This is a genomic window from Pseudomonas sp. Lb2C2, assembly GCF_052112205.1.
Taxonomy (GTDB): domain Bacteria; phylum Pseudomonadota; class Gammaproteobacteria; order Pseudomonadales; family Pseudomonadaceae; genus Aquipseudomonas; species Aquipseudomonas kilonensis.
Map to the genome: position 1 here is coordinate 1 of NZ_JAUTYW010000012.1, position 57,671 is coordinate 57,671.

46 protein-coding genes and 3 pseudogenes are annotated in these 57,671 nt (G+C 59.4%); 21 read left to right on the top strand and 28 right to left on the bottom strand.

Annotated features, from left to right (window positions below):
• Nucleotides 1-289: 289 nt before the first annotated feature.
• The 4 genes from Q7F16_RS28520 to Q7F16_RS28535 all read right to left on the bottom strand — a co-directional run bounded on the left by Q7F16_RS28520 (nucleotide 290) and on the right by Q7F16_RS28535 (nucleotide 4,240).
• Nucleotides 290-2,032 (bottom strand): OPT family oligopeptide transporter, encoded by a 1,743-nt coding sequence (locus Q7F16_RS28520; RefSeq protein ID WP_409555346.1) that lies wholly within the window; start codon nucleotides 2,030-2,032, stop codon nucleotides 290-292.
• Nucleotides 2,033-2,198: 166 nt separating this feature from the next.
• Complete coding sequence (locus tag Q7F16_RS28525; RefSeq protein WP_014338986.1) at nucleotides 2,199-2,606, bottom strand: VOC family protein; 408 nt, start codon at nucleotides 2,604-2,606, stop codon at nucleotides 2,199-2,201.
• A gap of 23 nt (nucleotides 2,607-2,629) precedes the next feature.
• Nucleotides 2,630-3,055 carry a YciI family protein gene (locus tag Q7F16_RS28530; RefSeq protein ID WP_014338985.1) on the bottom strand — a complete coding sequence of 142 codons (426 nt, stop codon included), beginning with the start codon at nucleotides 3,053-3,055 and terminating at the stop codon, nucleotides 2,630-2,632.
• A 165-nt stretch (nucleotides 3,056-3,220) separates the two neighbouring features.
• Nucleotides 3,221-4,240, bottom strand: a complete 1,020-nt coding sequence (locus Q7F16_RS28535) for a substrate-binding domain-containing protein (protein ID WP_046062838.1) — start codon at nucleotides 4,238-4,240, stop codon at nucleotides 3,221-3,223.
• Nucleotides 4,241-4,618: 378 nt separating this feature from the next.
• On the opposite strand from Q7F16_RS28535, the gene Q7F16_RS28540 reads away from it, so the two are divergent.
• Nucleotides 4,619-5,869 (top strand): MFS transporter, encoded by a 1,251-nt coding sequence (locus Q7F16_RS28540; protein WP_409555345.1) that lies wholly within the window; start codon nucleotides 4,619-4,621, stop codon nucleotides 5,867-5,869.
• A gap of 32 nt (nucleotides 5,870-5,901) precedes the next feature.
• On the opposite strand, the gene Q7F16_RS28545 is transcribed toward Q7F16_RS28540, so the two are convergent.
• Entirely contained in the window at nucleotides 5,902-6,963 is a 1,062-nt protein-coding gene (locus Q7F16_RS28545; RefSeq protein ID WP_014338982.1) for an HD-GYP domain-containing protein, read from the bottom strand.
• Entirely contained in the window at nucleotides 6,948-9,848 is a 2,901-nt protein-coding gene (locus Q7F16_RS28550; protein WP_409555344.1) for a sensor histidine kinase, read from the bottom strand. Before Q7F16_RS28550 ends, Q7F16_RS28545 begins: the two co-directional genes overlap by 16 nt.
• A 231-nt stretch (nucleotides 9,849-10,079) precedes the next feature.
• Between Q7F16_RS28550 and Q7F16_RS28555 the strand changes: the two genes are divergently transcribed.
• Together Q7F16_RS28555 and Q7F16_RS28560 are read left to right on the top strand one after the other, a co-directional pair.
• On the top strand, nucleotides 10,080-13,076 hold the full coding sequence (locus Q7F16_RS28555; RefSeq protein ID WP_409555343.1) for a sensor histidine kinase: 2,997 nt from the start codon (nucleotides 10,080-10,082) through the stop codon (nucleotides 13,074-13,076).
• A complete protein-coding gene (locus Q7F16_RS28560; RefSeq protein ID WP_014338979.1) occupies nucleotides 13,073-13,702 on the top strand; it encodes a response regulator in 630 nt (209 codons plus the stop codon). Before Q7F16_RS28555 ends, Q7F16_RS28560 begins: the two co-directional genes overlap by 4 nt.
• Nucleotides 13,703-13,717: 15 nt before the next feature.
• Here Q7F16_RS28560 and Q7F16_RS28565 read toward each other — a convergent pair whose 3' ends face one another.
• The 12 genes and pseudogenes from Q7F16_RS28565 to Q7F16_RS28620 all read right to left on the bottom strand — a co-directional run bounded on the left by Q7F16_RS28565 (nucleotide 13,718) and on the right by Q7F16_RS28620 (nucleotide 25,809).
• Nucleotides 13,718-14,794 carry a protein-glutamate methylesterase/protein-glutamine glutaminase gene (locus Q7F16_RS28565; RefSeq protein WP_046062841.1) on the bottom strand — a complete coding sequence of 359 codons (1,077 nt, stop codon included), beginning with the start codon at nucleotides 14,792-14,794 and terminating at the stop codon, nucleotides 13,718-13,720.
• Entirely contained in the window at nucleotides 14,791-15,243 is a 453-nt protein-coding gene (locus tag Q7F16_RS28570) for a chemotaxis protein CheD (RefSeq protein WP_014338977.1), read from the bottom strand. The genes Q7F16_RS28565 and Q7F16_RS28570 overlap by 4 nt, the downstream gene beginning before the upstream one ends.
• A 61-nt stretch (nucleotides 15,244-15,304) precedes the next feature.
• Nucleotides 15,305-16,108: a CheR family methyltransferase gene (locus Q7F16_RS28575; RefSeq protein WP_057447929.1), complete on the bottom strand. Its 804-nt coding sequence runs from the start codon at nucleotides 16,106-16,108 to the stop codon at nucleotides 15,305-15,307.
• Nucleotides 16,105-16,629 (bottom strand): chemotaxis protein CheW, encoded by a 525-nt coding sequence (locus Q7F16_RS28580; RefSeq protein ID WP_014338975.1) that lies wholly within the window; start codon nucleotides 16,627-16,629, stop codon nucleotides 16,105-16,107. Before Q7F16_RS28580 ends, Q7F16_RS28575 begins: the two co-directional genes overlap by 4 nt.
• Nucleotides 16,630-16,704: 75 nt before the next feature.
• Entirely contained in the window at nucleotides 16,705-17,217 is a 513-nt protein-coding gene (locus tag Q7F16_RS28585; RefSeq protein WP_046062844.1) for a chemotaxis protein CheW, read from the bottom strand.
• 3 nt (nucleotides 17,218-17,220) lie between these two features.
• A pseudogene (locus Q7F16_RS28590) lies at nucleotides 17,221-18,879 on the bottom strand (methyl-accepting chemotaxis protein); the annotation flags it as partial.
• Between the two features lie 753 nt (nucleotides 18,880-19,632).
• Complete coding sequence (locus Q7F16_RS28595) at nucleotides 19,633-21,762, bottom strand: chemotaxis protein CheA (protein ID WP_046062846.1); 2,130 nt, start codon at nucleotides 21,760-21,762, stop codon at nucleotides 19,633-19,635.
• Nucleotides 21,763-21,778: 16 nt separating this feature from the next.
• Complete coding sequence (locus Q7F16_RS28600; RefSeq protein WP_014338971.1) at nucleotides 21,779-22,096, bottom strand: STAS domain-containing protein; 318 nt, start codon at nucleotides 22,094-22,096, stop codon at nucleotides 21,779-21,781.
• 32 nt (nucleotides 22,097-22,128) lie between these two features.
• Entirely contained in the window at nucleotides 22,129-22,497 is a 369-nt protein-coding gene (locus Q7F16_RS28605; protein ID WP_013692986.1) for a response regulator, read from the bottom strand.
• A gap of 11 nt (nucleotides 22,498-22,508) precedes the next feature.
• Nucleotides 22,509-23,111 (bottom strand): annotated as a pseudogene (locus Q7F16_RS28610) (methyl-accepting chemotaxis protein); the annotation flags it as partial.
• Between the two features lie 828 nt (nucleotides 23,112-23,939).
• Nucleotides 23,940-25,181 (bottom strand): HD-GYP domain-containing protein, encoded by a 1,242-nt coding sequence (locus tag Q7F16_RS28615; protein ID WP_409555342.1) that lies wholly within the window; start codon nucleotides 25,179-25,181, stop codon nucleotides 23,940-23,942.
• Between the two features lie 538 nt (nucleotides 25,182-25,719).
• Nucleotides 25,720-25,809: a YHYH domain-containing protein gene (locus Q7F16_RS28620; protein WP_100264172.1), complete on the bottom strand. Its 90-nt coding sequence runs from the start codon at nucleotides 25,807-25,809 to the stop codon at nucleotides 25,720-25,722.
• Between the two features lie 192 nt (nucleotides 25,810-26,001).
• Between Q7F16_RS28620 and Q7F16_RS28625 the strand changes: the two genes are divergently transcribed.
• Nucleotides 26,002-27,309, top strand: coding sequence for an MFS transporter (locus Q7F16_RS28625; protein WP_057447923.1), 1,308 nt, complete (start codon nucleotides 26,002-26,004; stop codon nucleotides 27,307-27,309).
• A gap of 39 nt (nucleotides 27,310-27,348) precedes the next feature.
• Here Q7F16_RS28625 and Q7F16_RS28630 read toward each other — a convergent pair whose 3' ends face one another.
• From Q7F16_RS28630 to Q7F16_RS28640, 3 genes are read right to left on the bottom strand one after another with little or no spacing between them, the layout of a single operon-like run.
• Nucleotides 27,349-28,092 (bottom strand): TraX family protein, encoded by a 744-nt coding sequence (locus tag Q7F16_RS28630; RefSeq protein WP_409555341.1) that lies wholly within the window; start codon nucleotides 28,090-28,092, stop codon nucleotides 27,349-27,351.
• Between the two features lie 5 nt (nucleotides 28,093-28,097).
• Entirely contained in the window at nucleotides 28,098-29,234 is a 1,137-nt protein-coding gene (locus Q7F16_RS28635; RefSeq protein WP_409555340.1) for a nickel/cobalt efflux protein RcnA, read from the bottom strand.
• A gap of 7 nt (nucleotides 29,235-29,241) precedes the next feature.
• Entirely contained in the window at nucleotides 29,242-29,538 is a 297-nt protein-coding gene (locus Q7F16_RS28640; RefSeq protein ID WP_014338967.1) for a metal-sensing transcriptional repressor, read from the bottom strand.
• A 106-nt stretch (nucleotides 29,539-29,644) separates the two neighbouring features.
• Between Q7F16_RS28640 and Q7F16_RS28645 the strand changes: the two genes are divergently transcribed.
• Genes Q7F16_RS28645 through Q7F16_RS28655 form a run of 3 tightly spaced genes read left to right on the top strand, consistent with a single transcriptional unit; the run spans nucleotide 29,645 to nucleotide 31,449 of the window.
• A complete protein-coding gene (locus Q7F16_RS28645; RefSeq protein ID WP_046062851.1) occupies nucleotides 29,645-30,007 on the top strand; it encodes a hypothetical protein in 363 nt (120 codons plus the stop codon).
• Between the two features lie 47 nt (nucleotides 30,008-30,054).
• Nucleotides 30,055-30,792 carry a HupE/UreJ family protein gene (locus tag Q7F16_RS28650; protein WP_046062852.1) on the top strand — a complete coding sequence of 246 codons (738 nt, stop codon included), beginning with the start codon at nucleotides 30,055-30,057 and terminating at the stop codon, nucleotides 30,790-30,792.
• A 12-nt stretch (nucleotides 30,793-30,804) separates the two neighbouring features.
• Nucleotides 30,805-31,449: a transmembrane anchor protein gene (locus Q7F16_RS28655; RefSeq protein ID WP_409555339.1), complete on the top strand. Its 645-nt coding sequence runs from the start codon at nucleotides 30,805-30,807 to the stop codon at nucleotides 31,447-31,449.
• A 520-nt stretch (nucleotides 31,450-31,969) separates the two neighbouring features.
• On the opposite strand, the gene Q7F16_RS28660 is transcribed toward Q7F16_RS28655, so the two are convergent.
• A complete protein-coding gene (locus Q7F16_RS28660) occupies nucleotides 31,970-33,115 on the bottom strand; it encodes a peptidase C39 family protein (RefSeq protein WP_409555338.1) in 1,146 nt (381 codons plus the stop codon).
• 92 nt (nucleotides 33,116-33,207) lie between these two features.
• Between Q7F16_RS28660 and Q7F16_RS28665 the strand changes: the two genes are divergently transcribed.
• Both Q7F16_RS28665 and Q7F16_RS28670 read left to right on the top strand, forming a co-directional pair.
• Nucleotides 33,208-34,794, top strand: a complete 1,587-nt coding sequence (locus tag Q7F16_RS28665; RefSeq protein ID WP_046062855.1) for a RimK family protein — start codon at nucleotides 33,208-33,210, stop codon at nucleotides 34,792-34,794.
• A gap of 66 nt (nucleotides 34,795-34,860) precedes the next feature.
• Entirely contained in the window at nucleotides 34,861-35,811 is a 951-nt protein-coding gene (locus Q7F16_RS28670) for a magnesium transporter CorA family protein (protein ID WP_013692972.1), read from the top strand.
• Nucleotides 35,812-35,841: 30 nt separating this feature from the next.
• On the opposite strand, the gene Q7F16_RS28675 is transcribed toward Q7F16_RS28670, so the two are convergent.
• Both Q7F16_RS28675 and Q7F16_RS28680 read right to left on the bottom strand, forming a co-directional pair.
• A complete protein-coding gene (locus Q7F16_RS28675) occupies nucleotides 35,842-37,743 on the bottom strand; it encodes a potassium transporter Kup (RefSeq protein WP_409555337.1) in 1,902 nt (633 codons plus the stop codon).
• A 301-nt stretch (nucleotides 37,744-38,044) separates the two neighbouring features.
• Nucleotides 38,045-40,036 (bottom strand): sigma-54 interaction domain-containing protein, encoded by a 1,992-nt coding sequence (locus Q7F16_RS28680; RefSeq protein WP_409555336.1) that lies wholly within the window; start codon nucleotides 40,034-40,036, stop codon nucleotides 38,045-38,047.
• Between the two features lie 193 nt (nucleotides 40,037-40,229).
• On the opposite strand from Q7F16_RS28680, the gene Q7F16_RS28685 reads away from it, so the two are divergent.
• The 3 genes from Q7F16_RS28685 (at nucleotide 40,230) to Q7F16_RS28695 (ending at nucleotide 43,048) form a co-directional block, all read left to right on the top strand.
• Nucleotides 40,230-41,252: a Gfo/Idh/MocA family oxidoreductase gene (locus Q7F16_RS28685; RefSeq protein WP_186651004.1), complete on the top strand. Its 1,023-nt coding sequence runs from the start codon at nucleotides 40,230-40,232 to the stop codon at nucleotides 41,250-41,252.
• Entirely contained in the window at nucleotides 41,249-42,040 is a 792-nt protein-coding gene (locus tag Q7F16_RS28690; RefSeq protein ID WP_046062859.1) for a TIM barrel protein, read from the top strand. Before Q7F16_RS28685 ends, Q7F16_RS28690 begins: the two co-directional genes overlap by 4 nt.
• Nucleotides 42,041-42,121: 81 nt before the next feature.
• A complete protein-coding gene (locus Q7F16_RS28695; RefSeq protein WP_046062860.1) occupies nucleotides 42,122-43,048 on the top strand; it encodes a sugar ABC transporter substrate-binding protein in 927 nt (308 codons plus the stop codon).
• Nucleotides 43,049-43,097: 49 nt separating this feature from the next.
• Here the strand turns inward: Q7F16_RS28695 and Q7F16_RS28700 are convergent, their stop codons facing one another.
• From Q7F16_RS28700 to Q7F16_RS28710, 3 genes are read right to left on the bottom strand one after another with little or no spacing between them, the layout of a single operon-like run.
• A complete protein-coding gene (locus Q7F16_RS28700) occupies nucleotides 43,098-43,859 on the bottom strand; it encodes a PAS domain-containing protein (protein ID WP_409555335.1) in 762 nt (253 codons plus the stop codon).
• Entirely contained in the window at nucleotides 43,860-44,531 is a 672-nt protein-coding gene (locus Q7F16_RS28705; RefSeq protein WP_046062862.1) for a response regulator, read from the bottom strand.
• On the bottom strand, nucleotides 44,500-45,570 hold the full coding sequence (locus tag Q7F16_RS28710; protein WP_409555334.1) for an ATP-binding protein: 1,071 nt from the start codon (nucleotides 45,568-45,570) through the stop codon (nucleotides 44,500-44,502). The genes Q7F16_RS28705 and Q7F16_RS28710 overlap by 32 nt, the downstream gene beginning before the upstream one ends.
• 248 nt (nucleotides 45,571-45,818) lie before the next feature.
• On the opposite strand from Q7F16_RS28710, the gene Q7F16_RS28715 reads away from it, so the two are divergent.
• From Q7F16_RS28715 to Q7F16_RS28755, 9 genes are all read left to right on the top strand, one after another.
• On the top strand, nucleotides 45,819-46,265 hold the full coding sequence (locus Q7F16_RS28715; RefSeq protein WP_095973921.1) for a dimethylamine monooxygenase subunit DmmA family protein: 447 nt from the start codon (nucleotides 45,819-45,821) through the stop codon (nucleotides 46,263-46,265).
• Nucleotides 46,262-47,191, top strand: a complete 930-nt coding sequence (locus Q7F16_RS28720) for a PDR/VanB family oxidoreductase (RefSeq protein ID WP_409555333.1) — start codon at nucleotides 46,262-46,264, stop codon at nucleotides 47,189-47,191. Before Q7F16_RS28715 ends, Q7F16_RS28720 begins: the two co-directional genes overlap by 4 nt.
• A gap of 11 nt (nucleotides 47,192-47,202) precedes the next feature.
• The gene (locus Q7F16_RS28725; RefSeq protein WP_409555332.1) at nucleotides 47,203-48,219 is read left to right on the top strand and encodes a heme-dependent oxidative N-demethylase family protein; all 1,017 of its coding nucleotides are present in this window, start codon (nucleotides 47,203-47,205) and stop codon (nucleotides 48,217-48,219) included.
• Nucleotides 48,220-48,246: 27 nt separating this feature from the next.
• Nucleotides 48,247-49,377 (top strand): aminomethyltransferase family protein, encoded by a 1,131-nt coding sequence (locus tag Q7F16_RS28730; RefSeq protein ID WP_409555331.1) that lies wholly within the window; start codon nucleotides 48,247-48,249, stop codon nucleotides 49,375-49,377.
• 30 nt (nucleotides 49,378-49,407) lie between these two features.
• The gene (gene purU, locus Q7F16_RS28735; RefSeq protein WP_409555330.1) at nucleotides 49,408-50,274 is read left to right on the top strand and encodes a formyltetrahydrofolate deformylase; all 867 of its coding nucleotides are present in this window, start codon (nucleotides 49,408-49,410) and stop codon (nucleotides 50,272-50,274) included.
• Nucleotides 50,275-50,295: 21 nt separating this feature from the next.
• Complete coding sequence (locus Q7F16_RS28740) at nucleotides 50,296-51,663, top strand: NAD(P)-binding domain-containing protein (protein ID WP_409555329.1); 1,368 nt, start codon at nucleotides 50,296-50,298, stop codon at nucleotides 51,661-51,663.
• Between the two features lie 14 nt (nucleotides 51,664-51,677).
• Nucleotides 51,678-54,020, top strand: a complete 2,343-nt coding sequence (locus Q7F16_RS28745) for a DUF1989 domain-containing protein (RefSeq protein ID WP_409555328.1) — start codon at nucleotides 51,678-51,680, stop codon at nucleotides 54,018-54,020.
• A 77-nt stretch (nucleotides 54,021-54,097) separates the two neighbouring features.
• Nucleotides 54,098-55,777, top strand: a complete 1,680-nt coding sequence (locus Q7F16_RS28750) for an APC family permease (protein ID WP_014338954.1) — start codon at nucleotides 54,098-54,100, stop codon at nucleotides 55,775-55,777.
• Between the two features lie 87 nt (nucleotides 55,778-55,864).
• Entirely contained in the window at nucleotides 55,865-56,809 is a 945-nt protein-coding gene (locus Q7F16_RS28755) for a bifunctional 5,10-methylenetetrahydrofolate dehydrogenase/5,10-methenyltetrahydrofolate cyclohydrolase (protein ID WP_409555327.1), read from the top strand.
• 588 nt (nucleotides 56,810-57,397) lie between these two features.
• Here Q7F16_RS28755 and Q7F16_RS28760 read toward each other — a convergent pair.
• Nucleotides 57,398-57,484, bottom strand: a pseudogene (locus Q7F16_RS28760) (nucleoid-structuring protein H-NS); the annotation flags it as partial.
• Nucleotides 57,485-57,671: the final 187 nt, after the last annotated feature.

Genomic DNA, 57,671 nt, shown 5'->3' on the forward strand with positions numbered 1-57,671 from the left:
GCAGGCATTGCGCAGTGGGCATCCCGGCATGGATGCCGGGATAGCCGCGCTGGGCCATGGATGGCCCTTCGCGGCGGCCCACGGAGCAATGCCGGAGTGAGGGCACACCGAGCCTAGGCGAGGTGCCAAGTGGTGGGGCAGAAGCGTTTTGCTTACTTTTGCGCTTTTCAAAAGTGAGCCGCCGTCAGGGCGGAACCCTAAGTGGCCGTTACCGCAGAAACGGATATACACACCACTCTGAAGCGCGACCATCGCATTGACCAGACCAACCGTCGATAGTTACTCCATCTCACCCATCCCCAAGCATCTGCCACAACGACGCCCCCACCCCGGTAATGCTCTCCCCGGCAATCAACCCCGCCGCAGCGGTAATGGCAAAGCGTTCCGTAAGGCTCGACCAACGACAACTCACCAGCCATGTCAACAGCGCACCGAGGGCCATCATCAGGGACACCGAGGCTGGCAAGACGAAAGCCAGTCCCAAGGCCGCCGTGCTTGGCAGGTACCGGGCCCGATGCCCCGGCAGCAGGCTGTCGAGGATCCCCAACAACAAGCCGACCAGGCCACCGATGAAAATCGCCCAGCGAATGCTCGCTGACAATGAATCCAGGCCCAGGGTCAGGGTTTGCGCCACGGCCTTCCAGGTGGCGACTGCCGGGGCCGGCCACTCTTCAGTGAGCAGCATGGTTTGCGGGTCCGGGATCAGGGCCAGGTAAGCCAACACCCCGACGATGCTACCGACGAAAATCCCCAGGGTCTGGGCGATCAGCTGCTTGCGCGGCGTAGCGCCGATCGCCCGACCTACCTTGAAGTCGTTCATCAAGTCGGTGCACTGCCCTGCCGAACCACCGGCAGTATTGGCGCTCATCAGGTTGATCGGCACCTGCCCCGGGGCAACGATGCCGAAGCTCAACTGGGACAATTGGCCGATGGCCCCGATCGGCGGAATGCCCGTGGCGCCGACCACTCGGGCGGCCACCGCCGCCAGGCAGATCGCCAAGGGAATGGTCAGCAAGGCCATCCATGGATTGATGCCGAACAACAGCACCTGCAGGCTCACCACCAGGATGATCGACAGTACAAAACCGGTGGCAGGCCCAGGCTTGGGTATCGTCCAGATCGCCCCGCCGCCCGCCAGGGTGGACCGGTGCAGTGCCCACAAGCGAATCACCAACGAGGCCAGGGTCGAGCAAACCATCAGGCTCACCCCCGGCCAGAGCAACCACTCCACCAGCGCCGCGAACTGCGGGCCGCTGCTGCCGTGCGGCAACTGCACCAAGCCTTGCTCCAACAGCCACGGCGCCAGCCCGCCCCACGCCAGCAAGGCTCCGAGCAGCAAAGTCAGGCCCACGCGTATACCGATGATTCCGCCGAACCCCACTAACAACAGCGAAGGGTCAGCGGTAAACGTCAGGCGCTCCAGTTGGGCGCTCGGAGACCAGCGCGGGATGGTCCACATGAAGGTGTCGACCGCCTTGACCAGCCCGGACAGCAACGCGGCGCTGAGCAACACCTTCAAGCGCGTCGCGGCTTCGTGGCCGTGGTTATAGATATGCAGCAGGGTTTCCAGGGTCGCCATGCCCTCGGGAAATTTCAGCGCCTTGTCATTGAGCAATGAGGGCCGCAGGTACCAGGCAATCCAAATCCCCAGGAAACTCACCGAAAAGACCCAGGCCACCATGGGAATGGCGTCCAACTGCTGGCCGGTCAGCAGGGTGTAGGCCGGGATGGGCGCGACCAGCCCACCGGAAATGATCGACGCAGCGGCAGAGGCGACGGTCTGGTTGATGTTGCTTTCGTGCAGGGTCCAGGGCAGTCGACCCACCGATCGACTGGCCAGGCCTTGCCAGATGCCATAACCGATCAGCAGGGCAATGATCGACATATTGAACGACCAACCGATCTTCAACCCGGCGTAGACATTGGAAGGTGTCAGCAGAATACCGAGGACGATTCCCGTACTGACCGCACGCGGACTGAGCTCGCGTTCGACGGTGGTGGTCAAGGGGAATGTGGACGAGGTTGGATGCATGCGAAGTCCTTGTCGGCACTGGAGGGCAGCCGTCAGATTCAGACTGGCCCCCTGTGGGAGCAAGCAAGCTCGCTCCCACAGGACCACTTAAAACGGCACCTCAATAAGTGAACGCAGTATTGGCGCAAGGTTCACCCGAGTCGTCCACCCATGGGCTGCGCCCGACTTATTTCCCCCCCTCGTAATTGACCATCCAGGCAATCCCGAAACGGTCTTCGAACATGGCAAAGCGTTCCGCCCAAAAGGTTTTCTCCAGGGGCATATACACACTGCCACCCGCACTCAAGCCATTGAACAGCCGCTCGGCCTCCTCCACGCTGTCGACATTGAGGGATACCGAAACGCCTTGTGGTTTGCTATATGGCTGGCCTGGCGGGCAATCGGAAGCCATCAGGCTGAAAGCGCCGACGGTCAGGCAAGTGTGCATGACCAGATTGGGATCCTTGGGCATCCCGGTTTCCTCGGGGGCCTCGGCAAAAGACATGGAAAACAGCTCACCGCCCAGTACCTCCTCATACAAAGCGAAGGCTTGCTTGCAGTTACCGTTGAAGGTCAGGTAAGGAATGATTCTCATGGTGGGATCTCCTGTAACCGGCTTCACGATTGGCCGGACATCTGCGCCCGCAAGCGTTCTTCCTGCTCGCGCAATTCGGGGGTAAAGGACTCGCCGAACTCCTCGACCTCGAATATCTGGCGGATCTCGATTTCACTGTCGCTGACCATCGGGTTCGGGCAGCGCTTGACCCAGTCGATGGCCTCCTGCAATGACTGGACCTTGAAGATCCAGAAACCGGCGATCAGCTCCTTGGTTTCAGCAAAGGGCCCGTCGATGACAGTCCGGTTCTTGCCGGAAAACTGCACGCGCACGCCCTCGGCACTGGGATGCAGGCCTTCACCGGCGAGCATCACCCCGGCCTTGACCAGTTCTTCGTTGTAGGCGCCCATAGCGGCCAGCAGTTCTTCGCTGGGCATTTCTCCGGCTTCCGACTCTAGGCTGGCCTTGACGATCACCATAAATCGCATGCTTTTTTCTCCTGAGAATGGATGGATCAAGCCGTCCGTGTGGCGGCTCTACGGACTAATCGAATGGCAATGGTCGAAATCGACAGGTCGACGCCATTATTTTTCGATACGCCGTTGGCGGCCTGGGAGACCCAGGCTCCCTGGCCGTGAAGCCACGTCCAGCGCTCAGGGATTCCACTGGAATCGATAGATGTCTCGATAACCGTTGCTGGGGTCGTACAGGAGCTTCGTCCCGCCGTCCAAGGTGATATTGTCGGCATTGACCAAGTGAACCGGTGCCACGAAACCGCTCACCGGCTGACCTGCCATCAGTCGGTTCAATTCATCGATCACCTGCCAGCCATGCACATTGAGCGGTTCGGCCACGGTGACGGTCTGGTAGTTTTTTTCCTGTATGCGCAAGAACGCCGAAGCACTCCCGTCACCGGCCGACATCAGACTGATGCCGTCGCGGGGTATCGCGGCGCTGGCCAAGGTGGCCACCGCGTAGTCGAAATAGATATCGTTGATGGCCAGCGTATGGGTCCAGCGCTTGCCATGGCGCTGGAGCAGTTCCGTGGTGATCGCCGGCATTTTCTCGCGGCTTTCGGAGATCGCGACATCACGCACCTCCAGCAACGAGCACTCCCGACAGGCCCGAATCACGTTTTCCATGGCCTTGGCTTTCGCCATGGCGATGCTGTATCTGGAGTCGGTCAGGATGACAACCCCGGCCTTTCCGTTCGACTGCGCCACTGCCGCCATGGCCGTGATGCGAGCCACTTCGAGCGGGTCGGTCGTGACGTTCATGGCCATCGGCGTCCCATCAATCGGCCCGGGCCGCTCCCCGGCGTGCCAGCCCACCACTGGCACGCCCTTGTCGGCGAAGACGGCCAGCGCCGCCTTGTTTTCAAGGGCATCGGCACCGCACAGAATGAGGCCATCGGGGTTCGCCGCCAGGGCATCGGCAAAGGCCTTTGCACGCCCATCAGGGGAACCGGCGCCATCGAATACCCTCAGCGTCCAGCCCATCGCCTTGGCGGCCTCGCGAGCGCCCTGGGCGACACCGACAATACCTCCGTTGCGCATATCTTCTGCAACAATGGCGATACTCTTGCCACGCTGGGCGCGCGGGCCGGATTCAGGGCCACTCCAGGGAACGGCGCCGAGGGTGGCCTTGGCAACCATTTCCTGTGCTTGATTCACCGTAACCGTGGCGTCCGTCGCTGCCGGCAGATCCTGGCCGTATCCGGGCGTTGCCGTGAAGAGACAGAAAGCCGTCATTGAAATCATCTTGAGCAACCGGGACCTGGCCTTACAGGTTCGATCACCACATGTGATACCGGGTCGGGAGCCGATGGCGCGATCATAATGTGTCATGGCGTCTCTTTTTTATGGATACAGTGTTCGGATGCAGTGTCCGCAAGGATAGTCGCTTCTGCCGTCATCAACCCGAAAGGGGAATAGTAAGTTTGTAACATCCCTCCAGCCCCGGTCCTCGCACGACATCCATAGTTCGATGCACCTCGAAGTGAGGAACCTGTCGATCCCATAGTCTATGAGCCAAACATGGAGGAGATGGCGATGACACGCACCCGCTTTTTTGGAAAAACCGTACTGGCCTGCACGTTCATCCTGGCGATTATCGGCTGGGGGATCGGGTTCTATGGCCCGCCGATTTATATGCAAGCGGTCATGGAGCGCACGGGTTGGCCGATCGCCCAGGTCTCGGCTGCCGTAACCTTGCACTTTCTCAGCGGCACGATTGTCATCGCTAACCTGCCACGCCTTTACGCACGCTTCGGGATACCCACCATCACCCTGCTGGGCAGCATCGTCCTGGGCATCGGCGTGAACATCTGGGCTCAAGCCAACCAGCTAGGGGTGCTGTATGCCGGCGCCGTCTGCTCGGGTATCGGTTGGGTGACATTAGGTGCCGCAGCCGTTAATACCCTGATCGCGCCGTGGTACGTCAAGGAAAGACCCAAGGCCCTGGGCAAGGCCTACAACGGCGCCAGTCTGGGTGGCGTGATCTTTGCGCCGCTGTGGGTGTTGCTGATCGAGCGTTTCGGCTTTACCACGGCGGCGCTGGTGATCAGCATCGTCGCCGTGTTGCTCATAGGCGTCTTCGCTTTCCTGGTCTTCAACAAAAGCCCACAAAGCCTGGGACAACATCCCGACCATGCAGACCAGTCGGACCCCGTGCCGGTCAGCGCCAGCGCCACGCCGTGGACCGCAAAGCAGACCCTCAGGTCGGCAAGTTTCCGCACCCTGGCAGCCGGCATGTCCTTGGGGCTGTTCGCCCAGATCGGCTTGATCGCGCACCTGTACTCGATCCTGGTGGGTCGCATGGGGGCGCATGACGCCTCCTTCGCCATGGGTCTGGCCACTGCCAGTGCGATGGGCGGGCGATACGTCGCCGCACGCTTGATGATCCAAGGCATGAACCGCCGACAGCTGGCCTGCCTCGGTTATGCCGTCCAGATGCTGGGCACGCTGATGCTTCTGGGCCTGGACCTTCACCCGACAGTGGCCTGGATAGCCGTGGTATTGATCGGTTCGGGCATTGGCAATGCCACCTCCTTGCCGCCACTGATAGCCCAGACCGAGTTCAGCCGAGAACAAACCGCCAGGGTGATCGCCCTGATGATCGCGATCAGCCAGGCCACCTACGCCTTCGCCCCGGCCTTTTTCGGCCTGGTGCGCTCCCTCTTCAGCGATTCGAATCACGCCATCGTCGCCGTCGTGGCAGGAGCGGTCATCGTGCAGGGGCTCGCCATTTTGTCATTCTATCGGGGCGTGCCCGCTCGCCGCTTCAAGAAAACCGCTTTCTGACCGCGCTCCTTGGCCAGGCAGCACGCGGAACATCAGCCCTCCCGCGCATCAGGCAGGCGCAAGCGATCTACTTCGTCAAAGAGATTACAAAAGACATCCACCAGGAAAGGATCAAACTGGGTACCGGCTTGCTCGATGATGAAACGCCTGGAACGCTCGACATCCCAAGCCTGCTTATAGGCTCGAGGCATCCTTATGGCGTCATACACATCACATATCGCCACAATCCTTGCCGATAACGGGATCTCCTTGCCTTGCAATCCCTTGGGATAGCCGGTGCCATCCCAACGTTCGTGATGCGACAGGGCAACTTCAGCTGCCAGGTCCGTCAACGGAGAGCCCTCTGGGTCATGCAGGATTTCATAACCAATGCGGGCATGCTCCTGCATGATCGCCCGCTCCTGCGGCGTCAACGCTCCAGGCTTTTGCAGAATGGCATCTACAATGCCAATTTTTCCAACATCGTGCATCGGTGCAGCCATCCTCATGAGGTCACACCATTGAGCGGGCATGCCGATTGCCTTGGCCAACAAAGCCGCGGACTCGCCAATACGGACAATATGCTGCCCCGTATCGTCATCGCGATAGCTGGCTGCTCGACTCAAGCTGCTGCTGATCGCCTTGTAGCTGGAAGCCAACTGGGCCGTGCGCAGCTCCACTTTGCGCTCGAGCTCAACATTGACGTCGCGCAGGAGTTTGGCCGCCTGCGCCAGCTCCAGGCAATTACGCACCCTGAGCAGCACTTCAGGCAGATCAATGGGTTTGGAGATGAAGTCGTTGGCGCCCCTTTCCAGTCCTTTGCGCCTGTTCTGCTGATCACTCAAGGCCGTCACGATGATGACCGGTGACTCCGTGCGGTCACGTGTATTGAGGCGATCAAGGATCTCAAAGCCGTCGGGTGCGGGCATGTCCAGGTCCAACAACAGCAGGTCCCAGGCGTTCGAAAGCAGCCAGTCCAGTCCTTCGGCAGAGTCGCTGAATGTCGTGATGTTCTGCAGGCCCACGGCTCGCAAGCATGAATCCAGAAGCCGGAGATTGGTGGCCACGTCATCGATAATGACGATCCTGCTTTGCGCATTTACTTTGGCAAACATACATCCGCCCTCCCCGTGGTGAGCGTCAATACCAGACTACGAATACTCTGCCTCTCCAACGGAGAAGAGACGATGGCCTGGCATTCAAGCTGGTCAACCGAAGCGTGATCGACGGCCGCACGGACCACGACGATCGACATGGCAGTCTTTGCGATACGCGTGCGCAAGCCGCTGAAAAAAGTGTTCAGCACGGGCACTGGGTCGGCAGTGGCGACGATCAATACGCTGATCGCCGTGGCATCAAGCACGAGACCGGCTTCGGGCAAGGTATCGACCCGTTCCAACTCGAAATCGCCGATTAACGCTTCTCGAACCACCTCACCATCCTTGGGGTCGTTACTCACCAACAGCACGCGTGGCAAGGCTATCGTCGACACTTTGGACTCGTTCCCCGGCGCAGGAAACGCCGCCGAGCACAGGTCGATCCAGAAAGTCGTCCCGACTTCGACGTGGCTTTCAAAGCCCATGGTGCCGTGCATCAGGAGCGCCAGGTCTCGGCACAACACCAAGCCAATGCCAGTCCCCTGGATGGACGAGTTCTCTTTACCCAAACGCTGGAAGGGCCTGAAAAGCTCGCCCTGCAAAGCCGGGGAAATACCCATGCCGGTATCCGTCACATAAAGACGCAGCCTGGCTCCGTCCTCGACAACCAAGGCCCCCAGAGTGACGCTTCCACCGGGCCGGTTGTACTTGATTGCATTGGATAACAGATTGATCAGGACTTGCTTGAGGCGACGCATATCCGCCCAGACGTGCCATGTATCCAGGGGAGCATTGATGTACAAGGTCTGGCTATGCGCCGAGACTTGCTGCTGGACCATGTCAGCGCAGTTGGATAACAGGCTTGCCACGTGTACGGGCTTGAGATCCAGCAGTGGCTTCTCGGCCTGCAAGCTGGAGAGATCCAGCAGATCGTCAACCAACTGCATGAGGTGTTCACTGGCCTTGATGATTTCCTGCAGGTTGGCTGTCTCTTCCAATGCCGGGGCAGGCGACTGCATGAGCCCCAACTGGGCAAACCCGTAGATCGCATTTAATGGCGTACGCAGCTCATGGCTCATGCTGGAGATGAATTTGGACTTGGCAGTACTGGCGGCCTCTGCCTCCAGGGTTTTCTCCCGCAGGTCCAACTGGGTCTGCTTGAGTGTCGTGATGTCGACACACGCCACGACCACGACACTGGAATCATCCAGCCGCGAGGGTTCCAGCGTACGGCCCCGGCAAAGGATCCAGATCAGCTTTCCATGCACGTCCCTGATCCGGAACTCCACTTCCGGCGCCACGCTTGCACTGCCCCTGGCCTCCTCCAGAAACTGGGTGAAGGTTTGCCGATCTTCAACGGGAATGCTCTCCAGCAATCTCGCCATCGGCACTTCATTGGCGGCAAAGCCAAAGCGCTGGCACAGGGCACCCTTGAGAATAAAACGCTGCCGTTTCGGGTAGTACTCCCAGAGCCCTTCGGCAAAACTCTCCATGACCAACTCCAGACGCTGCTGTGTGGAGCTGCGAATGAATTCGGCCTGGGCCAACTGCCTGCCCATCCCCAGTGCCTGGTCAGACATTGACCAAAGTTCGGTGATATCGGAAGGACTTGCCGCTGGTTGCCAGTTACCCCGGCCGATCTCTCGCATCATGCGTGAAACCCCTTGCACCGGCGTGCTCAACTGGCGACTGAGGTCACGTGTACGCCACCACATGAAGGCAAAGAACAAGGCATAGAACACAACCAGCCCCGCGACCAACAGGTACCCCACTTCGCGGTAATGACTGGCAAGCAGATTGGTTTCCTGCATCGCCGCCGCTTCGTCCACTACCGCCAACAAGAGCCAGCCGGTGGTGGGGATCTCACTCCAGGCGACCAGGTGAGGCCGTCCATTCAACGTCAGCGCAACGATGCCCTCTGGATGACCCGGCAAGTTCTTATTGAGACTGGCGAGGTCCGGATAACGAATGAGGTTCAAATCCGGCGATTGCAAGCGCTCGTGATCAACCGGCTCTCCAGCGGGCTGGTTCTCAGCGGCTCGCAGGGAAAAATCACGTTGCCCCGCCTTGGGCACGGCCATGATATCGAGCTTATTGTTGACCAGCATCAGGTAGCCACCCCAAGGCATCTTCAACTGTTCTATTTGCTTCAAGATGCCATCGACCGTTACGTCGATCCCGGCTACGCCCTCCAGGAAGTCGCCGCTGTAGACCGGCGCAATGGCAGACATCATCCACCCCTGGCCGGCGGGATCCAGGTAGACATCGGTCCAGACTACTTTTTTATCAGGGTTATGTTTTGCATCGGCCAAGTAGTAGAAGTTGTATTGGGGGATGTCCATATCATGTGGGTACTGCTCGAGCGTATTAAACCAGGGATAAATCCGGTTATAGCTGTCCCACGTATTGAAATAGATGCTGGCAATCAGAGGATCCCCGTCCTTCAACTGCTTCATCATGAAGTCCTGATTCGCCAGCAGCGATATCTTGTAGAGGTCCTGCTTTTTCAGCGGGGTGACATTCGAATAATACGAGGCGGACGCCCCGTCGTTTGCTGCGCTGTAACGGACACCATCGGCACTTACTGAAAGCGATGCCGCCACGGGAGGCTGGTTTTCGGTGAGTTCATGCTCAGTGGACTTGGCATAAAGACTGATCGCTTTGTGAACCTGCTCCAATTGTCCTTGCACCAACAGCGCATTCTGCTGAACCGATACCTGAATGTCGCGGGTTGCACTTTGATGCAGGTGCTCGATCTGGGAGTTTCGAATGGACTGGTTCGTGATGAAATAAGTGGTAATCAGCACGCCTTCCACCAAGACGAGCGGCAACAGGCTGGTACTGGCAAACGCCCGCCAGATCCATCTGCGTAAACTGACCCTCTTCTTTGAAGCTGCTTGCATAGATACGCTCGTTGCGCCGGCCACACAATTGATATCACAGCGACATCATTGTGGTCTCATCCTTGATATCTGTCCAAGGTAACCCCCTTCCGTTCGTCCGTGGGCAAAACCCTGCAGGTATACCAAGCATTGATCAAAACCCGTGAGCAGCCCTATGACCATAGTCGAACACTCGATTTAGCTCTCAAGACTTAAGCTATGCTCAAGAACGAGTTGCCAGAGGATGGGCGAATGGATTCAGCCATTGCGGTAGCAACACCGGACACGCAGGATGCGGACGACGTGGGTGTCTTGTTGCTGGATGCCCAGGGGGCGCTGCTCATCATGGATGACTGCGCCAGCGGATTGCTGGGGTTAAGCGAGACCGCCGCTTCCCTGGTTCCCTTACCCTCCCTGTTTTCTCTCAAGCCGCAGACTTTTGAACAGCACATCACCAATGCTCGACTCAAGGGTAGCTGGCATTTCCAGGGCATGTCGGCCGGTGGCGACACGCTGAGTGTGAAGCTCGACTACAAAGCGCAACAATCCACGTACCTGGTAAAAATCCACCGCGCCGAACACATCCACCTTGCCGAGCAGGATTATCGCTTGGCGTTCGACTCCGCTGGTACGGGTCTGGCCTTGCTGCGAATGAGCGGGGAATGGATCGCTGCCAATCGAATGTTGTGCCAGATGTTTGGCTACACCGAAGAAGAACTTCGCGCGACGTCTTTCCAGCGGCTGACTCATCCGGACGATACCGATGTCAGCAAGGACGAATTAAACAGGCTCATCCAGGGGCAGCGCACCAGCCTGACACTGGAAAAACGCTACATTCGTAAAGACGGCAGCACACTGTGGGCACGATTAACGGTAGGTATCGCCCGTACCCCCGATGCAAAGGCGCTTTACTTTGTGTCGCAGCTTGAAGACATCAGTGAACATCTTGCCCTGCGCCAGGCCTTGTTCAATAACGAAAAAAAGTACCTGTCACTGGCCAAAAACTCACAAAACATCATCCTTCGCTACAACCGGCTGGGACAACAAATCTATGCCAACCCCGAGCTTGAACGCGCTCGTGGCTTTCCCAACACTCACATCACTGAACGCACCTCGACACCCGATCAGCTCGACGAGTACTTTCGCACGCAAGTAAAACTCACGTTATCTACCGGCGCAGCAAGCACGTTCCTGTTGGAAAGCAAGGACCCGTATTCAGGTCGCTCCGTGGATTTCCTGTGCAACCTGACGCCGGAGCATGACGAAACAGGCGAGCTTTGCGGAGCGCTTGTCACGGCCCAGGATATCAGTGCGTTGCGCCGCCAGGAGCGCGCCGAAAATGCGCGCTCTGCCATTTTCCAGAAGATGGTCACTAACGACACGCTGCTTGAGGTGCTGCCGCTGCTCAGCGCCTACCTGGAAATCCTGACACCCGAGTTTCGCAACGCCATGGCTTTCAAGGCCGTGCCCGGCGACGATTCCCTTCGCGCCCCCCCGACGGACACATCCTTGATTGAAACCTGCCTGGCCGAAGACCTTGATCGACATCCCGGGCTGTTCGAGCACCCTCGCTCCATACGTGATTTAAGGCACGATGCCTCTGACCTTGCTTTCAGCCAGCCCGCCTTGCAGGCAGGCTACCGGGGTTGCTGGGTAGAACCGGTGATCAATAAGACCGGCGTCACGCTGGGCGTCATCCTGTTGTTCGTCGGCGGTGAAACCCAGCTGAGCGAGCAGGACCGCAAGCATGCACAAATGGCCAGTCATATCGGCGCCATCGCCTGGGAACGCTGCTCAGCCCACAGCCACCTGGCCCAAAGCGAACGTCGCTACCGCGAAGTCTTCGATCATTCACAAGACATGCTTTGCCTGCTCGCTGTGGATGCCGACCAGCAACTCAGTTGCCTGGAGGCCAATCCAAAGCTGTGCGAGATGCTCGCCAAGAGTCATTCGGACATGATCGGCCAACCGTTGGGCCAATGCCTGGAAAAAGAAGCCGCAAGTATTGTCGAGGCTATCTGCCTGCACTGCATCGCCGTGGGTGCTCCCATCGAGCTGGATGCGCATCTGCCTTGCGGTCAACACTCAATCGTTGTCCACTTCAACCTGGTGCCCGTAGCCGATTCAAATGGGCGCTTGCATCGCCTGGTCTGCATTGCTCGCAACATTACCGATATCCGAGAGGCCCAGCGCAACGAACTGGCCCGGCAGCAGGAAATCGGCACATTGGTTGAAAACTCGCCTGATGGCATTGCACGACTGAGTCGCACGGGAGAACTGTTGTTCATCAATCCGGCATTGGAAATCTGGTTGGATCGTCCGCAGATCGACTTGCTGCACAAGGACCTGCTCGAGATCCTGCCGAAAAACCTGCAGAGCCAACTATTCCGTGCAGCCGTCATCGAAGCCGTGGAAAAGGGCCAGCCCCTGGAGCATGAGTATGTGCTCACCGAGCAGCATCGACTGCAACGCGTCTATCACATCAGTCTCGTGCCGGAGCAAGACATCCAGGGGAAAATTGCCACCGTGCTGGCTGTCGTTCGCGATATATCACAGCTGCGCCTGGCCGAACTGCGCCTGGCATCGCTCAACAAGCAACTGCGCCAATTGATGTCCAGTCGGGAAAGTGCGCGGGAAGAGGAACGCAAACTGATCGCCCAGGAGATCCACGATGAACTCGGGCAACATCTGACCGCAATACGCATGGGCACTTCGCTGCTGCGCTTCCAGTACGGCGAGCAACTGCCCCAGCTCGGTGAACAAGTCGCACGCCTGCTGCAACTGATCGACCAAACGGTGCAAGTGGTCAGGAATATTTCCACCAGCCTGCGCCCTTCCATTCTCAACATGGGTATCGCCGCGTCACTGGAATGGTTGACCGACACGTTCAAGCAGCAATGGGGCATCGACTGCAACCTGCAGATTCATCCGCCGAAAATCCGCCTGGACGATGCCAGCGCAACCGCTGCATTTCGAATCGCCCAGGAGTCGCTGACCAACATTGCCCGGCACGCCGAAGCCACCCGGGTCAACATCACGTTTGAGCAAGGCGACAATGGCTGGTCGCTGGAAATCACCGACAACGGCAAAGGCTTTGAGCAACGTGAACAATCGTCCAGGACCCTCGGCTTGCTGGGCATGCGCGAACGGGGCCTGACTTTGGGAGGGACCACCACCATATCCAGCAGCATCGGCAGCGGTACTACCGTTCAACTGCGCGTACCTGTTTCAAGGAGTCACGACTCATGATCCGTTTAATGGTGGCCGACGATCACACGATCATGCGCGAAGGCCTCAAGCAGCTGTTCGCGCTGGTCAAGGATTTTTCCGTGGTGGCGGAAGCGGAAAATGGTGCCCAGGTCCTGGAGTTGCTGCGCCACACAGACGTCGACGTGCTACTGCTCGACATGACCATGCCCGGTTCAAGTGGCGAAGATTTGATTGGCCGTATCCACGCCCATTACCCCAAGCTGCCGATGCTCATCTTGAGCATGCACAATGAAGCCCACATTGCCCAACGTGCGCTGCGCGCCGGCGCCTCAGGCTACATGACCAAGGACCGCGACCCGGAAGCGCTGCTGGCAGCGATCCGCAAGGTGAGCACCGGGGCGCGCTACCTGGACCCACAACTGGCCGAGCAGATCGCACTCCAGAGCAGCGGTGTAACGCCCGAAAACGCTGCGCAGAGCCTGACCTCACGTGAATTCCAGATCCTGCGCATGCTGGCTCAAGGGCTGAGCGTCAACCAAATCGCCGAACAACTGGTGATCAGCAATAAAACCGTCAGCACCCACAAGACTCGGCTGATGGAGAAGATGTGCTTTGCCACCAGCACAGACCTGGTGCGCTACGCCTTGAATGAAGGGCTGGTCTGAAACGACGGCACGATCTCAGGGCTGATGTCCGCGAACGCCAAGGATGGCCGAAGCAATCTGCTCCAGTGGCAACTCGCGCTCGACCGCTCCCAGCTTGAAGGCCTCGCGTGGCATTCCATACACCACACAAGAGTCTTCATCCTGCCCCAGGGTCCTGGCGCCGGCATCGCGCATTTCCTTGAGGCCACGAGCACCATCATCTCCCATGCCCGTCATGATGATTCCAAGGGCATTGCTGCCGGCGCTACGAGCGACCGAACGGAACAGGACATCCACCGAGGGGCGATGCCGACTGACCGCAGGCCCCTGCACGATATCCACCTGATACTGGGCACCGCTGCGCTTGACCAGCATATGGCTGCCACCCGGTGCGATCAGCGCACGCCCGGGGATGATTCGATCGCCCTGTACGGCCTCCCGGACCTCGATCTCGCAAACGTGATTGAGGCGCTCGGCGAATGCGGCGGTAAATTTCTCTGGCATGTGCTGCACCACGACAATACCCGGACATACCCGCGGCAACCCTTGGAGTACCTGTTCCAGAGCCTGCGTGCCGCCGGTGGAAGTGCCAATGGCAACGATGCTTTCAGTCGTGCGGGCCATGGCCACCAACGAAGGGGGCAATATCGAGTCGGCATTGAGCCGGGGCGGCACGTCAACAGGCACCTGGGCACCCGCTACGCGCCGCATGTTGGCCTTTGCTGCGGCCCTGACGGCCTGGATCAGATCGTCCGCGCTTTCAGTCAGGAACTGTCGAAGGTTGGACTGCGGCTTGGTGACGATGCTGACGGCACCAGCCGCCAGTGCCTGCAAGGTGGTCTTGGCGCCCTTCTCGGTCAGCGTCGAACAGATCACCACCGGCGTAGGCTTTTGCGCCATCAGTTTTTTCAGGAAGGTAATGCCGTCCATCCGTGGCATCTCGACGTCCAGTACGATGACGTCAGGCCATTGCCTGCTCATCTTCTCCATGGCATACACCGGGTCGACGGCAACGTCGATAACCTGGATACCGCTGGCCTGGTTCAGGGCCGCACTTAGCACCTGGCGCACCACCGCCGAATCATCAACGATCAACACCTTGATATCCGTCATCTGGCATTACTCTTGGGCGATTCGAACACTTTGCGCACGAAATCGGCATGATTGAGTTGAAGGCGTCCGGTGCCCACATCGAACACCAGGTGGCGATGCCCCCGGCCACCTACGTGATAAACCTGGCATTGCAACCCATGGGCCTGGATCAGGCTTCTGGCGGCATTGACGTTCTGTTGGCCAATCCCGATACCGTTGCACCGTTTGATCCCGGGAAACATGTCAGCCCCGCCAAAAAGGCTCACCTCAAACTGTTCGGGCCGAGCCCCCGCGCGATGAATGCACTCCAACAGCAGCGCCAACGCATCCGCTGCGTAACGACCGTTCAGGTTGCCCGCGCCTTGCGACCGTTGCCGCGGCAGCATGTAATGACACATGCCACCCAACAAGCGTTGCGGATGCCAAAACACCAGTGCGACACAGGACCCCAGGACGGTACACAAGCGCATTTGGCGCCCTCCAAACACCACGTCTCCGGGTTGCAGGAAATATTCGATCACCCGAGCCATCTCAAGCGTCCGGTTTGCGGTAGATAGACGGCTTGACCAACTGCAATTCATCGCTGATGCCATTCAGGCTTTCTGAATGACTCACGATGAAGTAGCCGCCTGGCCGCAGATGTTTGCTCAAGCGTCTCACCACCTCAGACTTGGTCTGGTTATCGAAATAGATCATCACATTGCGCAGGAAGATCACGTCGAACTGCCCCACCGAAGGCAGTGCATTGTTCAAGTTGATCGAAGTGAACGTGATACGTGACGCCAACGCGCGATCAACCATGAAAACGCCGTTGTTGCTGCCCACGCCCCTCAGGCAGTACCTGTTCAGCAGCGCCTCGGGAATGCCGCGGATACCGTCCAGCGGGTAGCGTCCGCCCTGGGCTTTTTCCAGCACCCGGCTGCTGATATCGGAAGCGAGGATCTCCCATGGCCGGGTGCCCAGGCTGTCGGCCAGCACCATGGCCAGGGTGTAGGGTTCTTCTCCCGTGGAACAGGCCCCACTCCAGATGCGCACCGGGCCATTGCCACGCAGCTCGGGGAGAATCACATGGCGCAGAAACTCAAAATGCTTGGGTTCGCGGAAAAAGTAGGTTTCGTTGGTGGTCAGCAAGTCCACCGCCATTTGCAACTCGCTCCGGTCCTTCATCAACAAGCGATAATAGCTGCCGTAGGTGGTCAAGTTGAAAAACTGCAAGCGCTTGGCCAGGCGGCCACTGACCAGCTGTTTCTTGGCAACGGATAAGCTGATCCCGGCAATTTCGTGAATCATTGCCCGAAACTGCTGGAACTCGTTGTCGGAGAGCACGACATTCATGGTCTCGGCCCATCAGCGTTGACGTTCGAAGGGAGCAGCGCCGACCAGTCCTCGCTACTGAGCATGTGCTCGATGTCCAGCAACAAGACGAAACGATCACTGAGCTTACCGACCCCCACCACAAATGCAGGGCTAAGGCGCCCTTGGAGTGCCGGGGCCGGCTCGATCTGCTCGGCCGGTATCTCCAGCACTTCGCTGACTGCGTCCACGATGATACCCACCAGGCCTGCGCCGCCGCTGCCGTAGACCTCCAGCATGACGATGCAGGTGTGTGGGTTTTCCAGGGTCTGGGCGCCCCCAAAACAAAGCCCGAGGTCCAGCACAGGAATGGCCGCTCCGCGCAGATTGGTGATGCCGCGAACCTTCGGCGGCGCCATCGGCAACGGCGTAATCGGACCGTACTCGACAATTTCCCGTACACACAGGGTGCCTATCGCGAACATCTCCTGGCCCACGCTGAAGGTCAGGTACTGTGGCGCTGCCGTCCCTGGGGCCGGCAAGCGCGAGGCAGATATGGACATGGTTCATTCCTCGGGATCCACCGTAGACGGCAGCATCCATCTCAAGACAACGTAGGCATGCCTGAGCGCTACAACTCAGTGCAACTGGCTGGCGATCTCACTGACACACAGCACCTGGTCGATCTGAAGCACAGTCAGGAACGAACCTCGCACCTTGACCATCCCTCGAATGAAGTCTTCACGGATCCGGTTTCCGATCGCCGGAGCGGCCTTGATATCGGCCAACTCGATTTCGATCACCTCGCTCACCGAGTCGACTACGATACCCAGCACTTGCGGCTCGCCTTCCTGAAGCAGTTCCAGGATAACGATGCAGGTCCTGCTGCCTTGCTGCGTGGCGCCCTTGCTAAAGCGCGCCTGCAGATCGATCACCGGCACCACCGAACCGCGCAGATTGATCACCCCTCGGATAAAATCCGGCATCATCGGTACGCTTGTAACCTGGCCGTACTCGATGATTTCTCGCACGCACAAGGTATCGATCGCATAGAGCTCCCTGGCGGATACGAACGTCAGGAACTGCAGGAATTCGCTGTCACACGGACTCTGCGGTGCATGCTCGAAATGGCTCAAGACTGCAGGTTCCATGGCTCAACTCCCGAAGCGAATGAAACCGCCTTCCTGGGCATGCTCACTGCTTTGCATGCCGCCCAGACTGGAAGAAGCGGCCCGTGGTACGGAAGAAACCGCAACCCGACCATGCAGGGTGAAAAAGCCCATCAACTCCTGCAACTGCTCGGCCTGGCTACTCATTTCCTCGGCGGTAGCAGCCAGCTCTTCGGACGCCGAGGCGTTTTGCTGAGTGATCTGGCTCATCTGCGACATGGCGGTATTGATCTGCTCCGAGCCGATGGACTGCTCTTCAGATGCAGCGGCAATCTCCTGAACCAAATCAGAGGTCTTGGTAATCGAGGGCACGATTTCATCAAGCAGGTTGCCGGCCCGCTCAGCCAGGGCAACACTGTTCTTGGCCACTTGGCCGATCTCCTGCGCCGCGACCTGGCTGCGTTCGGCGAGCTTGCGCACCTCAGCAGCGACGACTGCGAAACCTTTGCCGTGCTCACCGGCACGGGCCGCTTCGATGGCCGCGTTGAGCGCCAGCAGATTCGTCTGGTAGGCAATCGAATCGACGATCCCAATCTTCTCGGCGATGGTTTTCATGGCCGAGACGGTGTCCTTGACGGCCTGTCCACCTTCACTCGCTTCCTTGCTCGCCTTGCCGGCCATGCCGTCGGTCACTTTGGCGTTCTCAGTGTTCTGGGAAATCGACGCCGACATCTGTTCCATCGACGCTGACGTTTCTTCAACCGACGCCGCCTGTACCGAAGCCGACTGGCTGATACTTTGGGCCGTGGCGGAAATCTCTTCCGAGGCGCTGGACAGCGAATCGGCGGAACTGCGCACCTCGCCAATGATCTGCGAAAGCTTGCTCACCGTTTCGTTGACCGCATTCTTCAGGTCTTGCAGGCTGCCCTGGTAATCACCTTTGACGGTGCGGGTCAGGTCACCACTGGACAGGGCCACCATGACCGCCATCGCCTCGTTGAGAGGGGCAACGATAGAGTCCAGGGTGCTGTTGATTCCCGCCACGATGCGGCGGAAGTCACCTTGATGGCGAGTGCTGTCTGCACGAGTATCGAGCTTGCCGATCATGGCATTCTCGCTCAGCATCTGGGTGTCTTCGATCAGCGCCTGGACGTTGCTGCGCAGCTGTTCGATGTTGTCGTTGATAAACGCTTTTTTGCCGGGAAAACGGGCCAGGGGTGCCGACAGGTCACCTTCGCCGAAAGAGCGTATGCAAGCCATGGCCTGTTTTTTCACGCTGATGTGGCCATTGACCATGTCGTTGATGCCCTGGGCAATCTGACGGTACGAGCCTTGGAATCTCTGTACGTCGATCTGCACATCAATGTCGCCTTTCTCGTGCTCGTCCGACATGTGACGCATCTCTTCGATCAACGCCGTGATGGTGCTGCGAAGATGCTCGATGGTGACGTTAATAAAGGCTTTCTTGCCGGGGAACGCTTGCAGGGACGCCTGCAGATCGCCTTCGCTGATCGACTTGATGCAGGCCATGGCTTGCTTCTTGACGCTGATGTGGCCACTGACCATATCGTTGATGCCTTGGGCCATCAGCCCATAGCTGCCAGCAAAACGTGCGGCATCGATCTGCACATCGATGTCGCCTTTGTCATGCTCTGCGGACATGTGATTCATTTCGCCGATCAGTTGATTCAAGGTCCCGCCCAGCCGGTCCATGGAGCCCATCAGCCCGGTACGTTCAGGGCCATTGTTGCTGCCCTGCACATCCAGTTGCCCGGCCACCAACCGCTCGGCCAGCAGCCGAAGATCATCGGGCTCGCCACCCAATGTGTGGAGCAGCCGGCGTACCAGGAAGAAACCGATCAAGCAGATGACCAGCAAGGTGGCGCCGCCGACCAAGGCGATGCTGTAGATCGCCGTCTGTTCGGTCGATGCCGCGATCGCCGCATTTTTACGCCCCAGGTCCAGGTTGTACTGACGGATATCGCTCAAGGCGGAAGTGACCTTTTCGCGCGTCACCTCCAGGTCGAGCAGCAAACTACGGGCTTCAGGGGCGGCATTCTTGAAGGCGTTATCGAAACGTTCCATGCCCCGGTTGTATTCATTGACCGTGCTGCGCAAGGCGCTGAGCAGCGTCGCATCATGATCGTCGGAGACGAACTCCTTCTGGTAGCGATCCAGCGTCTGGATCACCGTTTCCTTGTCGCTTTGCTGGGGACTACCGGCAGGACCGGACAGACTCTGCCATTGCCGGCTGTGGCTATCCGCCAGGGACAGGGCCACGTGATCCAGCAACTGCAGGCTGGGCACTGTGTTGACTTGCGCATAGCTGGCAGTGCTCCTGACCCCGCCCATCAGATAAAGACTGAGACTGACCAGGATCAGGATGCCCAACAGGGCTGATGCGACCAGCAGCGAGATATTTTTTTTGACGGTCATGATGCTGTACTCCAGGGAGAACTATTGAGTCAATTCAGGGCTGAGGGTCATACCGTGTTTCTGCCGGCTGGCGACTTGCCCGAGTAGTTTGGGAATATCCAGGATCAACGCTACTGCTCCGTTCCCCAGGATGGTGAAGCCGCCCAGTCCATGAGCTGTACCGAAAATCTTGCCCAACGGCTTGATCACTGTCTGGAACTCACCGAGCAATTGATCGACGACCAGGCCCACCCGCATCCCTGCGTAATGCACGACCACGATGTTTTCACGGCCATGGTTAGGCTCATCGATGGCGAACATCTCGCGCAGGCGCAGGACTGGCAGTACCGAGCCCCGCAGGTCCAGGAAGTCCTGATCGCTGCAGTCGTCTGTCGACAGCTCGATGCACTCCTCAACCAGGTCCAGAGGCACGACATAAGAGGCATTGCCTACCCCGATCAGGAAGCCATCGATGATGGCCAGGGTCAGCGGCAGGCGGATACGCACCGTGGTGCCCACCCCTTCCTCGCTTTCCAGGTTGACCGAGCCTCGCAGGGCGACGATGTTCCGTTTGACGACGTCCATTCCCACCCCGCGCCCGGACAGGTTGCTGACCTGATCGGCAGTGGAGAAGCCTGGCTCGAAAATCAGATTGAGAATGTCGCCGTCGGCCAGCTGTTGCCCTTCCGCAACCAGGCCGCGCTCAATCGCCTTGGCAAGGATGCGTTGCTTGTTCAGGCCACCACCGTCGTCACTGACTTCAATGACGATGCTGTTGGCCTCGTGATAAGCGTTGAGGCGAACCGTGCCCTGCTCAGGCTTGCCGCGCTCGCGGCGCAGCTGGGAGGGTTCTATGCCGTGGTCCATGGCGTTGCGCACCAGGTGGGTCAGGGGATCGCCGATGCGTTCAACCACCGTCTTGTCCAGCTCGGTCTCGGCGCCGAGCACCTGCAAGACGATGTCCTTGCCCAGTTCCTTGGAGACATCGCGCACCACCCGCTGGAAGCGGTTGAATGTGCCGCCGATCTGCACCATTCGCAGGGTCAGGGCGCAGTCGCGCACCTCCTCGACAAGACGCGAGAGCGAGCTTGTCGCTTCAATCAGCTCGCCGATGCCGCTTTGGATCGCCCCTAGATTGGCGCCAGCGCCAGCGATGATCAGTTCGCCCACCAGGTTGATCAATTGATCCAGTTTTCCGGCGTCGACACGAATCAGATTACCTTCGGCCGAACGAGCTTCTTTTGCTCCCCGGTTCTTGGTGACGTCATCGCGAGCCGCCTGGTCTGGCGCCACGGCGGGCACCGCGACAGTCGTCGATTCATCTGAAGACGGGCTCGCCAGCCAATCTTCACGGGACACGGAACCACAGGCGATAAAGGCTTCGACCATGACATCGGGCTCAGCATCGAGACGGCCGATCAACGCCCGGAAGGCTGCCAGGTCGCCGTTGCACGGCAACACGCAGATCTGGCTGCCCTCACGAACGAAGTCGAATGCACCTTCAATGGTGGCCTGGTCGGCATCACTGACAAACCCCAGCTCAAACCCCAGGTAACAGGTTTCCGGATCCATCGTCGAAATATCCGGCATGCCCTCGGTGATGCACACGACCGCGCTGATCTGACCGAAACTGTTGAGGTAACGCAGCAGAGACAGCGGGTCCATGCCGTTGCGCAGGACATCGGGACACAGGCGCAGGGACAAGTGCCAGCGCGCGGTACAAGTCGATTGCAGCGGCTCGATCGTCGCCAGGGACGGCGCCGATTCGTGACGGTGCTCGAGGTAGCCGTTAAGACGCTCGACCAACGCCGCGCCCTGCCGCTCATGCTCTGCGGTCATGCCTTGCAGGTCACCGTGGCTGGCAAGCAATTCAATCAGCGTGCACAAGTGGTCCCGTACTTCCAGGAACAAGGCACTCAGCGATTCGTCCACCCGCAGCTCATGTCCACGGACCCGATCCAGCACGCTTTCTGCCACATGGGTAAAAGCAACGATCGGCGTGAAGCCAAACAGGCCGGCAGAACCTTTGATGGTATGGGCGACGCGAAACAAGGCGTTGATTGTGTCGACATCATCCGGCGCCTGTTCGATCTGCAGCAACGCCTCTTCCATCAGGAGCAAAAGCTCCTGGCTTTCGGCGATGAACGTTCGTAGCACGTCGTCCAGATTCATGGGCGAACTCATGGCTTCAACCTCTCTGCTGAACGGCCGGAGCCGACTGGTCGAAAAGGCTGTGCAACCCACTCATGTCCAGTGCATCAAGCACCGCCGTACTGGGGTTGCTCAGCAGCAGGTTGGAGCCATGGCGCAGCGACTCCTGCTTGATCAACACCAACAGCTGGAGCCCGGCAGTATCCATTTCGTCCACGCCACCCAGATCCATTTCGACTTCCTGAGCCAACGGAAACAGCTCCAGCAACAGGTCTTTGCGTTCAGCGGCGGTGTAAATGGTCAGCGGCCCTTCGAGAACCAGAATCCGACGCAGACAAGCCGTGGTGTTTGTCATGACAACCTCCTTTCCAGGGACTCTGGGCGGCACTACGGCATGATCAGTTTGGAGACGGCGCCCAGCATCTGCGCCGGCTGGAAGGGTTTGACCATCCAGGCCTTGGCACCGACGGCCTGGCCCTGTTGCTTCATGGCCTCTCCGGTTTCGGTGGTCAGCATGATCACGGGCGTGAACTTGTAGGCCGGCAGTTGTTTAGCGGCCTTGATGAAGCTGAGGCCGTCCATGTTCGGCATGTTCACGTCACTTACAATCAAGTGGATCTTGCGTCCGTCGAGCTTGGTCAGGGCGTCACGACCGTCAACACCTTCGATGACCTCGTATCCGGCGCCCTTCAAAGTGATGCTCACCACTTGGCGAATGGAGGCAGAGTCATCGACAATCAGGATGGTTTTGCTCATGGGGAAACTCCCTAGAAAAAAGTGATCTCGGATGAAGTGCTGCTCACCACAGGCTTACCGTGATGGATCGCATGCTGTTCAGGCATGGTGTAGGTGCTTGCCAATTGCTCAAGCCAGGCATCCGCGATGATCGGGGCCGGTGTGCCGCCAGCGAGCGCGAATTGCTGGCGTTCGACGATGTGCCCATGCAGCTTGCCAAGGTCGTTGTTGACCAGGGAAAGCATCTGGCCGACTCGATCCTGGAACTGCAGGGCGACCAGTACCCCCGATATCTCGGTGGCAACGTTTTCGCTCTGCTGCTGAAGACTGCTGCTGGTATCGACAATGGCCTGGGCGTTGTGCCGGAAGTGCTCGATCACCTGGGACACCAGTTGCTCTGAATGAGCCAGGGTTTGTGAGTCCTGCTGCGCCTGGTGCTGAGACAACTCGACGGCGCGAGAGATGGCAGCGTTGACGGCATTGACCGTTTCGCTGATTTTCTGCCCCGTCTCCCCGGATAAACTGGACAGCTTGCGCACTTCATCCGCCACTACCGCGAAGCCGCGTCCGGCATCCCCTGCCCGCGCCGCTTCAATCGCGGCGTTGAGTGCCAACAGATTAGTCTGCTGGGCAATATCACCGACGAACTTGGCCATCTCCTGCAATTGAGAGGTGAAGTCGGAAAGGAGCAATACCTCCTTGAGTTGCGACTCCTTGCGCAACAGCGCATCGCGAAGGGCAACCATGATCGAATCCAGGTCCCGCTGGCCGACCTCAAGAATTTCCAGCAACCGTGTACCCGAGCTCTGGCTCGCCCCTTGGGAAGCAGAAGCACTGATATCTCCCGACAGCGTCGCGAAGCGGTTACTCAGCTTGAGGATCGACTCCTCGCTGAGGATGCGCGCTGCATCGATCTGCTGGCTCCAGATCGGCAGTACCTGCACGCATACCTCGCCCAATCCTTCATCCGGCGAAGCGGTCAGCGGAACGTGAAGTGGCTGATCGTCGCCTTGCAGTGCGGGCTGCCGGGTGCCCAATAAACGCAGCGTCCACACACCCATCAGCAACGCGCCAAGCAAGACCAGCGCGCAACTGGCTGCACTGCGCAGACTGAAGTCCGTGCTGACCAGAATTGCGACACAACCGAAAACTCCCGTCAGTCCCGCGGGCAGCATCAAGATCAGGGGGGAGGAAATTGCCTGTCCTTTCACCTTCATCTCTCCAGTTCAGTGCGGATCCGACGGGACCCCGCGCAAGACATCCACGATTGGGATGCCTGGTTTTGTTGGCCTGGAGAGATAATGGCCAAGTGATGGCCGCGAAACTATCGGAGCATCCTGATTTACAACTAAGGATTGCGGTTGGTGCGGTAGGAGAATTCCTACCCGACGGTGACAGTCCCCCAAAACGACAGCAAAAAAAACCAGCGACAGGCGCTGGTAAAAAACTCGGACTCGCAGGCGTCATCCGAATCGCGACTCACTGCCCTGCCCCGTGCCCACCCAGAGCGCTTCAAGGCTCTTGAAGCCCCAGGTCTTCTCCGACTCAATGCTGACGATGCTGTCCTGCCCACAGGCCAGATCAATAGATTCGGGAGGCAGCGGCATACGACTCGATGCCGAGTAGAAAACCTTCACCCTGGGCGTGAGCAAATAATCGGCGTGTTGCTCCATTACCACCGCCAACCTGCCACTTTGAAGGCGTACCAAAGCACCAACCGGATAGATACCAATGCATTTGACGAAGGCGTGAAACACTTTCTGATCGAAATGCCCGTTCCATCCCGCCATTTTACGAATCGACTCAGCGGGGCCCCAGCGATCCCGATAAGGACGGTCAGACGTCACGGCGTCATACACATCACAGACAGCGGCCATGCGCGCGAATAGGCTGATCTGGGTGCCACATAACTTATGGGGATAGCCACTGCCGTCGACCTTCTCATGGTGATGCAGGCAAACGTCCTGCACCCTGGAAGTGAAATGCCTGCTGTCCGCCAGCATCCTGGCACCCGCCTCAGGGTGTGTGCGCATCGTCATGTGTTCGGTGTCATTCAAGGGCAATGGTTTCGCCAGGATGGCCGTGGGTATCACCATCTTGCCCACGTCATGCAGCAGGCCCGCCAGCCCGGCCTCTTGTACCAGCAGCGGCGGTAGATCCAGCTGACGTGCCAAACCAATCATCAACCCACAGACGGCTACGGAATGCATGTAGGTATATTCATCGGCAGTCTTGAGACGCACCAGACTGAGCAGTGCATCAGGATGACGTAACAGCGAGTCGGAGATTTCACCAACCATGTCCGTGACTCGATCCAGTTGAACGATCCGTCCCATGCGCAAGTCGCTGAACATCTCCATGACCGCCGCCTTGGAACTTGAGCAAAGCTTGACCGCCCTCAACAACTCTTCGCTCATTGCCACCCTCGGACGCGGTCTGGGTACTTCGGTGCACGATCGGGTCGACAAGCAAGGGGGCTGCGGAGCCTGCAGAGTGGTTTCATCAGGCGCAGAGGCTTGTACGTCCGCCCCCTTGGACAGGTCGATCCACGCACCAACAATGTCCGAGGCAAGGACTTTCTCCAGCACCTCCTCATTCTGAATCAGGAAGCTTTTGTTCCAAAATGGACGATCTACACAGGAACCGGAGAGCTCCTGGACATACATTCCTACGCAAAGATCGGTTACACCGATATGCCTCAACACGACACAGATCCTCCTCTGTCCGCAACCGCTCCCTGATTTGCCCGAGGCGCGGTTGTCTTGGATACGCACCAGGATGCCACCCCAGCCCTTGAATAATAGCTAGGTGCCATCAAACAAATAATCGGAGCAATCTTATTTAGGACTAGGGAATACAGAGGGACGTGTAGGGATTTTCCTACACTGAAGATTCTCAATTCGCTTCATTTCCCGGGTTTAAGACAGTTGGGGCGCCTAGACAAACACCTGATGCCCAGCTCACCTGGTCACTGCCAACCGCAAACGCGACGGAGCGCATGCGCGCTTGGCGCACCCTAAAGGCTTCGGGGGCTGCCGTCCTGGGTTTTGATGGCCTGTGCACTTGTCGGCTTGGCCGTGCATCTGTTGCGCTAGAGCACGGGAGACTGACTATCTCTGGCAGGCACTGGACCTGCCAGACCACCCGCCTAAGGATTTTCTGGGCGAATCGCATAACTGGCCTCCGCACATGTGAGGAGGCCAGTTCGTACCGACACCCAGCCTGACGCTGGGCTTTTTATCTTTAGTGGCAGTGGTAATCGTTGGTCTTGTGGTTGCGGTGACAACCTTTTGCATCAGTGCCACCACTATGGGCGAAGGCAGTGACAGAAATGCAGCTACTTCATTCCTCTGTCGAGTGTTCGACGAAAGGTTCGTGTGGCTATTTCTTGAGCTACCAGGGCCCCTGGTTTAGGATGGCCTTATATCCCCCCTAGGAGGATATTGCGTTCCTTGAGAACGAACACTTTTCTCAAGCGCAACTCGACAATCAAGTGATCACACGCCCTCCCCTGCGAGATGCCCCATGCTGAAAATACTCGCCAACCGCACCTACCGGCATCTGTTCCTGGCTCAAGTCATTGCGTTGGTAGGTACGGGGCTTGCCACCGTTGCATTGGGGCTGCTGGCCTTCGACCTTGCGGGAGCCCAAGCGGGTGCAGTCCTCGGCACAGCGTTGGCGATCAAGATGACAGCCTATATCGGCGTTGCACCGATTGCCGCGGCTTTTGCAGAACGCCTGCCACGCAAGGCAATGCTGGTCTCGCTGGACTTGGTACGTGCTTTGGTCGCGCTTGCCCTGCCGTTTGTGACGGAGATCTGGCAGGTCTATGTGCTGATTTTCATCCTGCAATCGGCCTCGGCCGCGTTCACCCCAACCTTTCAAGCAACCATTCCGGACATCCTGCCCGATGAGGACGAATACACCCGCGCCCTGTCTTTGTCGCGACTGGCCTATGACCTCGAAAGCGTCGCCAGCCCTATGCTCGCTGCTGCATTGCTGACCGTGATCAGCTTCCATAGTCTGTTCGCCGGCACCGTCATTGGTTTCCTGGCTTCGGCGGCCCTGGTCGCGACAGTATTACTACCGAAAGCGAAGCCAACCCCCAAACGCAGCATCTACGAACGAACCACCCGCGGCATGCGCATCTTCCTGGCGACGCCTCGCTTGCGCGGACTGTTGGCGTTGAACCTGGCTGTAGCGGCCGCCAGCGCCATGGTCATCGTCAATACGGTGGTGCTGGTCCAATCGCGTTTCGCGTTGCCTCAAACTTCCACGGCACTTGCGCTGGCCGCATTCGGTGGCGGCTCTATGATCGCTGCCTTGGTGTTGCCTCGGTTGTTGAAAGATATCAAGGACCGAACAGCCATGCTGTTCGGCGCAGGGATACTGGTTATCGGTCTGGCCATGGGCATCAACCTGACCACCTACAATTTCCTGCTGCCGCTTTGGATGTTGCTGGGCGTGGGCTATTCGCTGGCACAGACCCCGAGTGGCCGGCTGCTGCGTCGCTCGGCACACACTGAAGACCGCCCTGCGCTCTTTGCTGCCCAGTTCGCGTTATCCCACGCCTGTTGGTTGGTGACCTATCCATTGGCAGGATGGCTGGGCGCCGACATCAGCTTGACGGCAGCATTTTTCGGGCTCGCCCTGGTGGCCGGTGGCGCATTGTTAGTCAGCGTGGTGATCTGGCGTCCTGTCCATGATCAGGACTCGATCAAACACACTCACGAAAACCTTGCGCAGGATCACTCCCACTTGGGCGGTGAGGGTATTGAGCACGAACACCCGTACGTGATTGATGATCAGCATCGCCGGTGGCCAAATAACTGATCATGAGTTCAACGATCTTCAGAAACTGGCCGGGCGCCGTCAAACCAGCAAACGCACAGCTTGCAGGGCGGCAAGGTGGCCTGGGTAAAACCAGTACCCCCATTGCCCCACCGGCCAGACGTTGAAGCTTAACCTCTGGCGAAGCAGCCAGAGCCCGATCAGCGGAGCCGCAAAAGCCGTGCCCAGAACCAATAACGAATAGAGTTCAAAATCCAGCGCCCGGCTGACAATGCTGCTGCGGGTATTGATCAACACACACAGACTCGCTGGCAACAGCCACAGCACAGCAGGCTTGTTGATCACCAACAAGACCGAGGCCGGGACAAGGACTCCGTAGAAACCAAACATCAGCGGATCATCCAGCGCACTGGCGATGGCGCCAGCGAACAGCGCCATGGCGCCACTCGAGAATGTCCGATGGTGGCAACCCCAGGCCACAACCAACCCCAACGCCAGGGTCAGCAGCACGTTGTACGAGCCCGAAGTGCTGATCATGCGATAAGGCACCTGCGAAATGGCCGCGAACAACATCATCAAGACGAGATAGCGTCCGTTCTTGTAAGTCAGCCATTCACCACGTCTGGACCGCGCGACGTTGGCCGCTATGGCGACACAAAACAGCGGAAAAGAGAGCCGCCCTGGAATGAACGGCATGCTCAGCTCCGGCCACACCAACCGCAAATGATCGATGACCATTGTCAGCATCGCCAACCATTTGATCAGATCGAGGCTGGCGCTGCGACCTTTCAACGAGGGATTCAGAACTGGGTGAGTCTCAGTCATAAGCCTTATGCGTTCAAACCGATCCAGCCGTGAAAGCCCACGTACAGACCGACACCAATGATCAACACACTGGACAAATAAGGAGCCCGCCGCGCAACGGTGCCCAGCCATGGCCAGCGATTGGAGGCCTGCCGCGCGCCAATGGCCGCGGCCGCTCCCACGGTAACCAGGGTGATCGCCAAGCCAATGCTGAAGCACAAGACAAGCATGCCCCCCAGCGCAACCTCCTTGACCTGAAGACAGAGCAGCAGCACGGTAATCGCGGCGGGACAAGGAATCAGCCCACCCGTCAGGCCGAACACGATGATCTGGCCCGTGGTCACTTTGCGATTGGTAAAGCGCTTGCGGATATCGTTGGCATGCGCCCGCTCGTGAGCGTCCTGGTAACCCTCCAACGATAGTTCCAGGCCCTCCAGTTCGGAATGCTCATGCCCATGATCATGCTCTTGATACTCAAGGTCGTAGTCGTGGGAATGCCCCGCATGCCCCAGGCTCAAGCGAGCGCTGAACTCATGGGGCTCGGGAATATCGACCGTCGACTCCAGGAATCCATCGCGCTCGGCAAATGAGAACGTCTGAACGCTTCCATCGGCGCGAGTGGTCGTCAGACGAACGTCCTCGGCGGACCAGGCATGGCCAGTCAACGTTTTCAGGCGCCAGTGGGGTGGCATGCCTTGCTCGAAGATCGAAAGCTCGACGCGCCCATGGCCGGTATCGATACGATGGGTTTCATCATGAGGTCCATGGTCATGTTCGCCGTGATGATGCTCATCAGCCTGCTCGAACTTGAACATCTGTTCGCCACGCCAGGTACGCCACAACATCCAGAGCGCAATGACGATGATCAGCGCAGCCGATGCGAGCTGGAAGTAAGGTTCCGTGGTTTCGGCATCCAGCCCCTGGCCCAGGTACATGCCACCGATGGCGACCAACCACACCACGGCCGTGTGGGACAGCGTCGCCGCCAAACCCAGCAAAACCGCCTGTTTCACCGAGCCCCGAATAGCCACGATAAACGCCGCCATCATGGTTTTCGAATGGCCGGGCTCCAGGCCATGCAAGGCGCCCAGCAAGATCGCGCTGGGAAAATACAGCCAGGCGTTAGCGCCACCCTGTTGCAGCAATTCGGCAAAATTGGGCATGGGGGGCCTAGAGGTACTTGGTGATTTGCTTGAAGGCTTCCAGCGGCGCGCGCTCACCCTTGTTCAGTGCCGAAACGGTGTCTTCCAGACAGTGATCGATGTGATCCTGAATCAAGGTCCGCTTGGCCTGGCACACCGCTTTTTCCACTGCATGCAGCTGCTGGGCGATATCCACGCACTCACGACCTTCTTCAATCATGAGGATGATGCTACGCAGGTGACCGTCCGCCCGCTTGAGGCGCTTGATGATCGCTTCATGGCTTTGGTGGGTATGGGGATGGCTGTGTTCGTGCTCGTCACTCATGACTTGAGTCTCTGACTTCAATGAATTACGCTGGCAATCCTATCCCCCCATAGGGGATATGGCAAACGTATTACCCCCCAGAATAATGAGTCGAAACACGATCACTATGTTCAGCAGAACACTGACAACGGCAGTGGTATTCGCGCTGGCTTTTGCCATGTTCATGGCCTGGGCCGGGCATACCCGTACGCTGTCCATGATGTCGCAACAGCCCGCCTGGGATGTCGCGCAAGACGCTCATCATCATTCCCATGATGAGCAGGCCGACGTGTCGTGTTCAAACTGCTCGGATCACTATCACTCCCCCCTGACGCCCGATCATCAGCACGAGACGCCGCAACTTGCCGCTACGCTGATCCTGGCGGCTCAACTACAGCTCTCGCCACAAGCCGAGGCCTTGGGTTACGCCGTTCCTCGTCCGCCCATTTTTCTGATCGAGCGTCCACCTCGTCCTTGCCTTGCCTCCTGACACGGCCGCGCTGCGGCCCTTGATCACTGCAACGAAGGATTTTATCCATGCATTTGCACTCAATGAGTGGCGCAGGCGCTTTCACTGCGCCTTCCTACCGCCCACTACTGCTGCTGTTTCTATTGCTCGCGTCATTTCTTCTCGGAATGCCCGAAGCCCTCGCCCACGCCGTCGCCGAAGGCGATAAAGGCTTCATCCAGGAAAGCTCCGGCGTCATGTTGCTGCCCTTCATCTACATGGGCGCCAAGCACATGATGACGGGCTACGACCATCTGCTGTTTCTGTTCGGGGTGATTTTCTTCCTGTACCGCCTGAAGGACGTAGGGCTCTACGTCACGCTGTTCGCCGTCGGGCACTCGGTCACGCTGCTGCTCGGCGTGCTGACCGAGATCAGTATCAGCGCCTATATCATCGACGCCATCATCGGTTTCTCGGTGGTGTACAAGGCGCTCGATAACCTGGGCGCATTCCAACGCTGGTTCGGTTTCCAGCCCAATACCAAGGTGGCGACGCTGATCTTCGGTCTGCTTCATGGCTTTGGCCTGGCGACGAAGATCCAGGAGTACGAGATCTCGCCCGACGGCCTGATCCCCAACCTGATCGCCTTCAACGTCGGCGTCGAAATCGGCCAGTTGCTGGCCCTCAGCGCCATTCTCATTCTGATGGGGTATTGGCGGCGCACCGGCAGTTTCTGGCGCCATGCCTACACCGCCAACGTCGCCATGATGAGTGCCGGTTTCCTCCTGATGGGTTACCAGATCACCGGCCTGTTCGTCTCTGCCTAAGGAATTGTGACCATGTTCAATACGCCACTTCCCACTGTTAATGAACTACCCAGCACTCGTCGATTGGTACGCTCGACTGTCATCGCCTTGCTGACCGCTATCGGCCTGCTGATCACCGTAGTCATGCCTGCGGAATACGCCGTTGACCCGACGGGCGTGGGCCGAGCACTGGGTCTGACGCAGATGGGCGAAATGAAGATCACGCTCGCCCAGGAGGCGTTGGCGGATGCAGCGCCGCAGCCGGCGCAAGAGACAGCTGCTCCGGCTGCGCAAATTGCAGTTGTAACCCCTACGGCTCAACCTGCGCCTCCACCCGCCGCTCAACCGGCCCCAGCCCTGAAGACAGATGAAATGACCGTCACGCTAAAACCGGGTGAAGGGAGAGAAATCAAGCTGGAAATGCTCAAGAACACCACCGTCAGCTATGAATGGGCGGCCTCTGGTGGGCCGGTTAACCATGACACCCATGGCGAACCCTACAACGGCGAAAAGGGCTATTTCCATAGCTACTCCAAAGCCAAGCAGGTCAAAGGCGACAAGGGCGAATTCACCGCTCTGTTTGACGGCACTCATGGCTGGTTCTGGCGTAATCGCACGAATAACGACGTGACCATTTCGCTGAAAACGACGGGCGACTACCTGAGTGTGAAGCGCTGACTCCAGTCGAAACACACTTTTAGATTCCTACGGAAAACTCAATGAACGCCTCAACCACACTGCTCCGCTCCGTGCTTCTGATCTGCTTTATCGGTCTGATGACCGCCTGCGGTGGCACCGAGAAGCCTGCTGAATCCGAAAGCTCGGATCATGGGCACTCGCACGAGTAATGCCATAGGACAAGAGGCCGCGAATGCGGCCTCTTGTCCGAGGTAGATATGAACGAGGCCGCATTTGCGGCCTTGGCTTTTGCGTCCATCCCGCTACTAGGTTTTCGATTCCTCGATTGGAGTCAAAACAATACCCACTGAATGTTCTTCTCTGATGTCGTTGAGCAGTCCACACAAGACGTGTTTGGCAGTCGATGAAGATCTACGACTGGAAGCTTGCGTAAAAAGTCGAAGTAGACCCTCCCCGACCGCAACACCCTGACCAAAACGGGGATCGAGTATCGCTTCATACCTTGAGAATGGATTGGCGAACGTAAAAAATCTTCAAAGCCACGATGTTCCAGCCTCCACTAACCCAAACCTTCGTCGGCGCAGACATTTGAAACTTCCCTGCTCGACTGCTCTCGAGCGTAAATCGTCACAGAAGCGCGTAGCTTATTGCCGCCGAAAACACACATTTTGTCGAACGCCTTGTGGCTGACGGGAAGATGCTGGCAGTCAAGTGCCTGACGGTGCTGACTATGATCAATGTCTGGATCATGCAGGTAGACGAAGTCCTCATCGTAATCAGTGACAATGACCCAGTGAGGGGCTTTTGAGCGCGTCAGTCGGTAGCTGCTGATCAACACCAGGGGTTGACCGCCCTCCTTCAGTGCGAGAGCCAGGTCCAGTTGGTTGCTGCTCACCTGCTCCACATCACTCTGCGCGAGTTCGCTGCAGAACGCTTCGTGTACCAAGCGCATTACTTCTTTTTTATGTTCGTCGCGCACGCCGTCGAGAAATAGCGGACCTGCGATACTCACTTGCAAGCGTACTCGAAACCCCCGGCGCCAGGCCGCGAGTGCCAACCCTTGGGGACTGCAACCGCCGTGCCCTGAAGTCATGAACACGGTGGTGGCTTCACGCCAGATTTGCAGTTCGTCCCGACGCCCGATTAAACGATCGGGTTGCAATGCTTTCATGGCCATCAAGAGGCAAGCCGGGCCGCAGGTAAACTCGGTGGTCTGTTGGTAGTAAGGTACCTGGAGCTCACGGTTTTCCCGAGGCTGCACAACACGTTTTTCCAAGCGCAGCGCATGCAAATGGTCTTCGTAGTAGTCATTTACCACGGCGAAGCGCCGGTACCCATTGCGCTCATAAAGACTGATGGCAACCGAATTATCCGGTCGGACTTCCAGTCGCAGGTAGGCGCAGTCGTTCGCGCGTGCGCACTCTTCCGCCTGATCCAGTAGCTGTTTCCCCAAGCCCAGGCCACGACTATGGGTGGCGATGGCGATGGAGTACAGACGCGCCAGCGAGGTGCCGCGGTGGAACAAGACCAGGCAGTAGCCCATCAATTGGCTCTCGGCCTGCGCGACGATCAGGCTGGCATGGGCTCGGCCGATCATCCACTGGAAACTGCGCGGCGTGAGCCGGTCATGAGTAAAGCACTGGTTTTCCAGTTCCAGCAGAGACTTCAGGTCATCATGTGTCGCCTTGCGAAATACCAGACTCATATAGCCACCGTAAAAGTTGCGTAACGAAACGAGACTTTTAAAAAGTATCGTGCTTAATAGATAAGGACTTGTTCTCCAACGGACCTTTTCATATGTCAGCAGCACAGGGTGATTGGCGTGAAGTATCAGAGCAAAATCGACTAACAGCAATATCGAACCTAACTTATTTATCGAGTGCGCCCAGGCGGCAAAGCCAAGTCGTTATTATTGTTGAGCGAAAAGAAGACTGGGCGTCTTATATTCCATCAGACGATGTGATGAGTGCCCAGGAATATCTCGAGCAACCCCTTGAAAGCGAGGCCGGCAAGCGTGTTCAGGTTATTAATCTGTGTCGGAGCTACAAGTACCTAGGACATGGGTATTACTGTTCATTGCTGGCAGAAGCACGCGGCCATAAAGTTATTCCGTCTGTGCGGACCATCAGCGAGTTGACCCGAAAGTCACTGTACAGCCTGGCGCTGGATGACTTGGACAAGGCGCTGGACAAAGCACTGAACAACCACCTTTATAGTAATACCGAAGGATTCACGCTCACTCTTTACTTTGGCAAAACCAACCTTGAGCCTTTGCAAGAACTGGCCCGGCAAATTTTCGAAATATTCCCATGTCCGATCCTCCTGGTGGAGTTCCGTAAAAGCAATAGTTGGCACATTGAGGGGATAAAGCCTGGCGTCTTGCAAAAGCTACGCGAAGACCAGGAGGATCAATTTGCCAGCTCGCTGGACAGTTTCAGCCGCAAGATCTGGCGAGTACCGCGGTCACCCCGCGTGGCCCGTTACGACCTGGCCATATTGCATGACCCGCAAGAGTCGCTGCCGCCTTCCAATGCCAAGGCACTGGAAAGTTTTATCAGGGTGGGCAAAGGTCTGGGCATTGATGTCGATCTGATCGAAAAGAAAGACTACTCACGAATAGCCGAGTATGACGCCCTGCTGATTCGCGAAACCACCAGCGTGGATAACCACACCTATCGCTTCGCCAAGAAGGCGGAAAGCGAAGGCCTGGTGGTGATGGACGATCCCACTTCAATCCTGCGCTGTACCAACAAGGTGTACCTGACTGATCTGCTCAAAAGCCATCAATTGGGTATGCCGGCAACCGAGATTCTCTACAAGGAACGACCGGAAGACTTCGAGCGAGTCGGTGAACGCCTGGGTTTTCCATTAGTGCTGAAAATTCCCGATGGTTGTTTTTCCCGTGGCGTAATCAAGGTCGAAAGCCAGCAGGCGCTGCTGGATGCCACCGCTGAGCTCTTCGAGCACTCGGTATTGCTACTGGCTCAGGAGTTCTTCTACACCGAGTACGACTGGCGCATCGGTGTGCTCAACCGAAAACCGATTTTCGCCTGCCAGTACTTCATGTCCAAAGGTCACTGGCAAATCTACAACCACAAGGCCAAGGGCCAGGACATTAATGGGGAATGCCGCACCTTGGCGGTTCACGAAGCACCGCGGGCGGTGGTGGAGCTGGCGGTGAAGACCGCAAATCTCATTGGCGACGGTTTGTACGGGGTCGACCTGAAACAGTCGGGGGATAAGGTGGTAGTAATCGAGGTTAACGACAACCCGAACATGGACGCGGGCATCGAAGACGCTTACTTGCAGGACGACCTGTACTCCTTGGTTCTGGAAGAGTTCATTCGCCGCCTTGAGCTGAAACGTCGCGGTCAGGCCTGGTGAATACTTGATCCGCTACACGACCTGCAAGACACTGACTTCCTCCGCCAACAACGCCATAGGTCAGACGTGATCAAGAGTTTTCTGCTCGCCAATGGGGCGCTGGTACCGGTTGAACAGCTCAATGCTGATGTGATGTTGTTCAGTAATCCCGATGCGGCAGAGCGAGATCTGTTGCGCAGCGAGTTCAAACTGGACGATCACGCGCTGGCTTCGGCGCTGGATCCGGACGAAGTCTCACGTATCGAATTCCATCCGGATAACCTGTTCTTGATCTGGAAGCGTCCGGAAAGTTACTCGGGCGGAGATAGCCTGGCCTTTGAGGTCTCATCGTTCGGCTTGCTCTTCTCTAAAACACGCTTGCTGATAATCGCGACTGACGACTCCCAGTTGAGTGGATTAGGGCAGCGGCACCCCTTGCACACAACGCAAGATGTGCTGCTGGACATACTGTTCAACAACCTCCACCACTACCTGGGCCACCTCAAGGTGATCAAGATGGTGGCTCGCGAGCTGCAGCAGAAATTCAACGCCTCGATGGAGAATCGACATCTGGTCCAGATGTTTAACCTCAGCGAAAGCCTGATCTACTACATCAATGCGATTCACAGCAATGGTGCGGTCCTGACTCGGCTGCGCAACCATGCGGAAAAAGAGCACTTCAGCGTCGAGGCGATTGCGCTTATCGACGATTTGATCATCGAAAACACCCAGTGCAACAAACAGGCGGAAATCTACTCCAGGGTGTTTGCCGGCTTGATCGACGCACGCGGCAATTTGATGAACAACACCATGAACAACCTGTTACGCAAACTGACGCTGATCAATGTGGTTTTCCTGCCTCTCAACCTGATCGCCAGTATTGGTGGCATGTCCGAGTTCAGCATGATGACCTCAGCCGTTCCCTGGTGGGTTGCCTATCCGCTTTTTCTCACAGGAATGGTAGTGGCCGGGGGCCTGATGGTTATCGCGCTCAAGCGTCTGACGCGTGGTTCATCCAGCATGAATGGCCCGCATTGAACGAGCCCCTCTGGATACTCGATGACTCTTTTACATCTCGACCTGTGTGCCCAGCTCTATCACCCGGTTCAACGGCAACTTGAAGTACTTCAGGTTGCTATTGGCGTTCTTCAGCAAAAATGCAAACAGCGTTTCTCGCCAACGGGCCATTCCGATGCGCTTGGTCGGGATCACCGTCTCCCGGCTGAGGAAATAGGTGGTGCGCATCGGACTGAAGTCCAGTTCAGCCAAGTGACAGAGACTCAAGGCCAAGGGGACATCGGGCTCCTCGATAAAACCAAAGTGCAGACTGACTCGGAAGAACCCTTCTCCATAGGCTTCAATCTCAAACCGTCGGTCAGCACTCACACGAGGGCTGTCTTCGGACACCACTGTGAGCAATACCACTTGCTCATGCAAAACCTGGTTATGCAGCAGGTTGTGCAGCAGTGCATGAGGAACAGCATCTGTCCTGGCCGTAAGAAACACTGCCGTACCTTGCACCCGATGGGGAGGCTGCGTACGGATGCTGCCGATGAATAGCGGTAGAGGAAGTGCGGTTTCATCCAGCCGCTCAACAATAATCTTTCTGCCCCGCTTCCAGGTCGTCATCAAAATGAACAGGCTGATGCCGGCAATCACCGGGAACGCCCCACCCTGAAAAATCTTGGGTGCATTGGCCGCGAAATACAGACCGTCTACCAGCAGGAATCCGAGCAGCGTTGGGATGGCCAGCCAGCGCGGCGTTTTCCAAAGGAGCAGGACGACTGCCGAGGACAAGACTGTCGTGATCAACATGGTCCCCGTCACAGCGACGCCATAAGCTGCGGCCAACGCACTGGACGACTCGAAACCAATCACCAACAGCACGACACCCACCATCAACGCCCAGTTAACCGTACCGATATAGATCTGTCCCTGTTCCTGGCTGGAGGTATGTTGGATAAACATGCGAGGGACATAACCCAACTGGATGGCCTGGCGAGTTAGGGAAAAAGCACCGGAGATCACGGCTTGAGAGGCGATGATGGTGGCCAGTGTGGAGAGCGCGACCATCGGTAACAGTGCCCATTCAGGCGCCAGTAAATAGAACGGGTTGCGCACGGTCTCCGGGTTTCCCAGGATCAGGGCGCCTTGGCCAAAGTAATTGAGCACCAAGCCGGGCAACACGAGAATGAACCAGGCGCGAGCAATGGGCTTGCGGCCAAAGTGGCCCATGTCGGCGTACAGTGCTTCAGCACCGGTCAATGCCAACACCACGGCGCCCAGAATGGCCACGCCAATCCCCGGATGCACCACAAAAAATTGCACTGCCCACGCAGGATTGAGCGCCTGCAGAACTTCCGGACGTTGCAGGATGCCGTAAATGCCGAGCGCACCCAGCACCATGAACCACAGCACCATGACCGGGCCGAACAGGATGCCGATACGCGCTGTGCCATGTTTTTGGATCAGGAACAGCGCTACCAGGATGACCACGGACAGCGGAACGACCCACTGCTCGATTCCATCGAACGCAAGCTGCAGCCCTTCGACCGCCGAGAGCACCGAGATGGCCGGGGTGATCATGCTGTCCCCGTAAAACAGTGCCGCGCCGAACAGCCCGAGCAATACCAAGACCCTGCTCATTTTGGGAAACGGCGCCGCAGCCCGACGTGCCAATGCGGTCAAGGCCATGATGCCCCCCTCGCCCTGGTTGTTGGCGCGAAGGATGAACAGCACGTACTTGATCGAGACGACCCAGATCAGTGACCAGAAGATCAACGACAGAATACCCAGTACACCGTCCTGGTTGGCCTGGACGCCGTAGTGACCGGCGAACACTTCCTTGAGTGTGTAAAGCGGGCTGGTGCCAATGTCCCCATAAACCACACCCACTGCGGCGACGAGCAAGCCCACTCCTGATGCTTTGGTATGGGAGTCTTCAAGGGCGGGAATCGCTGCTTCGCTCAAGGGTTGCGTCTCTCAAATTACGGGGGGAAGTGTATGCCATCCTTGAGCAATACGATTTGCCAGGGCCATTGGAAATGCAAGGCACTTGGACGATCTTAAAATCGCGGCCAGTATCGTTGTGGGCCAAAACACCTACCGTAAAAAAACCGTAAAAATTTTACATTCCTCTTTCTGTCCGTCATCGTCAGGACTGCGCGTTAACGCTTCCCCATCACGGCAGATACGCGTTATCGAGCACGCTCTATACCAGCAGCCCGCGAGGGATCGTGGCAATTTTCAGAGCATCTACGACAGCATCCCGCTAAGAACGAAACGCCTCAACCTTGAGTCCAAACCGGCTCATTTTGTTGTACAACCCACCCCGCGACACATTCAGCCGCTGAGCAGCCAGGCGGATGTTTCCGCGCGTGTCCTTGAGGGCAGCGATGATGGCATTCATCTCATGGGTACCAAGATCCGGCGCCATCCGCGGCTCAGGGGCACTTCCCCATGTCGATGGGAGCCCTCGCTGCCTGATTTCCAGGGCAAGATCGCTCGGCTCGATCAGCTCGGTCATCGCCAGGTTGGTCGCCCGTTCAATGACGTTTTCCAGCTCACGGACATTGCCTGGCCAGTGATAGGCGCCAAGCATCTCCAGGGCCGCTGGCGAAAGGTCCTGCATCGACTTGCGTAGCGACCGCGCACATCGCGCAAGAAAATGCCGCGCCAGCAACGGCACATCTTCACGGCGCATCCGCAGCGGCGGCACCGTCAGGTTCAGCACGTTGAGCCGGTAGTAAAGGTCCTCGCGAAAGGCACCCTCGGCCACTGCCTGGCTCAGGTTGCGGTGGGTGGCGGCGATGATGCGCACGTTGACCCGCAGCGATTTTTTCGCGCCCACTCGTGTCACCTCGCCTTCCTGCAGGACACGCAGCAGGCTGACCTGTGCATCGAAGGACATGTCACCGATTTCGTCGAGGAAGATCGTCCCGCCATCGGCCAATTCGAACTTGCCTGCCGACCCACCGCGCGCCGATCCGGTGAACGCGCCTTCGACGTGTCCAAACAGTTCGCTCTGCACCAGGTCACGGGGAATGGCGCCGCAATTAACCGCCACGAAAGGTCCGCCACATCGGTCGCTGCCATTATGGATGGCCTGGGCGAACAACTCCTTGCCAGTGCCGCTCTCACCGAGGATCAGCGTGGTCGAATCACTGCGACTGGCAATCCGCGCCAGGTGCAGTGCATCCTCAATCGCCTGTGAACGGCCCAGGATGGTTTCGAAGGTGTAGCTGGCCTGGGTGCCAATGATCCGCCGGGTAATTTCCCGGATGCGTCGGTTCTCGCGCAACGACACAATCCGCCCGCCTTGTTCCAGCGGGCAGACCGACACCAGGCAGGCCAGATGGCTGCGGTCGTGCAGTTCAAAGGTGCAGTCCAGGTCGCGCACACCTTCCCCGCCCCCGAGCAGGACCGCATCGGTCAATTCGCTCTTGCCCAGGCTCTTGAACGGACTGCCGAGCAGGTCATGGCCGACGCGAAACAACTGTCGGGCGTAATGGTTGAGCGCCTTGATACAGCCCTGCTCATCCAAAACCACCAAGCCCTCGTTGAGCACCTCAAGGACCGTTTGCTGCTCTTCCAGCAAGGCTTGCAGCGCCATCTGCCTCGAGACCGCCTCGGCCGCGGCCTGGACAGTGCCCAGCGTATGGAAGTGAAACCAGCCCGGCTCTGCCGTCAAGGTCAACATGCCCAGCGTCCGGCCCTGGGCATCGCGGATTGGCGCGGCGGCGCAATGCATGCGGCGCTGGCGCAGGCCAAGCCCGAAGTTCTCTTCGGCCAGCACATACACCAAACGGTCTTCGACGATCGCCAGCCCAGTGCAATTGGTGCCCTGTACCGACTCCAGCAGTCGACTGCCTATGGGGGTGAGGTCCAGGCCACAGAAATACAACGTCGTGCCTTCGGCATCGGTCAGGTTGATATGGCCCCTGGGGTTATAGGCGAGCAAACCGCGCATGACTTGCGCCGCAGCGGCGATCAGCACCCGGTTGGCTGCCAGTGTCGCGGTCAGGTCGGCAGGCGCGACAAAACGGTACTCGCCATCCTCCGGATCGAGGCCGGCATTGACACTGCGCAACCAGGACGCCCAAATCACCCGCCGGATCCCGGCAGGTCGATCAGTGTCCCCCCGCAAGCACGCTTGCCAGGCCTCATCCAGTGCAGTGCCTGGCCCTTCGTTCAACGACGCAGGGCCAAGCGTGGTGAGGTAATCGCGGTCTTCGGCGCTCAACGCTGCAGGTTGCTCATTCATTATTCGGCCATATGTTCATATTTTCGACATGCCAGTATAGACATGTCATTCAAATGAACATCAATTCAAATAAACACGAATAAAACACCTTAAATATCAACTGGTTAATTATTGGCACAGCACTTGCTCCTGCCTGGACAGACGAGGACATTCTTACCGCCGAGTCGTAAAAACAATAAAGGGAGTCATGTTCATGAGCACATCCAAGATCATTCGCCTTGGCCTCATCGGCGCCGGCCGCATGGGCAGTTTTCACGGCCTGACCGCCGCCCGGCACATCCCCGGCGCCTGCCTCGCCGCCATCGCCGACCCTACTCCCGGCCAAGCCGCGCGCCTGGCGGCAGAACTGGACGTGCAGAAGGTCTATACCGACCCACAGCAATTGCTGGATGACCCGGACATCGATGCCGTGCTGATTGCCGCCCCGGCACGCAGCCATGCCGAACTGGTGATCAGTGCGGCCCGGGCCGGCAAAGGGGTGTTCTGTGAAAAACCGATGGCCATCACCCTGGACGAAGCCGACCGCGCCATCGCCGCCGCTGCCGACGCACGGGTGACGCTACAAGTCGGCTTCAACCGTCGCTTTGCCAGAAGTTTTCGCACCGCTCACCTGGACGTGGTTGCCGGCCGCATCGGTACACCACAACTGCTGCGCTCGCTGACCCGCGACCCAGCGCTGAACAACCCGGCCGCCTCGCCACAATGGGTGATCTTCCTCGAAACACTGATCCATGACTTCGATACCCTGCGCTACCTGAATCCAGGCGCCGAGGCGGTTGAGGTTTTTGTGATGGCCGATGCCCTGATCGCACCGGCCTACAAGGACAAAGGGTTTCTCGACACCGCGGTGGTCACGATCCGTTTCGATAACGGCGCCATCGCCACGGCCGAGGCCAATTTCCAGGCCGTGTATGGCTACGATGTCCGCGGCGAAGTGTTCGGCAGCGCTGGCATGCTGACCATGGGCAACGTCAACGACTCTGACTTGCTGCGGTACCTGGCCAGTGGGGTCCAGGCCGACACCCAGCGCATGGACACCGACCTGCTGCGTGATGCCTATGTGGCCGAGCTCAACCACTTCGTCAGTTGCGTGCGCAGCGGCGAAAAACCTCTGGCCAGCGGTGAAGACGCGCGGGCGGCACTGGCCATTGCTCGCGCCTGCATCGAGTCCTTCCAACAGGGCAAAGCGGTGCGTGTGCAAGGAGCTCTGTCATGAGTTTCACACCGTTCAAACTGGCGATCAGCGCCGAGATGGTCTTCCTCGACCTGCCCTTTACCGAGCGGGTCAAACGCATCCACGCACTAGGCTTCAGCGTCGAGATATGGAACTGGACGACCAAAGACATCCAGGCTCTCGTGGCAACCGGCGCGGATTTCACCTCCATGACCGGCTACATCTCGGGCAACCTGACCGATCCGGATGATATCCAGCACCTGCTCGACAGCGCCCAGGAATCCTTGGCCGTCGCCGCTCAATTGGGCTGCCCTAGCCTGAACCTGCATGGCACCGGCCTGGGTGACCAGGGGTTGCCGGTCAAACCCGTGGCCCAGACCACCGGGCGCATGTGGTTGAGCGCCTGCAAGACGCTGGAAAAAATCGCTCGCCTGGGCGAGGACGCGGGTCGGGTTTTCCTGCTGGAAAACCTCAACACCGAAGTCGACCACCCGGGCACGCCGTTCGCCCGCGCTGACGACACCCTGGCGTTGATCGAGGCCGTGGGCAGCCCGCACCTGAAGATGAACCTGGACCTCTATCACGCACAGATCGGCGAAGGCAACCTGATCGAACTGATCCAGCGCGCCGGCAGCGCCATCGGCGAAATCCAGGTCGCCGACGTTCCGGGGCGCATGGAGCCCGGCACCGGTGAAATCCATTATCCCGCCATTGCCAGGGCCTTGTTCGGCATGGGATACAGCGGTGTCGTCGGCCTCGAAGGCTGGGCCAGCGGTGACAGCGAGGTCGCGCTTGAGCGTTTCAGGCAGGCCTTCACGCTTGATGGATAAAGCACGCGCCGAATTCACAACGTGCGGCAGATTTTCATCTCTTGGTGACGTACAACTCATAACAACAAAAGGAAAACCATCATGCGTCGTTGCACACTGCTTTTCGCCACCCTGCTATTGCTCTTCAGCCAATGGGCCGCCGCCGACTATCGCATCGGCGTCAGCATCGCCAGGGTCGACGACAACTTCATGACCTACGTGCGTAACGGCCTGGACGAGGCCGCGAAAAAGGAAAACGTGCAGATTCAGTTCGAGGACGCCCAAGGCGATGTGGTGCGCCAACTCAACCAGGTCCAGGGCTTTATCAACCAGCAAGTGGACGCGGTCATTGTCCTGCCGGTGGACACCTCCGCCACGGCCAATATCACCCGCGCCGCGGTCGAAGCGAAGACGCCGCTGGTCTACGTCAACCGTCACCCGGACGAGCGCACCTTGCCCAAAGGCGTCGTCACCGTCGCGTCCAATGACATCGAGGCCGGACAGCTGCAAATGCGCTACCTGGCCGAAAAGCTCGGCGGCAAGGGCAACCTCGCGATCATCATGGGCGACCTGGCGCAAAACGCCACCCACGACCGTACCGAAGGCGTCAAACAGGTGCTCAAGGATTATCCCGGGATCAAGATTGTCGAGCAGCAAAGCGCCGAGTGGCAACGCAACAAAGGGATGGACCTGACCAGCAACTGGCTATTGGCGGGCAGCCGTTTCGATGCCATCGTCGCCAACAACGACGAAATGGCCATCGGTGCGGCCATGGCCTTGCAGCAGGCCGGCAAAGCCAAGGGTGAGATCGCGATTGTCGGCATCGACGGCTTGCCTGACGGCCTGGCGGCGATCAAGCGTGGGATGCTGGTCGCCTCGGTGTTCCAGGACCCCAAGGCCCAGGCGACCAGCGCGGTACAGGCAGCGCTCAAGATGATCAAGGGAGAACCCGTGGAATCGGACGTCTGGGTGCCCTTTCAGTTGATCAAGCCTGAGCAGTTGGCGGTGTTTGAACAACATTACAAGTAGCGACACGCTCGACACTTCGCCGCGATCCCGGCCAGGGGTCAGCGGCGACTCAGCGAACTGAGGTCTGACCTGCCGTTCGCTCGAAAATCGCCCCCTCTATACCCAACACTTCACGCGTATCGGCATAGATCCCGATGCCCTTTTCCCAGACGTGCTTGATCGACTGATCGGCGCAACGAATCCGGTAATTGAGCTCGAACGGCTCGTTGCGCGACAACGCATATTGCACCTCGCGCCAGACGTAGTCGGCATCCTGCGCCAGGATCAGGCTGTTGTAAGTGAACTCATGATTGTCCACCAGCCGCTCCGCGGGATATCCGGTCAGTTGCAGGCAACCGGCACTGACAAACTCCATGGTCCAGTCGCGGTTGTTACGGCCCCGATAGATCAGCCCGGGCATGCTATCGAGCAGGCTCATGCTGCTGCGCTGACTGGCCTGCAAGGCAATTTCGCGGCGTTTGTGTGCCGTGACGTCCCCGACGACCAGATAGAACCCCTGCGGACCGCGCTTGAGGCTCACCTCGAACCAGCGTAAGTCACCCGAAGGATGTACAAAACGCAGGCGCTGATTGAACGAGGTCTCGGGGCGCCGACGCAGCTCATGCAAGGCCTTGCGCCACAGCGGGCGGTCTTCCTGGTGCACATAATCGATGAGGTTGCGCTCCGCGCCCGGCGGCCCCATCAACTCGGTCCAGGCCAGGTTGAAGTGAGCGATCTGGCCGTTGTCGCGCAATTCCAGCAGGGCGGCGGGAAAGCGATCCATCAGGTGCACGCTCGGTGTCTGTGCAAAAGCTTCCGGGCTTTCCCTCATCTAATGACGCTCCTCGTGCCTTACCGATGCGCCGTTGTGCACCCACGCCGCCAACTCCAGACGTGAGTGCAGGCTGAACTTCTGCAACAGATTCCTCACATAGATCTTGACCGTACCATCGCTGATTCCCAGTTCCCGGCCGATCTGTTTATTGCTCATGCCGGCACCGATCAGGGCCAGGGTCTGCCCCTCGCGCTCGGTCAGGTTGCCTGTATCTGGCAGGTCCGGATCGTACGCAGGCCGGCTCACCGATTCGTCCTGATCGGCCAGCAAGGCAACCAGGGTTGCATCCAGAACGATCGCGCCCTTGTGGCAATTGCGCATGTAGCTCAACAACGCATCGGGCTCGGTTTCCTTGAGCACATAACCACTGGCCCCCAGGCGCAAGGCCGTCAACAGCTCGGCGCGATCCATCGACGCGGTGAGCACCACCACTTGGCAGTCGAGGCGCAACTGACGCAGTTCATCGAGCACCTGCAAACCGCTCAAGCCGGGCATGTGCAAATCGAGCAAGACCTGCTGCGGCGCCAGGCTCACGGCCAGGTTGATGCCTTCGCGACCGCTGGCCGCCTGCCCCACCACCTCGAAGTCGTCACTGGCGCCGAACAGCTGCGCCAGGCCTTTGCGAAACAGCGGGTGATCATCGATCAGTAATAAGGTCGTGCAGTCCATCGAAACTCCCCTGTGGCTGGTCTTGGTGGCAGCGAAGGCCAAGGTGTACGCGGACCCCGTGCGGCCGGATCGCTTCAATTGTCAGTCGGGCGCCAATGTTTGCGGCGCGCTCGCGGATAATCGCCAGACCGAAATGATTGGCCTCCCCTGACGCCGGACTGAGCCCAATGCCGTCATCCTCCACCGAAATGGAAACATCACCGTCCTGGTTTTGCCGCAACTCGATGCGGACATGCCGCGCATGGGAATGGCGCACCGCGTTGGCCAGTGCTTCGCGAATAATCTGCAAAATCTGTAACTCGGTTCCCGGGCTCAAAGCGTCGTCAGCCAGGCGGTTGTCCAGCTCGAACACGATGATGCAGCGCCGCGAGAACTCGGCGACCGAGTCGGCCAGTGCCTGGCGCAATGAGCGCCCGTCCATGGTCAGACGCGCACTGGTAATCAACTCGCGCACCTGGCGCTGCAACTGGCTCAAGCCGGCGCACAGGTCCTGCAAACCCGCAGTGGCTTGTTCCGGCTCGCCCAACTGGGATTGCAGGCCATGGGCCTGGAACGACAGGTAACCGAGTTGCTGTGCCACCGAGTCGTGCAGCTCACGGGCCAAGGCACCGTGGCGGGACGTCGCCTGTTTGCGCTGCTGCTCACGGTTGTAGCTGCGCAAGCGCACAGCCATGCCTACCGCCTGCGCCACCTCTTCCAGTAACTGGCGCCAACTGGCACCAGCCCGTTTCGGGCTATCGAGCAGCAACACGCCCTTCTGGCCCTCGGGCAAGGCGCACACCAGGCGATGCACGCCGCGTTGCCGACACGTGCCGCAGCTTTGGGGGGTGTCTGCCGCGCTTGCGTCGCGCCAGGGACAAGTCGCCACGTCCTGGCAGCCCTCGATCAAACCGCGTCGCGTCGGGCTGAGGTCCTCGCCGCCGAGGATCAGGTTCAACCTGGCAGGCGGCAGCAGTGCGTCGAAACGGTCCAGAAAACCCGATAAGGCACCGTCAGCGTGCGCCTGGCTCAAGGGCAAGCCGGCCAACAGCTTACGCACGCTGCGGGCCTGTTCAGGGTGCACAGGCCCTAACCAGAGCGGCCACCACTGCGGTCGTGTTCGCACTCTCGATAACTCCCCGTCCAGTTGCTCCACATTCCTCGAATACCAGCAACTTCCATGCCCCGGACGGCCGTGTAGCAAGGCTTATCTCCAAAGGCATAGCCCTTTTTCCAGATTGAGAAGATTTTCCCCATAGGAAAGTATCTCTCCCAACAGGAAATAAAAAAGCACTTTGGAGAGCCCACATGAAGCCCACCCTTAGCCGCCCCATCGTGGTAATGCAATCAGCAACCGTCTGCACAGAGGTTGTCGCTGAACTGGACAATCCCCTGCTGTTGAACGGCGAACAAGCCGACTTCACCCGGCACCTGAAACAGGCCTTGGCCAGCGCAACCGTGGGGTGTCGGCTCTACCTGCTGGGCGATGAAGCTTTTGTCTGGCGTGTTCACGGCCAGGCTCGCGCCGCTGGCCTGGAAGACGACGAGATCAGCATGACCTGCGCAACGCCCGGCCTGCGCCAGGTGTACTGCGCGCACTGTGGCCTGACCCAGGCGGCCGGGCCGGAGTCGTCGCTGAACTGCATCGGTTGCCACGTCGGGCTGGAGGTACGCACGCATTTTTCCCGGCGCCTGGGGGCTTACCTCGGTGTGTGCAACAACCCCGACCAACCCTATGCGGCATTCCAGCCATGAGCGCGATCCTCGACGTTCAGGTCAGCGCGGCAAGAATGCTCACGCCGGTGGTGCGCGAATTCACCCTGAGGGCCTGCGACGGCGCCCTGCCCGGCTTCTCGCCCGGCAGCCATGTGCAGGTGCATCTGCCACTGGCCGAGGGCAAGGTGCGCAACGCCTACTCGCTCACCAGCGACCCGGCACACACCCAACACTACCGCATCGCCGTGCGTTTGCAGGACGCTTCTCGTGGCGGCTCGCAGTACCTGCATCGCCAGGTGCAGGTCGGCGACACCTTGCAGATTTCGCCACCGGCCAATCTGTTCGCCCCCCACGGCACTGCACGCCTGCATATCCTGATCGCCGCCGGCATCGGCATCACGCCGTTCATGGCCTATATCGCCGAGATGGAACAGCAGCAGGCCGATTTCGAACTGCATTACCTGTTCCGCCCGGGCCTGAGCGACGCCTACCTCGACGAACTGCAACAGCGCCTCGGCGCGCGCCTGCATGCCTATGACAGTCGCCCCGACCTGAGCCAGATCCTCGCCGCCCGACCGCTGGGCAGCCACGTCTACACCTGTGGCCCGCAGCCTCTGCTCGACGCGGTTGAGCGTGAGGCCTCACGCCTCGGTTGGCCGCGCAAACGCGTGCATTCGGAAGCGTTCAAAGGCGCGCAACCCGGCCAGCCCTTCGACCTGCACCTGCTGCGCAGCGGTCGGCGCCTGCGGGTGGAGGCCGAGCAGAGCCTGCTCGAAGCCCTGGAACACGCCGGGTTGCAAGTGCCCAACCTGTGCCGTGGCGGGGTCTGCGGCCAGTGCGTCACACGCCACGGCGGCGGTGCCATCGAACACCGCGACAGCTTCCTCAGCCCGGCCGAGCAGGCCGACTTTCTGATGCCCTGCGTCTCACGCGGCAGCGGCCCCTGCATTTCGCTGGACCTATAGGAGTGAGTGACATGCCCCTGCAAGCGAACCCCGTGCTGAGCTATCGCGATGACTTCAGCTTTCGCAACAGCCCTGCGGCAATCCGCCGTTTCCCCTTTCCCTTTGTCGAGGACAGCTACCTGTACTCGGTCAATATCGAACCGGCCACCTCCCGCGACCCCGGCTCGATCTATGAGCACGCCTTCGACATCGACGAGCACTACCGCTCGGAAATGGCCGAGCGCGCCCTGGTGCTGGACCAGGACCCGCGCCGCTACCTGGTGATGCCGCACATGCAAGTGGCAGCCTGGGATGCCTTGCAGATGCTGATGGAACACCTGGCCGCCGACTACCCGCAGTGGTTCAGCCTGGCGCGTGACGGCGACCGCTGGCATTGGCGCAACCGCCTGCTGGAGATCGATCAGCCGTTCATTTTCGGTGATGCCACCAGCCTGCCCTGCGCGCCGCTGGAGTTCATCGGACGACAGGTTCAGGGGGATTTCGCCCTGCTCGATCAACGTGACGGCGATCTGTACATGGACGCCGGCCTGGTCACCAGTCCCGCTGACTGGTCCCTGGCCTTCGACGCCGGCATGAGCTTCAAGCAGTGGCATTCACCGGTGCCCATGGCCCACCAGATGGGCGTGTTCAACCGTGCGCTGAAGTATCTGCTCAACCTGCAAGTGGGTCAGCCGGTGCGGCGCCTGAACTGGACCCTGACCATCAAGCCGCGCCTGGATTCCTCGCCCGAGACGTTCCATGAATGGGGCGCCGACCGCGGCCGCATCACCGGCGAAAACGTCGGCCAACAGGTGCATCTGCGCGTCGAGCTGCAAGTGATGGCCCGTCTGCCGCGCAGCAACGCGGTGATGTTCAGCATCCGCACCTACCTGATCAGCCTGGACGAACTGGTCACCCAACCCGGCTGGGGTTGTCGCCTGCACCGCGTATTGCGCGACCTGCCCGATCCCATCGCCGACTACAAGGGCATGACCCGCTACCGACACACGCTGGTCGAGTGGTTAAGCCAGTTCGATCCAATCGCCTAACCCTTTTTTCCCGACAAGGATCTCCACATGACCCATTCATGGCGTATTTCTGCATTGGCCGAGCGGCACCGCGCCCTCGGTTCGAACCTTGAAGACTGGAACGGCATGGGCACCGCCTGGACCTACAGCAGCGCGCTGGCCGACCACCACGAAGCGATCCGCACCCGCGCCGGCCTGATGGACGTGTCGGGGCTGAAAAAAGTCCATTACGTGGGTCCCCACGCCGAAAGCCTGCTGCAATGGGCTACCACCCGTGACATCGCCAAGCTCTACCCCGGCAAATCGGTGTACGCCTCGATGCTCGACGAGGACGGCAAGTTCATCGATGACTGCATCGTCTACCGCACCGGGCCTAACGCGTTCATGGTGGTCCACGGCGCCGGCGCCGGTCACGAAATGCTGGTGCGCTCATCCCAGGGCCGGCAAGTGGCGGTGTTGTTCGACGACGACCTGCACGACTTGTCGCTGCAAGGGCCGCTGGCGGTGGACTTCCTCGCCGAACACGTGCCCGGCATTCGCCAGTTGCCGTACTTCCATCACCTGCAAACGCGCCTGTTCGAACGCCCGGTAATGATCTCCCGCACCGGCTACACCGGCGAGCGCGGCTACGAGATTTTCTGCAAGGCGGCCGACGCGCCATTCCTGTGGGACAGCATCCTCGAACAGGGCGCCAGCCTGGGGATTATCCCGTGTGCCTTCACCGCGCTGGACTGGCTGCGGGTGGAAAGCTCGCTGATGTTTTTCCCCTATGACAACTCGCAGATGTACCCCTTCGCCGACCAGAAGGCCGGCGACACCCTGTGGGAAATGGGCCTGGATTTCACCGTCTCGCCCGGCAAACAAGCCTTCCGTGGCGCCGAAGAACACCTGCGCCTGCGCGGCCAGGAGCGTTTCAAGATCACCGGTGTGCTGCTCGAGGGCGTACGCCCGGCCGAGGCCGGCGACACCCTGTGGCAGGGCAACCAGCAAGTCGGCGTGATCACCTGCGGCATGTACTCGCGCCTGAGCAAACGCTCGATGGCCATCGCCCGCCTGAACGTCGCCTGCTCGGTGCCCGGTATTGCACTGCAAGTACGCGGCAGCCTTGAAGCGGGCGCCGTGACCCATGCCCTGCCCTTCGACGACCCGGAAAAAACCAAACGCACGGCCAAGGGCTGAGCCGCCCCTTTATTTAATCAGGAGCCTTCAATGGACGCCTCCAGCGAACATTACATTCTCAAGATCACCTGCCCGGCGGCATCCGGGATCATCGCCGCGATCAGCGCCTGCCTGGCCCGGCAGCATTGCTACATCAGCGAATTGGCGCAGTTTGACGACGAGTTCACCGGGCAGTTTTTCATGCGCGCGGTGTTCCGTTTCAACACCGGCGTCGACGGTGATATAGGCACCCTGCGCGAAGGGCTGGGCGACCTGGCCGGCGGCTTCGACATACAGTGGCAGTTGTTCAGTTCGCGCCAACCGACTCGGGTGCTGCTGATGGTCAGCAAGTTCGACCATTGCCTTACCGACCTGCTCTATCGCCACCGCAAGGGCGAGATGGACATGCACATCACCGCCGTGGTCTCCAACCACCTGGACCTGCGGGCCATGGCCGAGCGCGAGGGCATCCGCTTCATTTACCTGCCCATCACCAAGGACAGCAAGGCCAGCCAGGAGGCCGAGCTGATGCGCATCGTCGAAGACACCCAGACCGACCTGGTGGTGCTCGCGCGCTACATGCAGATTCTGTCCGACGGCCTATGCCAGCAGTTATCGGGACGGGCGATCAACATCCATCACTCGTTCCTGCCCGGGTTCAAGGGCGCCAAACCCTATCACCAGGCCTATGACCGCGGCGTGAAGCTGATCGGTGCCACCGCCCATTACGTCACCAGCGACCTCGACGAGGGGCCGATCATCGAGCAGGAAATCCAGCGCGTCGACCACACGCACCTGCCCGATTCGCTGGTCGCCATCGGCCGCGACACCGAAACCGTCGCCCTTTCAAAAGCCCTGAAATACCACCTGGAACACCGGGTATTCATCAACCAGGACAAGACAGTGATCTTTCGCTGAAACCCTTCAGGAGGCACGCTCATGACACTACGCGTAGCAATCATCGGCGCCGGCCCGTGCGGCCTGGCCCAACTTCGCGCCTTCCAGTCGGCCCGCGACAAGGGCGCCGCCATTCCCGAACTGGTGTGCTTTGAAAAGCAACAGGACTGGGGCGGCATGTGGAACTACACCTGGCGCACCGGTCTGGACGAGAACGGCGAGCCGGTGCACGGCAGCATGTACCGTTACCTGTGGTCGAACGGCCCGAAGGAATGCCTGGAGTTCGCCGACTACACCTTCGAAGAACATTTCGGCCGGCCGATCGGCTCTTACCCGCCACGGGAAGTGCTCTGGGACTACATCAAGGGCCGCGTCGAAAAAGCCGGGGTACGGGATTACATCCGTTTCAACAACGTGGTGCGCCAGGTCACCTTTGACGAAGCGACTCGCCGCTTCACGGTGGTCGCCCACGACCACGGCAGCGATACCCAGACCTCGGAAGAGTTCGACTATGTGATCAACGCCTGCGGGCACTTTTCGACGCCGAAGATGCCGTACTTCCCCGGATTCGAGCAGTTCGGCGGGCGCATCCTGCACGCCCATGATTTCCGCGAGGCGCTGGAGTTCAAGGGCAAGGACCTGCTCATCGTCGGCAGCAGCTATTCTGCCGAAGACATCGGTTCCCAGTGCTACAAATACGGCGCCCGCAGCATCACCAGCTGCTACCGCACCGCGCCCATGGGCTATGACTGGCCCGCCAATTGGGAGGAAAAGCCGCTGTTGCAGCGCCTGGAAAAAAACCGCGCGTACTTTATCGACGGCACCCACAAGTCCATCGATGCGGTGATCCTCTGCACCGGCTACAAACATCACTTCCCCTTCCTGCCGGATGAACTGTGCCTCAAGACCGATAACCGGTTATGGCCGATGAACCTGTACAAAGGCATTTTCTGGGAGTCCAACCCGCAACTGATCTACCTCGGCATGCAGGACCAGTGGTACTCCTTCAACATGTTCGACGCCCAAGCCTGGTACGCCCGCGATGTGATCCTGGGGCGCATTCAACTACCCGGCCTGGCCGACATGATCGCCGACAGCCGGCAATGGCACGAGCGGGAACAGACACTGGAAACCAACCAGCAGATGTTCGAATACCAGGGCGCCTACATCCAGCATCTGGTGGACGCCACCGACTACCCGAACTTCGATATCGCCGCCGTCAATGAAACCTTCCTGCGCTGGAAGCATGACAAAGCGGAAAACATCATGGGTTATCGCGACAAGTCCTATCGCTCGTTGATGACCGGCACCCAGTCACCGCCGCACCACACCCCCTGGCTGCATGCGCTGGACGACTCGATGGCGGCGTACCTCGCCGAGCCGCCGACGTCCATCACGTCGGTCGGCTGACCGGGAGGTTCATCATGCATGCACCTCGTGTCTCTCATCCCCGGGAGCCCGGACTGTTTGCCCGGGCGCCGACCCTGGAGCGCTATCGGGTAGCGGCCGGCGGCCTGACGCTGGTGGCCTTGCAGCCCGGGGACAGCCTGCAAGTGATCAACCTTGAAGGACAGCAACCCTGCGAACTGCTGGCCGTGGACGCCAACGGTCGCAGCGCGCTGGCGGCCTGGGCATTGAGCGGTTCGGCGGCCTGCGGGTTCATCGGCGCACGGCTCGCCGAGCCAACCGTGCAAGCTCGGCGTATCAACCAGGCGCTGAGCCGGCGCGGCGTTGAGCCATACCAACTGCCCAGCGCGGCTTCGCTCTGGGACGAGGACAGTCCTGCCGACTTCAGTCGCCACTTTGTCGCCAGCGATGAACTGCTGGTGATTGTCGCTGCACCCGCGGGCCCCACGTCCGTCGATCGACAGTACCGGCCCAGCGAACTGCGGTTGTGGGTGACCCGGGCCAATCCCTCGGCGCTGCTGCTCCCGGCACTACCCGAACCGTTGGGCGAGTTGCTCGACGAATTCACAATTCACGCCGGCACCGCCCACAGTTACACCGTCGGCAAAGGGCAGTACGTGCAGGTGCTGGACGTCGCCGGTCGCCAATGCTCGGACTTCGTCGCCCTCGATCGACGGGCACTGGATCGCGGCCTGGAGCTGGATCTGGACCAGACCGTCACCCGCACCTTGAACGGCAGCGCCTACCCGGCACCGGGACTGTTCTCGAAATTTTTCGACCGGCAGATGCAACCGATGCTGGAGGTGGTGCGTGACACCGTCGGCCGCCACGATTCCTTCGCCCTGGCCTGCGCCGCGCGCTACTACGAGAGCCATGGCTACTTCGGGCACGACAACTGCAGCGACAACCTGAGCCGGGCCCTGGCGCGCCATGGGGTCGAGGCGCGCAGCGGTTGGCCGGCGATCAATTTGTTCTTCAACACCGGGATCGACGCCCACCAGCAGATGACGCTCGACGAGCCCTGGTCGCGTCCCGGCGATTACGTGCTGCTGCGGGCCATGACCGATCTGCTGTGTGGCAGCACCTCATGCCCGGATGACATCGACCCGGCCAACGGCTGGAACCCGACCGATATCCAGGTCCGCATCTACAGCGAAAAGGAGCGTTTTTCCATCGCCATGAGCACTCGAACCACGGCCGATGCCGACCCGATCCTCACCCGTGAGTCCGCGTTCCACTCACGCACCAGCGCCTTGACCGGCAGCTTTACCGATTACCGCAATTGGTGGTTGCCGCTGCGCTACGACGGCTATGGTGCCATCGAGGAATACCTCGGTTGCCGTGAGCGCGTCGCGGTGATGGACCTGACCGCCCTGCGCAAATTCGAAATCATCGGCCCCGACGCCGAAGCCTTGCTGCAGTACTGCCTGACTCGGGATGTGCGGCGCCTGGCGGTGGGTCAAGTGGTGTACTCGGCGATGTGCCACGAACACGGCGGCATGCTCGACGACGGCACCCTGCTGCGCCTGGGCCCGGACAATTTCCGCTGGATCTGCGGCGAGGATTACGCCGGGGTCTGGCTGCGCGAACAGGCGCAAAAGCTCGGCATGAAGGTCTGGGTCAAATCCGCCAGCGAACAGATTCACAACCTGGCCGTCCAGGGCCCGATGAGTCGTGAACTGCTCAAGCAGATGGTCTGGACCCCTGCGACCCAACCGAGCCTGGAAACCCTGGGCTGGTTCCGATTCCTGGTGGGCCGCCTGGACGGTTACGACGGCTGCCCGCTGATGATCTCGCGCACCGGCTACACCGGCGAACTGGGCTACGAAATCTGGTGCCAGCCCGAAGACGCCGAGCGGGTCTGGGACCGGATCTGGCAACTGGGCCAGCCGTTGGGCCTGGTGCCGCTGGGCCTGGAAGCGCTGGACATGCTGCGCATCGAAGCCGGGCTGATTTTCGCCGGCTACGAGTTCAGCGACCAGACCGATCCTTTCGAGGCGGGTATCGGCTTTTCTGTGCCGATGAAAAGCAAAACCGACGACTTCATCGGCCGCGATGCGCTGTTGCGGCGCAGCGCCCACCCCGCCCACAAGCTGGTGGGCCTGCAACTGAGTGGCAACGAAGCCGCCCACCACGGTGACCCGGTGTATCGCGGGCGGGCCCAGGTCGGGGTCATCACCAGTGCCTGCCGCTCGCCGCTGCTGGCCAGCAACATCGCGCTGTGCCGGGTCGATGTGGCCTGCGCCGACGTCGGCACCACGCTTGAGATCGGCAAAGTCGATGGCCTGCAGAAGCGCATCAGCGCCGAGGTCACCGCAGCGATTTTCTACGACCCGGAAAAGAGCCGGGTGCGTAGTTGATCGACCAGACGGACCTGGGCGCCACCCTGACTTTGACTGCCGCCACTCCTCCGCTACTCAGACATGGGAATACGAAGATGGAAGCGACTACGTTCGAGACCGTACCGCAGGCCGCCAGCTCAGTGGGCAGCCTGCACCGCAAGATCGATTGGCGCGGGGCTTTCTGGGTCGCCAGTGGCGTGCCCGCGCTGGTGCTGTTTTCAATCGGCGCGATTGCCGCCACGGTGGGCAAACCGGCGTGGATCGTCTGGATCGTGTCGATCCTGTTCGGGTTTATCCAGGCCTTCACCTACGCCGAAATCGCCGGACTGTTCCCACATAAATCCGGCGGTGCCTCGGTCTATGGCGCGGTCGCCTGGGTGCGTTACAGCAAGCTGATCGCACCGGTTTCGGTGTGGTGCAACTGGCTGGCCTGGTCGCCGGTTTTGTCTATCGGCTCGGGACTGGCGGCCGGTTATATCCTCACCGCACTGTTTCCCGCCGATGCATTGATCAATACCTGGCAACTGACCCTGCTCGATCTGGGCTGGATCAAGAGTGGCCTGTCGCTGCGAATCAATGCGACATTCGCCATCGGCCTGTTGATCCTGCTGACGGTTTTCGCCGTGCAGCATGGCGGCATTCTGCGCTCGGCGCGTCTGACCCTGGTGCTCGGCGTGACATCGCTGGTCCCCTTGCTGCTGGTGGGTGTGGTGCCGTTGTTCACCGGTGATTCGGCCCAGGCCAATTTCCTGCCGTTGTACCCCCTGGCCCATGATGCGGCCGGGCAAGTGATCGATGGACCCTGGGATCTGTCCGGCTGGTCGCTGATGGCCGGCGGTCTGTTCATGGCCGCGTGGTCCACCTACGGCTTCGAAACAGCGGTGTGCTACACCCGGGAATTCAAGGACCCCAAGCGCGACACGTTCAAGGCGATTTTCTATGCGGGCCTGCTGTGCATCCTGGTATTCACCCTGGTGCCCCTGGCGTTCCAAGGCAGCCTGGGGCTCGGTCAACTGGTGACACCGGCCGTGCTGGACGCCAGCGGTGCAGTGGTTTCGCCGGCGGTCTACAGCGGCCTGTTGTCGCCCGCGATCTACAGCGGCATGGGCGTCGGCCAGGTGATGGCGGACAGTATCGGTGGCGGCAAACTGGTCGCCAACATCGTGCTGATCATGCTGGTCCTGGCCACCTTGCTGGCGATCATGACGTCGATGTCCGGCTCATCGCGCACCTTGTACCAGGCGTCGGTGGACGGCTGGCTGCCGAAGTACCTGGGCCGCACCAATGAACACGGCGCACCCACCGCCGCGATGTGGACCGACCTGTCTTTCAACCTGCTGCTGTTGCTGATGTCCGACTATGTCTTCGTGCTCGCCGCGTCCAACGTCAGCTACATCATCTTCAACTTCCTCAACCTCAACGCTGGCTGGATCCACCGCCTGGATCGTCCCGACTGGATACGCCCGTACAAAGCCCCTACCGTGCTCCTGGCAGCCGGTGGTGTGCTGAGTTTCGTCAACCTGGCCTGCATGGGGCTGGGCGCCGATATCTGGGGCGCGGGCACCCTGATGACCGGCCTGCTGCTGGCGCTGTTGATCCTGCCGGTGTTCTGCTACCGCCACTATGTGCAGGACAAGGGGCTGTTCCCCGAAGCCATGCTCAACGATCTCTACGTTCAGGCCGACACGGGTCAGAAACGTGCTGGCTGGTTGCCTTACCTCACGCTGATCGCGGGTGTCCTTGTGGTGTACGGCAGCCATCAATTGGTAGTCTGAGCGCCCTTGCCTGCATTTCCCTGATGAATCATCGAGGTGCAACGACACCTCGGTGATGATTTCGGCCCTCTATCCATCAAGACAACGGTGACTCTTTTGATCAGCACCACCCCCGCACTTGCCCGCGACATCGACGGCAAGGCCATCTCCGCCCAGGTTCTCAATGAGGTGCGAGAAGAGGTCCTGAGCCTCGCGCAGCAGCACATTTACCCCGCCCTGGCGGTACTGTTGGTGGGTGACGACCCGGCCAGCGAGGTTTATGTACGCAATAAACTGCTGCGGGCCAAGGATGTCGGCATCCGCTCACTGGAGTACCGTCTGGCAGAAAACACCAGCCAGCACCAGGTGCTGGAACTGATTACCCAACTGAACGCCGATGCCACGGTGAACGGCATTCTGGTGCAATTGCCGTTGCCGGGGCATATCGACGAGGCGGCCGTCATCCATGCCATCGACCCGATCAAGGATGTGGACGGTTTCCATCGGGAAAACGTCGGTGGCCTGGTGCAAGGCATAGAAGTCCTTACACCTTGCACGCCCAGCGGCTGCATGTGTCTGCTGCAGGAAACCTGCGGTGATGTGAGCGGCCTGCACGCCGTGGTCGTCGGGCGCTCGAACATCGTTGGCAAGCCCATGGCGACCTTGCTGTTGCAGGCTCACTGCTCGGTCAGCGTGGTGCATTCACGCAGCGTCGATGCCCCGGCGTTGTGTCGACTGGCCGATATCGTCGTTGCAGCGGTAGGCCGTCCGGGGCTGATCGATGCCAGTTGGCTCAAGCCTGGAGCGGTGGTGATCGATGTCGGGATCAATCGTATTACCGACGAGTCCGGCAGCCATCTGGTAGGCGATGTCGACTATGCCAGCGCGCGCACCGTCGCCAGCGCGATCACGCCGGTACCTGGTGGTGTCGGGCCGATGACCATTGCTTATCTGCTGAAGAACACCTTGATCGCCAGCCAGTTGCAGCATGCGGCCCAGGCTCGTGGGCAGACATCTGCCAGCCCACTCGAGGGTGTAGTGCTGTTCACTTAAGCCGTTCCCGGAGATTCTGATCTTCCGTTCCTAGCGTGTTTTTGGGTGGGATTGGTGTGTATATCCGTTGCTGCGGTAACGGCTACTTAGGGTTCCGCTTTTACAGCGGCTCACTTTTGAAAAGCGCAAAAGTAAGCAAAACGCTTTTGCCCCACCACTCGGCACCTCGCTTAGGCTCGGTGTGCCTGAACGAAGGCATTGCTCCGTGGGCCGCCGCGAAGGGCCATCCATGGCCCAGCGCGGCTAACCCGGCATCCATGCCGGGTTGCCCACTGCGCAATACCTTCGTTCAGCCAGCGTGGTTAACGGGGCGCCCGAGATCAACGTCCACCGCGAGGCGGCCTGATAGCCGACCTGGTTCTTGGCGGACCGTGTTCCCCTGTGGGAGCGGGCTTGCTCGCGAAGGCGGTGCAGCAGTTTGCGGTGATGTTGGATGTGCCGGCCTCATCGCGAGCAAGCTCGCTCCCACAGGTGATTCTGGGTGTCCATGAGTCTTGTGTTCACCGCAGGCCCATTGTGGGAGCGAGCCTGCTCGCGATAGCAGTGGCTCAGCCACATAGGCTCTTGCTTTGCTTTGGATTTTGATCTCGGCGCCCCGTTAACCACGATGGCCGCACGCAGGCCTTGCGCAGTGGGCACCTCGGCATGGATGCCGAGGTAGCCGCGCTGGGCCATGGATGGCCCTTCGCGGCGGCCCACGGAGCAAGGGCTGCGTGCGGGCATGCCGAGCCTAGGCGAGGCACCAAGTGGTGGGGCAAAAGCGTTTTGCTTACTTTTGCGCTTTTCAAAAGTGAGCCGCCGTCAGGGCGGAACCATTAGTAGCCGTTACCGCAAAAACGGATATGCACACCAAACCATATAA

Excerpts from the sequence above, each read along its gene's own strand:
- Q7F16_RS28520 (WP_409555346.1), bottom strand. The coding sequence starts at position 2,032 with ATGCATCCAACCTCGTCCACATTCCCCTTGACCACCACCGTCGAACGC.
- Q7F16_RS28525 (WP_014338986.1), bottom strand. The coding sequence starts at position 2,606 with ATGAGAATCATTCCTTACCTGACCTTCAACGGTAACTGCAAGCAAGCC.
- Q7F16_RS28530 (WP_014338985.1), bottom strand. The coding sequence starts at position 3,055 with ATGCGATTTATGGTGATCGTCAAGGCCAGCCTAGAGTCGGAAGCCGGA.
- Q7F16_RS28540 (WP_409555345.1), top strand. The coding sequence starts at position 4,619 with ATGACACGCACCCGCTTTTTTGGAAAAACCGTACTGGCCTGCACGTTC.
- Q7F16_RS28545 (WP_014338982.1), bottom strand. The coding sequence starts at position 6,963 with ATGTTTGCCAAAGTAAATGCGCAAAGCAGGATCGTCATTATCGATGAC.
- Q7F16_RS28550 (WP_409555344.1), bottom strand. The coding sequence starts at position 9,848 with ATGCAAGCAGCTTCAAAGAAGAGGGTCAGTTTACGCAGATGGATCTGG.
- Q7F16_RS28555 (WP_409555343.1), top strand. The coding sequence starts at position 10,080 with ATGGATTCAGCCATTGCGGTAGCAACACCGGACACGCAGGATGCGGAC.
- Q7F16_RS28560 (WP_014338979.1), top strand. The coding sequence starts at position 13,073 with ATGATCCGTTTAATGGTGGCCGACGATCACACGATCATGCGCGAAGGC.
- Q7F16_RS28565 (WP_046062841.1), bottom strand. The coding sequence starts at position 14,794 with ATGACGGATATCAAGGTGTTGATCGTTGATGATTCGGCGGTGGTGCGC.
- Q7F16_RS28570 (WP_014338977.1), bottom strand. The coding sequence starts at position 15,243 with ATGCGCTTGTGTACCGTCCTGGGGTCCTGTGTCGCACTGGTGTTTTGG.
- Q7F16_RS28575 (WP_057447929.1), bottom strand. The coding sequence starts at position 16,108 with ATGAATGTCGTGCTCTCCGACAACGAGTTCCAGCAGTTTCGGGCAATG.
- Q7F16_RS28580 (WP_014338975.1), bottom strand. The coding sequence starts at position 16,629 with ATGTCCATATCTGCCTCGCGCTTGCCGGCCCCAGGGACGGCAGCGCCA.
- Q7F16_RS28585 (WP_046062844.1), bottom strand. The coding sequence starts at position 17,217 with ATGGAACCTGCAGTCTTGAGCCATTTCGAGCATGCACCGCAGAGTCCG.
- Q7F16_RS28595 (WP_046062846.1), bottom strand. The coding sequence starts at position 21,762 with ATGAATCTGGACGACGTGCTACGAACGTTCATCGCCGAAAGCCAGGAG.
- Q7F16_RS28600 (WP_014338971.1), bottom strand. The coding sequence starts at position 22,096 with ATGACAAACACCACGGCTTGTCTGCGTCGGATTCTGGTTCTCGAAGGG.
- Q7F16_RS28605 (WP_013692986.1), bottom strand. The coding sequence starts at position 22,497 with ATGAGCAAAACCATCCTGATTGTCGATGACTCTGCCTCCATTCGCCAA.
- Q7F16_RS28625 (WP_057447923.1), top strand. The coding sequence starts at position 26,002 with ATGCTGAAAATACTCGCCAACCGCACCTACCGGCATCTGTTCCTGGCT.
- Q7F16_RS28630 (WP_409555341.1), bottom strand. The coding sequence starts at position 28,092 with ATGACTGAGACTCACCCAGTTCTGAATCCCTCGTTGAAAGGTCGCAGC.
- Q7F16_RS28635 (WP_409555340.1), bottom strand. The coding sequence starts at position 29,234 with ATGCCCAATTTTGCCGAATTGCTGCAACAGGGTGGCGCTAACGCCTGG.
- Q7F16_RS28640 (WP_014338967.1), bottom strand. The coding sequence starts at position 29,538 with ATGAGTGACGAGCACGAACACAGCCATCCCCATACCCACCAAAGCCAT.
- Q7F16_RS28645 (WP_046062851.1), top strand. The coding sequence starts at position 29,645 with ATGTTCAGCAGAACACTGACAACGGCAGTGGTATTCGCGCTGGCTTTT.
- Q7F16_RS28650 (WP_046062852.1), top strand. The coding sequence starts at position 30,055 with ATGCATTTGCACTCAATGAGTGGCGCAGGCGCTTTCACTGCGCCTTCC.
- Q7F16_RS28655 (WP_409555339.1), top strand. The coding sequence starts at position 30,805 with ATGTTCAATACGCCACTTCCCACTGTTAATGAACTACCCAGCACTCGT.
- Q7F16_RS28660 (WP_409555338.1), bottom strand. The coding sequence starts at position 33,115 with ATGAGTCTGGTATTTCGCAAGGCGACACATGATGACCTGAAGTCTCTG.
- Q7F16_RS28665 (WP_046062855.1), top strand. The coding sequence starts at position 33,208 with ATGTCAGCAGCACAGGGTGATTGGCGTGAAGTATCAGAGCAAAATCGA.
- Q7F16_RS28680 (WP_409555336.1), bottom strand. The coding sequence starts at position 40,036 with ATGAATGAGCAACCTGCAGCGTTGAGCGCCGAAGACCGCGATTACCTC.
- Q7F16_RS28685 (WP_186651004.1), top strand. The coding sequence starts at position 40,230 with ATGAGCACATCCAAGATCATTCGCCTTGGCCTCATCGGCGCCGGCCGC.
- Q7F16_RS28690 (WP_046062859.1), top strand. The coding sequence starts at position 41,249 with ATGAGTTTCACACCGTTCAAACTGGCGATCAGCGCCGAGATGGTCTTC.
- Q7F16_RS28695 (WP_046062860.1), top strand. The coding sequence starts at position 42,122 with ATGCGTCGTTGCACACTGCTTTTCGCCACCCTGCTATTGCTCTTCAGC.
- Q7F16_RS28700 (WP_409555335.1), bottom strand. The coding sequence starts at position 43,859 with ATGAGGGAAAGCCCGGAAGCTTTTGCACAGACACCGAGCGTGCACCTG.
- Q7F16_RS28705 (WP_046062862.1), bottom strand. The coding sequence starts at position 44,531 with ATGGACTGCACGACCTTATTACTGATCGATGATCACCCGCTGTTTCGC.
- Q7F16_RS28715 (WP_095973921.1), top strand. The coding sequence starts at position 45,819 with ATGAAGCCCACCCTTAGCCGCCCCATCGTGGTAATGCAATCAGCAACC.
- Q7F16_RS28720 (WP_409555333.1), top strand. The coding sequence starts at position 46,262 with ATGAGCGCGATCCTCGACGTTCAGGTCAGCGCGGCAAGAATGCTCACG.
- Q7F16_RS28725 (WP_409555332.1), top strand. The coding sequence starts at position 47,203 with ATGCCCCTGCAAGCGAACCCCGTGCTGAGCTATCGCGATGACTTCAGC.
- Q7F16_RS28730 (WP_409555331.1), top strand. The coding sequence starts at position 48,247 with ATGACCCATTCATGGCGTATTTCTGCATTGGCCGAGCGGCACCGCGCC.
- purU (WP_409555330.1), top strand. The coding sequence starts at position 49,408 with ATGGACGCCTCCAGCGAACATTACATTCTCAAGATCACCTGCCCGGCG.
- Q7F16_RS28740 (WP_409555329.1), top strand. The coding sequence starts at position 50,296 with ATGACACTACGCGTAGCAATCATCGGCGCCGGCCCGTGCGGCCTGGCC.
- Q7F16_RS28745 (WP_409555328.1), top strand. The coding sequence starts at position 51,678 with ATGCATGCACCTCGTGTCTCTCATCCCCGGGAGCCCGGACTGTTTGCC.
- Q7F16_RS28750 (WP_014338954.1), top strand. The coding sequence starts at position 54,098 with ATGGAAGCGACTACGTTCGAGACCGTACCGCAGGCCGCCAGCTCAGTG.